Origin of the sequence: Paenibacillus eucommiae (assembly GCF_017874215.1) — a bacterium.
GTDB classification, from domain to species: Bacteria; Bacillota; Bacilli; order Paenibacillales; family NBRC-103111; genus Paenibacillus_AI; species Paenibacillus_AI eucommiae.
On sequence record NZ_JAGGLB010000046.1, the window covers coordinates 1 to 56977 of the forward strand.

Below are 56977 nucleotides of genomic sequence, written 5' to 3' on the forward strand. Positions count from 1 at the left end.
AGTCTTCTCATGATGTATGTTAACATACAAATTAAGGTGATAACGGGTAAAAAATCATTATTACTAAACTGCCCAATAGCTTAACGAGGCTGCCCGCTAGCTTAACACTTGAACAAACTTTTTTGTTACTTTCCTTCAATATGAAACACACCAATTACGGTTTCACCATCAACGTCATACAGCGGAATATCACGACCACCTGGTGGTCTACTGTTCTGTATCGCAATGGCTTCCTCAGGTGATTTTGGTTGCCCACCGTCTAAGTCTTTTTTCAGTACATATCCATTAGTACCATCCACACCTATAGCACTGATTAATTCAGGTTCCGTTTCTGGAGAAGCAGCATCTGCGGCAGAACCGTATGTCTGTCCGTTTTTATTTTTAGGATAGCTCATATTCTTAGCGCGAATATGAAAAGAACCAATTATGGTTTTCCCATCAATGTCATACAGTGGGACATCACCATGTTCACCAAGATAATCTTTTTTCAGCAAATATCCTTTAATGCCATTCACACTTCCTGCATGGATTAAATCAGGTAGCATTTCTACGGAGGTGGCTTCTTCAGCAGAACCATATGTATGTCCATTTTCATTTTCAGGATAGTTGAGAGAATTTGTATGGCTTTGATTTGTCGTACTTTTAGCATATGAGCTTTGGAATGCCGTTACAGCTCCCACTACACAAACGATAAAAACCACACCAATCAATAATATTCTGATGCCTTTAGAATACGTCCTCACATTTGTTCACTCCCTAAAAGTTTTCTCGCTCTTCACTCTATAGCCGTTCGTCCCGTCCGCTTCAATTCTTAAACGAAACCAAATAATGGAAAGTTGCACTAATCTGCCCGTTAGCGGAATGACCTGAAGCTGAAATAAGAGTCTTGTTCACTCATTAGCTCAATCAAAATTATAGAAATTTTATGATGACATAGTTTCCCACTCATACTCTAAAATGCCGAAAATCAAAGAATCACGCCATCCATCCTTGATTAATAGTGCACCCCTCAATTTTCCTTCTTGTGTCATTCCTACTTTTTGAAGCACTTTAGCTGAACCTATGTTTCTGGGATCGCAAGTTGCGTAAATTCGATGAAGATGGAATTCTTTGAAACCGAAGTTTACTAATAATTTAGCAACTTCCGTAGCGATACCTTTACCCCAATAATCAGGATGTACTATATAGGCAATCTCACCACTTTTATTTGTTGTACTTTTTATATTAAATTCTCCTGCACCAATCATATTTCCAGTGCTTTGTTCAATAATTGCAAAAACAAAACGTGTTCTCGGAGCTTTTTTAGAGTCTTCTAGGATTTGATTAACATATGCTTGCGTCTGCTCTTCATTGTTAGGTCCCCAAGGTTGGAAACGGCAAACGATTGCTTGTGAAGCATATTTTTGTACGTCTTTCCAGTCAGTAAAAATAAATTCACGTAAATATACTCTGTTACCTATAAGAATGCTCATTAATCCGTGTCTCCTTCCCTTCACCCTTCATTAGGGAGCTTTAATTAGTGTTTCTTAATGGAACCAACCCAAACATCTCCAACTTTAACACTATAAGTTTTATCTGTATCTCCATCAGAAAGATGAATGGTTTCGACTTTGTAAGCCTTCCCTTTAATAGCTTCAATTTCTTTTTCACTCATCCAACCTCGTTGGATATTGTCAATTAGTTCACTCTCTGTGAAAATATCGCTATCCATATAGAGGTGCCAATCGAACATTTCTAACTTTTCTCTTAGGTATGTGTACTTGTGAAAAGGGAATTGTTTTTCTTGATTTCCAGCTTCAAATGTTTGGTCGTAAAAGTGAAGACAATCTTTATAAGCAGCTACCACCTGCGAGTTGATGAAGTGTGGGTCATATATCCATAACTTTAGATAAAAATCTTCTTCTAGTTTTGATAACTTTTCGTTCCAAATTTGATAAACATCCAACATCGCTTCAAGGAGAAGTCGATTGTACCAAACAGGAGGATTCTTTCGTGGGATAGCATAAAATGGGTGAATCCAAAGCTTTGCATAATCCCTTTGGTATTGATGTAGATGTTCAATGTCTAAATCAATAAATCGACTCTTCCACCTTTCAATATTTTTGACGTGTTTTTTCCAGCCTCTAATTTTCTTCTTTTTGCTTATGAACAACTATAACCCTCCAAATAAAGAAAATTATAATAAAAGTCTATCCAATCCAATTGCACTAATTAACAATCGCTCTTTTTTATTTTCAAGCATTTTTTGTGTCCAGTCTACAAAACCACCATCACCAATATAATACTCCTTGTAACCGCCCCGCTCACTAAAGATAACCTCGATATCAGATTCAAAGAGAGTTTTGAAGATGCTTTGGTACACTTGTATATGTTCCCAGAGTGATTGTTTTTCAAAGCCGTATGATCCTTGGTCAACTCCGGAAGTCACCATACAAAACAAATCAAAGTGGGGCAGCATCATCCCTGGTACATTTCCAAAGAATTGTGCACGCACATGTCTATGGGTTGTGGAAAAACGAACCCAAAGGTGCAACAGGAGACAATTGAATAGGAGAAACTCCATGATGAATTGCAATGTTCAGGACATCCATTTCCAACTGTTTTAGCTGAATGGCATCCACCTCGGCGGGGTGTACAAAACGGTTATCCCTGTATCTTTTTAGCAGGTCACTCGGAGTAGATGTTTTTAGTCTTTCATTAAAAATCTTTAAAAGAAGCGTGTTCAAGTCGCCCCCCGATATTTCTTCAACTAAGAGAGCAATCAAATCGGCATTCCCAAGTTTTTTCAGTATTCTTTCAAGATCGGCTGTATGTACAGTATCCACAGAGTTCACGCTCCTTTTCTTTTCTAATAAACAAAAAAACGCCCCAAAATATGGGACGAATTCGTCGCGGTACCACCCAAATTGTCGTAAAATAACGACCATCTTAGCAGGCAGTAACGGGCCTGAACCGGCGAGGATTTAACTCGCACTCAGAAACCGGCGTTCAGCAATCACTCACGGGGGCCTTGCACCAAATGAAGCCCCTCTCTGATCATGAATGATTGTCTACTTTGTTTCCTCATCGTGTTGGTGATTTATGGATGATTATATAGGGTCGATTGGCTTTCGGTCAAGATTCAAAAATCCAAGCACACTCTCATTCTTCTCGAATGACTAAAAGTACACCAATAAAAATTAATATAGTACCTATCCAAAAAGACAAGCCAATCTGTTCACCAAGTATAACCACCCTAAAAAAGTACCGACTATCGGTTGGAAAAAGAAAAATAATCCGCCACTTGAAGTATTGAGCATTTGTAGTCCACGATTCCACAGTAAAAAGGCGCATGCTGTTGAGATGACTCCCAAGTACAAAAGACCGCCCCAAATAGATTTAACCAACTTATTGTAATCATATAATTCGATATGGAGCTTACCCCTGCATCCGGATGACTTCAAATGCTTCTGCACATTCCTCGTAAATCTGATTACCGCGAAATCTAGCTTTATGGAAGAGACTTTCAGGATGAACGGGGTGACGCACGGATCCTATCTGAGTTTTGTAAGCCTCCAATGCCTTCATTTTGAGATTTATTTCCGCTTCCGTAAGCGAAACATAGAGATTCGGCTGAAATGAAAGTTCTCCATCGGTCTCATAAACCAAGATGGTGCCGTTCCAGAAATACGGTCGTGCCGCCGCTATTGCTGCTTGATGAAAAGCTTCGTGGTCTTGATGTTTAGTAATAGATGGAATATACAATACAGTTGGACGAAACTCCTCTATATGGCGTTCGATATTTGCAACCAGCGCTGCTCGGGGGATGCGGTCGAGTTTGCTATCGTAAAGCTGTTTGCCGGAATGGTCGGGGTAAAGGATATGATAGTCCACCACTCCGAGCAGATGCATCGCTTCTTTTAATTCTGATATTCTTTTCCTTCCACTATAGGTGCCGTAGCCACTTTCCTCCTTACTGTAGCGTTTGGAGTCGCTAAAGGTTAAGGAGGCTATAACGGTTCGAACCGAACTGCCTTGACTTATATATTTCTGTATGACACCAGCACAGCCAAGTGTCTCATCATCTGCGTGAGGGGCTAAAATAAGTGCACGTTGCCCTGAGTAGAGAAAAATGCCCATTATAGTGTCACCTTCTTCGAGTTTTATAGATAGATCTGATATACTCTATGAAATGATAGAAGGAGATTCCTATGCTGCTCCCTATTCCTTATAAATTATGACCAATTTTAAGATTTGACCCGCAGATTAAGGACGCATAAGAATAGGCCTTCGAGCGTACTCGAAGGCCTATTCTTATACAATGAAACACGCTGTTGATGTAATAATATTTTTATGGGCAAAAAACGATCAAAATGGGCGAGTTAAAAGGACTCTTCTGCTTGTTTCTCGCCCGAATTCTCCTAAATAATAGCATTCAATGGACGTTCCACGAATTTTCGGTAGGTCGTGCAATTCTTTCGAACAATGTGAGTGTGCCGGTGATCGATAAATTCCCGGTCGCTCACTTTCCAGGTGTGTGTGTTGTGCTGCTTCCGCCTCAATGCGCAGAAATTATATTTGTTCCCTGCGTAAAGTTTAAAGCCTTTACGCCGGCAGTCCCGGCAAAACCTCACATCTTCTCCAAGTGAGATGTTGGCGAATTTCACTTTTTTCCACACACTTTTCTTATAGGATATCGTTCCACCTGCCAAAATGGAGACAAAACGATTTTCCGGATAAAATCGCTGCAACAGCAGTTTGCTGCCGCTTAAATGGATGAAATAAGCGCGTTTGCCGACGAGAGCCGCCTTTGATTTTCGAAAAGAACGCATGATGCCGGTTAGATAATAAGGCGCATAATACTCATCATCGTCCATCCTGGTGACATAGGGATGCTTGGCTCGTGAGGAAGCAAAGTTTAAGCATTGCCCTAACGACCGACGACCGGGTAGCTGATACACGCGGACATTTTTAAATTTGGCAGCCATAGCTTGATATCGTTTGATATCAACTTTGTCCATATTCAATACAATGATCCATTCCTTATTCGGCCAAACTTGTCTGTGGTAATTCCCAAACATATGCTCCAAAAAATGTGGTTTATTGGTGCTTGTGATTACGGTAATGCCTGCAGCTGTAACAGACTGTTGATTTTTCCTAAGTTTAGACAATGCTAGCACCTCTTTGATTTTTATATGTTCGTTATATGTTACAGTCTATGGCTAGGGATTAAGAGATTCCTATGCTGCTGCCTATTTTTACATTCTTAGGTGCCAGTCCGAAACAACTTTTCCCAGCAGCGACTATATTGAAGGTAAAACGAATAGGTGTGTGAGACAGATGAAACCAATTGTCCGTATTCTCTTAACTGGTACCGGATCCCCCGCAGCTCCAGGTGTAATTCAATCTCTGAAAAATAGTGAGGACTATAAGTACCACATTATCGGCGTAGATTGCAATTCGTTTTCGGCCGGATTCCACATGACTGACCGGCATTATGTAGGACCGAAGGCATCCGAGGAACAATTCATTCCCTTTATTGAACAAATCTGCAGGACAGAAAAAATTAATGTGCTCTTCTCACTTGTCACGGACGAACTGATCAAGCTTTCGGAGCATCGGGATGTATTAAGTCAATGCGGCACGTACATGAACCTGTCTTCTGTTCCTGTATTACAAATGGTGATTAATAAAGGAATACTGTACAACGAACTGCAAAAGATGGGGATCGCCGTTCCCTCGTTTCAAGTTACCTCATCTGCCAAGCAGTTTAAAAAAGCTCTAAAGGCGATGGGGTATCCGGAACAACCGGTCTGTTTTAAGCCAACAATCTCTGATGGAAGCCGAGGTTTCCACATCTTGGATGACCATATTGACCGCTTCGAGCTGATGTTTCGACACAAGCCAACTTCTGTTTATCTCAGTCATTCCGACCTTCTTCGCGTTATTCAAGGTAGAAAGGAATTTCCGGAATTGCTAGTGATGGAATATTTGCCCCATGAGGAGTACAGCGTAGACGTGTTAGCGGAGAATGGGAAGGTCATGATTGCTGTCCCTCGTCTTCGGGAAGCGACCGTAGGCGGGATTTCGACCAAAAGTCTTATTCGTAAAGATCAAGACATCATCGACTATGCAGCCGAGGTGGTGGAACGTCTGGGGTTACATGGCAATATCGGGATTCAAGTAAGAAGAGACCGGTCTCGTCAACCTAAAATTGTGGAGGTCAACCCTAGAATGCAGGGAACTATTGTTCATTGTACGGCTGCGGGGATCAACCTGCCGGATCTGGCCGTTAAGCAGGCTTTAGGAGTGCTGCCGACGCATCTGGAGTCGAAAGTAAAATGGGGAACCCGGATGATTCGGCATTGGAAGGAGGTTTTCTATGATGCTGATGGATCTTCATACACACTCTAACTATTCAGACGGGAAAAATACGCCTGAAGAAATGATTCAGACTGCCTTCGAGCTAGGCTACGAGGCAGTCGCGATCACTGACCATGTATGGAGGACAAGCGCTTGGGTGCCGGACTATGCAGAGCATCTAAAACAGCTGAAGACCCAATTCAGCGGATTAATCCGAGTCTATTCAGGCATCGAAGCCAAAGTGTTAACCTTGGATGGGGATATCGACGCTGATGCGTCCTTCCGCCCACTGGTGGATCTTGTACTCGGCTCATTCCACCGCATACCAAAGCCAAAAGGATTTTACTCGAAGACCAAAGATGCCCACATTTCCCGAACTGAGATTGTGGAACATTGGCTCGTCTCCTTCCGCCGTATGCTGGATAACCCGCTGGTGGACATTATTGCCCATCCATTGTCTGAACTCAAAGGATTTGGCATTCAGCACAGTCAGCTCCCGATTAAAGAACTCGTTGATCTTATCGTAGTGTCGGGTAAAATCCTTGAGATAAACGTTCGGTATAATTCTGTTGACGATCAGATCATTCAAATGGCTGCGGAGCAGGGTGTCCCAATACTTGTCTCTTCAGACAGCCACTCTGTCATCGACATGGTCAACAATAGTGTGCTCGTCAAGGACCTCTCCAACCGTGGCTTTCAGAGGGTAGACATCGAGCGATATATTCGTAATAAAAACATCCCAAAATGAGAGGGAAAATAATGTGAAGGAATGCGAAATGAAATTATAAGCGCCATAACGACCAAAATTTCGCCCTATAGATGATACGCTGAACCGTATCATCTATAGAGATTTTGCGATTGCGTTATTCTGCCGTTAGTTCAATCTCTAACCCGACAACAACTTTTTCTCCACCCATCGTGTTTTTCCTTTTTTTAACTTTTCCCCGTTCGTTAAACAAGCTGCCGACCGGCAAGGCTCGTCGGTAATCGGACAATGTTCTTGTCACCGATCGATTTACGCGGCACTTAATGAGATAAAGTTCTTGTCATCCGACACATGGCTGTGACAAGTCAGATTAAGAGATCCTGAGCTCTTTTCGTGTTATAAAATTAAAACGTATTATATACATTTTCACATTCTTCCGCGGTCGGTTCATAAAAACAGTGCTTCTTCCATCGTCCTGCGAACGGCTGATTATACCAAGTTGGCGGACAGGGTCCGGGATTTTCGAACGTTCCTGGACGGAAATACCATAGGGAGAATTTGCCTGGCCAATTCCGCTCCCCATTCACAGTCCGTTGCGCCAGACGGCGTTCCCTCTCTCTTGCGTTTTGATAGTACATACCATGTTGCAACGCTTCGAACGCATGCGGCTGGTTGATCATTTGGGGAATTGTCCGGAGTCCTTTAAAATCGGAGCAATTCGCTCTTATTCGGTTAATGCCAACATTTCCAACAAGGAGCATGCCCTTTTCGCCTTCGGTCTCAGCTTCAGCTCGAAGCAACCTTGCCAACATATCAATATCCTGTTTCCTGGCTTTTACGACTGCCATTGGCTCACCTCTTTAGATTTCTATAAACATCATATTGTAGGTGAAGCGGATGTGTTACATCCTCGATTAATGCTTTTTTTCCTCAGTTAATCAGGTTTTCTCAGCAAACGCCCACACTTGTTTAATCCTTTCACTCTGACCGGTGCAACGCCCCGACCAGTTCTACAAAGTGACGCCCGCGCTCTTCAAAGTTAAGGTATTGGTCAAACGCAGTGCATGCAGGACTCAGCAGCACAGTGTCGCCCGGTGCGGCCAGCTTGTGCGCCTGCGCCACTGCCTCGGCCAGGCCTTCACAGCGGACAATAGGCGGGCAACTCGGCACTCTACGCGCTGCAGCCTCGATTTGACTGGCCGCTTCGCCGATCAACAGCAGCACCTTGACATGATCAGGCAGAAGCCTAGCCATCTCCTCAAACGGTACATTCTTATCTCGCCCGCCGGCGATCAGCAGCACTCGGCCCACATGCGCGTGCAACGTGGCGACGGTACGGGCGGGGCTGGAGCCGATTGAATTGTTGTAATAATGTACACCGCCCACAGTTGCCACCCACTGGTTTCGGTGCTCCACGCCGACGAAGTTGCGCACCGTCTCCAGAATTGCCTCATCGGACACGGTCCCCCGCACAGCGCTCATGGCAGCCATAACGTTTTCCACGTTGTACCACCCCGGCAAACGAATGTCACTGATGGGTAACAGACCGTCGATCAAACCATCGTGGATAGTGTGCCCACCGAAATACTTGGTTCGGCCCCGCCCGCGCAGTGCGGCAGTCGCCAGATTATCGCCGTTTAAGACGGCAAAGTCGTCAGAAGTTTGAAAATCCAGCAGGCGGCGCTTGGCGGCGGTATATTCATCCATGTCGCGGTGCCAGTCGAGGTGATTTGGCGAGAGGTTGGTGATTACCGCCACATGGGGAGAGCGTGTCATGTCCATCAGCTGGAAGCTGGACAGCTCGACCGCGCATGCATCCAGCGGCGACATCTCACCCGCGCGTGTCAGCAGTGGCGTTCCAATGTTGCCACCCAGATGTACCGTACGCCCTCCGTCAGCCAACATTTCTGCAATCAGCGACGTGGTGGTGGTCTTACCGTCCGAACCGGTCACGCCGAAAATGGGACAAGGACACAGCGCAAAGAACTCCTCCATTTCACTGGTCACACGGCTGCCGCCAGCGCGGGCCGAGTCCAGCGCCGGATGGTCTGGACGCATGCCCGGAGTGCGGAACACCACGTCGCCCCCAACGCGATCCAAATAATTCTCCCCTAGGCGCAACTCGACGCCTAGAGCGTCCCACTCCTCCCTGGGCAGGGCCGGGTTGCGGTCGAGCACGGTGACTCGCGCCCCGGCCGAGCACAGCATGCGGATTAGAGGTGAATTGCTGACGCCGGCGCCGATGACGGTCACGTCCCGACCGGCCAGCGATTGGATATAGGTGTCAAAAGCAGGATTCATAAGTACCTCCGCTTATACTATGTCATTAAATTAAATATACCACAAATTGGAACTATTCTGATTAATCTCTAAAGATGCCCTTGAAAAGTGCCTGGAGGTCATCCGACGGATGGACGACTTCACACGCAGTCAGGTCACGATTCAGATTCAGTACATGGAGAACATGATCATGATTGGAGGCGGTAGTCACGAGTTCACAATTGAATATTTTTCTATATTCGTTACAATGATAAACAAGAAGAATATAAACTTACGTTAACCAGGAGGAGACTATGGGCAGATTAGTTCATTTTGAAATTCATGTAGATGACATGGAGCGTGCCAAAAAATTTTATGGAGAGGTATTTGGTTGGACATTTGAAGACTGGAGTAGTTATGCTGGAGTGCCCTATTTTGGTGCTTTGACTGGCGATGCAAACGAGCAAGGGATTAACGGAGCTTTGATGCAACGTCATGGCGATTCACCGCAACCAGGTCAAGCTTTAAATGGCTATGCATGTACTATGGGAGTGGGAGATTATGATTCAACTGAAGCAAAAATTATTCATAATGGAGGCAAAGTTGCATTGCCGAAATATGCTTTGCCTGGAATGGCGTGGCAGGGATATTATACTGATACCGAAGGAAATATTTTTGGTATTCATCAGCCAGATAAGAACGCAAAGTAAAATTTTTCAATAAATCCAAATTAACCATGCCAATCTGCCGCACTGCAATGGAGCCTAACTTCATATGCCACGCTTTGATTCCAAAAGAGAAGGTGCAAGAACAGGAAACCACGGAACTGATCAACAAGGTGTTTGATGGCTCTGCCAATTTGCTATTCGCTTCTCTTCTGAGCAGGAAAAGCTTTCCCGAAGAAGAAATCGAAAAGCTAAAGCAGCTTGTTGATCTCCTTGATGTGAAATAATAACGGTCTATACTAATCTTTTGCTCATATTTGCAAATCTAGGTCCTGAGTAAAAACCATTCTTTCTATAAAGGTTCTCCGCATAATTGCCTACTGTAACACAAAGCTTAACAACTTGAGCATATTTGTGGGCGTCTACCCTTACTTGCTTAAGCATAATTTCAGCGAGACTCTTATTCCTGTATTTAGGCAGGACACATATTTCACCTATTTCGGCAAATCCCAAAGGCATCTTTTCACTGATACCAGCAATACAAAGTCCTGCGATTTCTTGCTCCTTTTCATCAAACACACAAATGGAAAGATTCCTGTGGGCATAAATCTGCATCAGCCGCTTCGCATCTTTTATTACCTCTGCTTCGTCCGGAGTACCGAATATCTCGTTGTCAATTCCTCTGTTGTATCCTTCCATAATAACTTTGGCAACTGTCTCACTATCAAAAGAATCATTTAAAATATGCAAAGAATAACCTTGTGGCAGAATCGTAGTTATTCCAGGATCAGTTGGACAGCACATGACCTGCCGGATCACATCTAATCGATACGCGAAGGTAAGCAAAATATCAATATCTTTTTGCAAGACACCTTTAATCTGTACAATATCATTGCAGCAACTAAACAACGCTTTCCAAAAAACGGTTCTGTCTACAAAAGGTGTTATCAAAAAGGGATACATAACCGTTCCATTGTTAATAATTGCACCACCAATCCTCTCATCATCCGACATGATCCAAAAACATTGATCAGTAAATTTGGTATCATCGAGCCGGGAATTCCAGTCGTACCACATTTCAATATCGGCGTCCGAATATATAACCTGATACACTGCAAAAAGTTCTTTTTCCGCTTGTTGCAAACTGTATGTTGACATAAAAACGCTCCTATTCTTAAAGAAGTTAGATTATAGAATCACTTTATACGTCCACGAATAAATAGTCGAGGGTAAAGTTTTTATTAAGTTAAATTGCCCGTTAGCTTAATGTTAGTTCGGAAGATTGATAACCTCGTTTTAATAATAATGAGACCCTCAGGGCTACTTCCTCTTTATCAATCGTTACGTTCCCGTTGGCCCACTGAAAGGCACCTTCATGGATGACTTGTGCAAAAATAGGTACATAAATACTCTTCTCGATATCTGTATAGATGTTATCCAGACTTTTTGACAAATATGCTTTCAACTCATTCACGATCTTTTCTTTCAATTGCGGCACGACTAAGCCTACATAGCTGCTGCGACATTGTATGTTCGGTTGTTGATAAAAATCGCATACCGCTAAAACTAGTTGATTTATGCTGTCTTGATCGAATGTCCCTACACCGTTAGTACGTTTTGCGATGGCTGCTGATGCGGAATCTCCCATAATATAGTCCAATAATTCATACTTGTCATTGAAGTGCGCATAGAATGTAGCCCGATTTACATGTGCTCTATTTGTTATATCCGCAACTGTTATTTTATCAAAATCCTTTCTCGCTACTAAATGAAAAAATGCGTTAATCAATGACTGCTTCGTTTGTGTCATTCGGACATTCATTACTTTTGACGCCATTTTTCCTCACCTCTTAACTCGACAGTTTATCAATTTTGACGCTATAGCAACATTCGTACATCGATTGTTGGTTGTGGCATTAAATCATTGGGTGTATATTATGCATTAAAGCAACGCATGTTACTTTAATATATTTTGCGATAAGACAACTATAGAAATAATGGTTGTCTTATCGTTTTTATATGGACAAAATCATAGTTAAATAGGAGGTTTTAATCTATTTCATTGGACTAGTTTAATTGCCCCATTCTATAGATGTCTTAGTTTGTCTGGATTTGCTACTGAATAAATAGTCTGGATTTGATTATTTTTAAAAGCAAACGAATATACATATTGAAAACCTTCACTAAAGTTAATGCGAATCCCCGGCTGCCCATTCACGGATAGGAAAATGTAACTGAATTTCCCCTCGTACATTTTCAGCAGGCTCTGATGTAATTTGATGACTTGATCGATGCCGATAATAGGAATCTGCGCCGCTCTGACTTTGCCTCCGCCATCCGAATAGAACACCACGTTTTCACTTATCAGTTCAAGCAGCTTATTTGTATTTCCTTGCATGAGTGAGTTCACGAAATCTTTGACTTTCTCTTCCGCAACCGAGATCGAAGGGGTCGGACCCGGTTCGAAGTGGATGCTATTCTGGGCGCGATGGAAGATTTGACGGCAATTCGCACTGGTTTTTCCGATCATTTCGGCAATTTCGTCATACGAATAGCGAAAAATCTCGCGGAGAAGAAATACGGCTCTTTCCACCGCGTTAAGCTGTTGCAGGAGCAAAAGATAAGCCGTGGAAATAGATTCTCGTTGCAAATAAGCATCTGAGGGGTCGGCATCCAGGGCCCCTTGTTCAATCAGGGGCTCCGGTAACCATGGTCCAACGTACATTTCCCGTTTTTTGGCTGATGAGCGTAAAAGGTCAAGACACCGATTCGTTACGATTTTGTATAGATACGCTCTTTCATTTTGAATCGCATTAGCATTGGGCAATAGATCATAGCTCAGAAAGGCTTCTTGTACAATGTCTTCCGCATCCATGACACTTCCCAACATTCGATAAGCTAACGAAAAAAGAGGAGTTTTATAGGCTTTATACAATGACTCTAAGCTCATGAAAGTGTCCACTCTCCTTACTCTCTTGCGAGAGTATATGCTGTACGGCTCTTTTGGCGCTTGCTGTCGCGGCATCGACCAATAATTCACCATGTGTTACCCATTCTCCTGCCACATATAACCCCTTAATTTCCGGAACAGCGGGCCCTGGGTTCTCTTGGCGTTTCGTATGCATAAAGTCATAGCTAACCGTAATCTTCGGAAGGTATTGACTGACAATCAATTCATCCTTCCAACGCGGTTGTACCAAATCCAAGGTTTGTTCCAGCACTTGTAATTCCTTATCTGATCCATCCCCCTTTCCTTGATACTTAATAACGGATATGACTTGAGCACCATCTTCACTTAGATAAGCCGCACGCGACTGGTTGGAGAGAAAGACCGTTTGATCAATTCCATAAACAAATTGTTGTTTCGGTTTTGGCAGACGTCGCAAAGCTACATCCAAACAAGCAGCCGTGATTTCAATCGCTTGTTCTTTCCAAATGTGAAGAGCGGTTGCTTCAGCATGGGGCACCAGTTGGCAAGCGATCGCAGGCGGAGATGTGACGATAATATTTTTCGCCTCTATTTTCGTTCCGTCTTCACAAACGATCTGTTGAACTATTCCGTTGTGATGATCAATAGTAACAACCTTGTTCTTCTTTAAAAATTGTACCCCATGATCCGTTGCTTTTTTCTCTAATTCATCGACCGTTGCGCCCCAGCCTCGATCCAGATATAACACACCTTTAAGGGAATTTTGAAGTTGCTTTAATACAGGACCCGCAGCTTGTAAATCAGGCGCCACCACATAACTTGCCGTACGCAGTAGAGAGTAGAATAAATTCCGCACCATGAGATCATGTAAATTTCCTTCGATCCATTCACGGAGACTGATTTGATCATATTGGTGGGTATCCAGTTTTCCTAATTTCGTGAGCCAAGAGGCAAGCTCCATTTTACCCTTCCAAGTTAAGAGAGGGGTGGTGAACAGGGATTTAAATCCCATAGGCATAGTAAGTAATTTCCCTTTCCATATTCCATACCCATCGATCGAAGGTTGATTTCCTTGCAAACTCAGTCCCAATTCACGGAACGTTGCAAGAGCATCTCCATGATACAAGGCATGTCCGCCTAAATTAAAGTAAGCTCCCTTTTTCTTATTGGAAATGGCTCTACCTCCTAAGCTATCCTGTTTTTCAATCACAATCGTTTGTTTTCCCGCTTTTGCTGCATAGATTGCAGCCGTTAACCCCGCTACTCCTCCACCCACAACTGCTACTTCATATTTTAGCATCGGAATCATCCCTTTCCATTTTGTACCCGTATGACGGGGAAGGGCGGCGGAATGTGACACAATTAAAAAAGAAATTCCGGAAGAAACTAAAAAACGGCGAAGAAGCGAAAAACAAAACCACCCAAAGGTAGAATAAAAAAGAAAAGAAATCTTGTTTATTATAAATGACTAAAAGAGAAAATTTTTGCAGCTCAATCGTTTAGGTTTGCTGCGAAGTTGATGTATCCTTCATATGAATACTTTTCCGTCAAAATCTGAGTCTTGACAATCATCGATATGATTTTTTTACTTCTATCATTGATCGGATTCTACTTCCGCAGATGGATCAATGTCCGGGCGACAGCCGCCCTCTCAAGTACTGTCCGGTGTAAGACGACTCGACATGCTGCACCTCTTTTGGCGTCCCTTGCGCTAAAACGGTTCCGCCTGCTTTGCCGCCTTCTGGCCCGAAGTCGATGATCCAATCGGCAGCGCAAATGACATCCAGATGATGCTCGATCACAATAACCGTATGCCCTTGGTCAACCAGCTTGTTCAGAAAAGCGATGAGCCGCTCTACATCCGCCGGATGCAGTCCCGTCGTCGGTTCATCCAGTAAAAACAGCGTGTGGCTCCCCCCGTTTTTCCCGAGCTCTCTGGACAATTTCATTCTCTGCGCTTCTCCGCCGGATAACGTGCTTGTAGGCTGACCGAGTTTGATATAATGGAGTCCCACTTCGATTAGCAGCTCCAGCTTGCTCCTAATTTCCCGTTGTTCCCCGAATAATGGAAGGCATTCCTCCACGGTCAAATCCAACACGTCAGAGATGCTGTACCCTTGATATTTCACCTCGAGAACGTCTTTCTTGAACCTTTTGCCGTTACAGGCAGGACATTTCACTTCGACATCGGGCAGGAAATGCATGTCCATCTGTAGCGCGCCAAGACCTTTGCATTTCTCGCATCGGCCCCCCGCCGTGTTGAATGAAAAATGCTTGGCGGTCAGTCTCCGCCGGTTGGCATCCGGCAGCCCGGCGTAGAGGGCGCGGATCATCGTGAACAAATCCGTGTAGGTCGCTATATTCGAGCGGGAGATTCTGCCGACCGGTTCTTGGTGAACCGTGATCATTTTGCTTATATGCTCCATTCCGCTGACGGGCTCATCCGAGTGTCCCTGCTTGATCGCTTGTTCCACCACATCGAATAAAAAGGTGGATTTCCCCGAACCGGAAACACCGGTAATTGCGACGAACCGATGCAGCGGAATGGACACCGTCACATTTTTCAAATTATGCTCCGAAGCATTCTTAACCACAAGATATTGGTCGCACCCCGTTCGCCTGGGAGCTCCGCGATAAGGTGTTTGTGCAAACAAGTATGGGCCAGTAACGGATGAGGGGGTGCGTTGCAGCTCCCGGGGTGATCCCGCCCCCACGACATATCCGCCGTCCTTGCCGGCTTTTGGCCCGATATCGATGATGTAGTCGGCCTGTTCCATCACATCGACATCGTGCTCGATGAGCAGCACGGTATTACCCAAATCGCGAAGACGCTTCAGCGCTGCCAGCAGCTTGTGCGAATCCCTTGGATGCAGCCCTGTCGTCGGCTCATCCAGAATGTACAGTACCCCGGTTAAGCCCGAGCCGAGCAAGGAGGCGATCCGCAGCCGCTGCGCTTCTCCCCCTGATAGGGAAACCGCGGGCCGGGACAGCGTTAAGTAGTAAAGACCGATATCGAGATACCGCCGGATCCGTTCTGTTAAATCCTGAAGAATAGGTTGAAGGATCACATTTGCTTCCTCGCTGAGCTTCGACTGCAGCCGCTGCAGCCAATCCCACAGCTCATCCAGTGCGTAGTCGCTAACCTCTACGATCGATACGCCGTCTAGCGTAACCGCACGGCTTTCTTTCTTCAGCCGGGTGCCTTGGCATGCTTCGCATGTTTGCGAGGCAAAATAAGCAGTCCATTTCTTGCGGCTCTCTTCATCATTCAGAGCTTCATGGTATCTTTTCTGAAAGGCGGTGATGATCCCTTCGAATTTGCCCCCTCCGACTGTTTTCGGTGGCTTTTTGCCCGGGAACATCGCCTGGAAGGGCTCGCTGAAAACTCCGTAGAATAAAAGCGTGCGCTGCACTTCGTTATAGTCTTTGATCGGGAGATGAACATCAAATTCGAAGCCGTAGTGAGCCGCCGCCGATTGCAGCGCGTCCATATAATACGAGAGCATGAAGTCCGTATCCCATGCTTTGACGCCGCCTTGAGCGATGCTCAGCTTTTCATCGAAAATCGCCTCCTGTATCATACGGCTCGTAAATCCCAGCCCACCGCAAGACGGGCAGGCCCCCTGCGCTTTATTGAAAGAAAAATGAGCCATCGTCAGCTCGGGGAGCTTGTGCCGGCAGGAGGGGCACTCCACGATGTGCTCCTCGTCGCTTTCTTCCTCCAATAATTGATCGCTTTCCTTATCGGGAGACGACAGGCTGATCTGCCGTTCGAAAACCGGCTTCACCTGACGCCCGCAGGAAGGGCAGGGGCGTTCGCCGAGACGTGCGTAGAGCACCCGAAGGTACGTATAAATCTCGGTCACGGTACCGACGGTAGACCGCGGGTTGCGATTGTTATTATGCTGCCCGATGCTGATGGAAGGAGACAATCCAGTTATGGAGTCGACGTTAGGCTTGTTTAAATAATCGGTGACCATCCCCATCGATTCCATGTATTGTCTTTGGCATTCTTTTTGCAGTGTATGCATGGCGATCGATGATTTGCCGGAACCGGAAACCCCCGTTAATACGATGAGCTTATGTTTAGGGATACGCAAGGAAATATTTTTCAAATTGTTCTCGCGGGCCCCCCTTATTTCAATGACATCGTTCATATTTACTCACCTGCCTGTGAGCGAAGCCCGTAATGAAATTGGGCGATTTGCCCGTAGCGCTGAACCACTTTCAGCTCCAATGGATCCTCATGATGATTTCCTCGGAATAATGGGATGTCGCGAACCGGCAAAATCGGGATGCATATGAAGATTCTTCTTTGATTTTCACTCATACAGATCGTCTCCTTTAAAGGTCTTATAACTGCAATAGCAGTGTAGCAAATGTAATATGACAACTACTGACATATTACTGTGGTATAATGAAAAACATCTATATTATCGATTCAGTAAGGACTGGATCAACCTGAGAGCGGATTATGAATATGACACGAGGTGACATAATTAAGTTCTATAATGGATGGTAGAACAACGAAAGGAGTAACAAATCATGAGCCGAAGAATCATTTTAGATTTAGCAGTTACTTTAGATGGTTTTATTGAAGGAAAAAATGGGGAAATCGATTGGTGCATTATGGACTGAGACGGGGTTTATTAATTTCTTAAACCAAATTGATACCATTTTCTATGGAAGAAAAAGCTATGATTTATGGGGACAATTCACCCCAGAAATTGAACATAGTGATACGGAAAAAGAAATTTGGGAATTTGTCCATAGTAAAGACAAATATGTGTTTTCCAGGACACAAAAAGGAACTGATAATAAAGCAATATTCATAAACGATAATATTCTTGAAGAAGTAAATGAAATAAAGAACTGATCTCGTAATTCTGGTTGGAGCTGCTGCCGCGGCAAACTGCTCCTTGTTTCGTTCAACTATAGTTACCCGCTAGTTCAATCATTTGTATACAAAACAACAAGTTAAGATGTTATAATCCAAAGTAAATGGATTTAATTACCATACGGAAGGATCGCGGATAAATGTTAATTCGTGCCTACGAAGAAAAGGATTTTCAGCAGGTCAATGAGTTAAGCAACATTATGACAACTTCACGATCTAGATAATGCAACTTCTCCGAACTTCCCTAGGGACCATTTAGAAACGTTTAATCCGCAATCATTTGAGCAATCTACGTTTGTTCGTGAGGATCCAGATACGATGTATATCGCAAAACATGGAGACCGCTATATCGGTTATAGTCACTTTAGAGAATTGAATAATCAACAATTACAGCAAGGCATTACCGCTGTTATAAAAGAGTATTGGAATCAAGGTGTGGCTACAGCTCTAAAGGCTCGTATCCTGAAATTCGGTAAAGATCATGGATATCAGATAATTGAGGGAAGTCATAGAAATAACAACATTCCAATGAGAACCGTGAATGAACAAAAACTCGGATTCGTTCCTAATTCCAGTGAAATACGATTCGAAAAAATAATATAATGAAGCGTCCAAGGCTGCCAGTGTAACCGGCAGCCTGTTATCGTTGTGCTATTATCTTGATGTGACACTTGTTAGAAGAGTGATCTTAATTTTTCTTTAATACTGTTAATAATCTTTTGTCCTGTGTTGACTTCTGTAAGAGTAATGTCCCACATCATGACTTTTGTAGTCGGATTTGGGTCATCGTTAATTAATTTAATGGTAAGTTCATTTGCTCCGTTTAAAGGGATTTGAAAAGAGGTAAGCTGATTCTCTCCACTTTTAGCTGATAAACCCAGAGAATAAATTTCTGTGCCATCTGCGATAAAAATGATATCACTTCTCCCTTTGCTTGCAGCGTTGATTACATCATCTGGTATAGCGGCATAGCCTGCCATCTTTGTATATTTGCCATTTAAAAGATACGTAAACTCGTTAGTTCTTGTATTTTTTCTGCTGTACATATTGATTTGAGGCTCAACCTTTTCTCGGTCTGCTGTAAAACTTAAGAGGGTTTCATCCCAAAGTACAGACCCATCTTTTAATGTGAGTTCATTCAGGGCCACGACTTCGCCGCCTCCCGTTTCTAAATAATTATTGATGCCACCTACAATGACAGTGACTCCAATTGAAAGTACAAAGGCTGTTAAGAAGATTCGACAGATCCCTTTAAATTTATCCCGATCACGGTGCACTAACCGCTGTGCCCAAAATCCTACCGCCGCCCCTAATGTATTAATTATGATATCGTCAATATCAAAGGATCCTAAACGAGAAAGCATTTGTAAGATTTCAAGAATCGTAATAGACAGAATAAACAAGGTTATAAATCGAATGAATTTACAACGAAACAGAAGTGGGATGACAATCCCAAAAGGTATAAATGCTACAAAGTTGCCCAACTCAAAAAACCAAATTTGAAAGTCCCTTCCCATTGGAAAGTGTAAAGGAATCCCTTCAGGTATTAGACTATATCTCATGCTAGAATCTTGAAAAAAAGAAGTTCTGTTGAAACCTATATACAAAAAATAGAGGGTCAAAACGCTATATAATGCTAACAGGATTATGGTGATTTTTCGTAACTTTCCTTGATACATAATTACATCCTTTCTTTTCTTATCTCCATTTTCATTTCTCCTTATGAGTATTACATTTATTTTAACATGTTTCACACTAAACTGTCGTTTGGTTGAGAATAGACCCCCAATCGATGTCGGTAGCTTGCGCCTTTAGCTAAAAAAAACAAGGAACAGCTTCCACGGCAAACTGCTCCTTGTTTTGTTCAACTAACGATACCAGTTAGCGTTTTGATAAAATCTTTCTGTGTTGCTTATTAGAGGTATTTATACGATAATTTAAATGAATTACAAGAGCCTTTTCTAAGGAGAGGATTTCATGCTAAATCCAAATACATTCTTCCGTTAGTTGTGATGGTGTCGTGGTGCAAACCATAATCCAGCCCCACGCAACAGGGAAGAAAATGTTCGATAAAGAAGAAATCATGGCTTGGGAAAACGAAATTGCAAGTAAAAAAGCTTTTATCAAGAAAAAACGCTATAGGGACCCTCGAATTGAGAAACTAATAGAGGTTCGAAAAGGGATTAAAACAGTTCATTATCGTAAAGAAATAAAATCCTGTCGCAAAGACCATTACAGGCATTACAGAAGCAAGACGTCTCAATTGGTCCGCTCGGAGAAATTCGATATGATTGTCAGCTATAAAAGAACAAGTGGCTGGCTAACATGGTAAATCCTTGGAGTCAGTTGAAATGAAGGAAACTTGGTTGCCACATTCTCCATATTGATCTCCTAACAGGCTTAGTGGTAGAATGGGATCAACAGAATACAAGTCCGAGCATGTCCAGCTATTAATAGGGGACGGTTCGGGAGAGGTTCTAGCTACACCCTCTATAAAAAACTAAGGAAACGATATCCTTGGGTATCGTTTTTTTACATGGAACGGGAGATATGACAGCAATGAAATCAAATAAAGCCATCGTCGTCTTTAGCGGCGGCCAGGATAGCACGACCTGTTTGTTCAAGGCGATAAAAGAGTTCGGCGAGGTGGAGGCTGTTACGTTCGATTACGGCCAGCGCCATAAGCTTGAGCTCGACTGTGCGTCTCGGATTGCAGCGGATTTAAAAATCAAGCATCACGTGCTGGATATGTCGCTGCTTAATCAACTGGCGCCGAACGCGCTGACACGATCCGATATCGAGATCGGGCAGGCGGAGGGCGAGCTGCCTTCTACCTTCGTGGACGGACGCAACTTGCTGTTCCTGTCCTTTGCCGCCGTGCTTGCCAAACAAGCGGGTGCCAGCCACATTGTAACAGGCGTAAGCCAATCGGATTTCAGCGGATATCCGGACTGCAGGGACATCTTTATTAAGTCGCTTAATGTGACTTTGAATTTGGCCATGGATTACCCATTCGTCATCGACACGCCGCTCATGTGGTTGACCAAGGCGCAGACATGGCAGCTGGCGGATGATCTGGGTGCGTACAGCTATGTGCGGGAGAAGACATTAACCTGTTATAACGGTGTTGTGGCCGACGGTTGCGGGGAATGTCCGGCTTGCCTCTTACGCTCACGAGGGCTGCAGGAATATGAATTGGCAAGAAACGGGGGTAAGAGAATATGATTCAACAAATCTATCCTTCCACCCAGCACGCCTTCCAATATGAGCTGAACAAGGACATGCATTTTGCTGCTGCCCATTATGTTCCGAGTGAAAGCGCGGGCGAATGCAGCAAAATGCACGGCCATACGTATTTCGCGAATGTGACGATAGCTGGCAACAAGCTGGATGAGAGCGGCTTTCTCGCTAACTTCTCGCAGATTAAGCAGCTGATCCACACCCGATTCGATCATTCGGTGCTCAATGAGCACTCGGAATTGTTCAACGACCAGGATCCCAATCGGTTTCCAACGACGGAGAATGTGGCCAGGGTGCTGTTCGAGATCATTCAGGAATATCTGGATGGAACAGCGAATAAACCCCGGTGCGTGCAAATTTTCCTAAGGGAAACGCCAACCAGCTATGTCGTCTTCCGTCCTGGAGCGGGAGGAATGCCGGATGCATAATAGCCGGTTTCCCGTTATCGAGATGTTCGGACCGACCATACAGGGCGAAGGTATGGTCATCGGCCAGAAGACTATGTTCGTCCGCACGGCAGGCTGCGACTATCAATGCTCTTGGTGCGATTCCGCCTTCACCTGGAATGGTCTAGGCAAGAAGGAAGTTCGAATGTTAACCGCTGCCGACATCGCCGCAGAGCTCAAACGGCTCGCAGCACATACATGTTCCCACGTCACGATATCCGGTGGTAATCCAGCGCTTCTGCCTCATCTCGAAGAACTGATCAACCTGCTGCATGAGAGCGGCATTCAGGTTGCTCTGGAAACTCAGGGCAGCCTCTGGAAGGACTGGTTTCTGCTCATCGATGATTTGACGCTGTCTCCGAAGCCCCCCAGCTCGGGAATGAAGACGGATTGGGACAAGCTGGATGTGATCATAGCTAACCTTAAGGCGCAACGGCGAAATTTCAGCTTAAAGGTTGTCGTATTCGATCAATCGGACTTGGCCTATGCGGCTTCCGTGCACAAGCGTTATGACGGGATTCCGTTCTATGTGCAATCAGGCAATGAGGATGTCTTGGAGGAGGATACGGGTATCGTGTTAGGTCGGCTTATGGATAAGTATAAGTGGCTAGTCGACACGGTTATCGCCTCAACCGAACTAAACAATGTCAGGGTGCTTCCCCAGCTTCATGCATGGCTGTGGGGCAACAAGCGGGGATATTAGAAGAACAAGGGAGTGACAAGCAGCATGACAGGAAGAAACGAAGACGAATTGGAAGGCATCAGCCTCCTCGGCAACCAAGGTACGAAATATCCGCAAACCTACAGTCCGTCTCTATTAGAGGCGTTCGATAACAAACATCCTTACCGGGATTACAGGGTGAAGTTCAACTGCCCGGAATTCACGAGCCTATGCCCGATGACGGGGCAGCCGGATTTCGCTACGATCTATATTGCCTATATCCCTGATGCGAAGATGGTGGAGAGCAAGTCGTTGAAGCTCTATTTGTTCAGCTTCCGCAATCATGGAGATTTCCATGAAGACTGCATCAATATTATTATGAACGACCTCATAGACCTGATGGCACCGCGATATATCGAGGTGTGGGGTAAATTTACTCCGCGAGGAGGGATCTCGATCGATCCTTACTGCAATTACGGACTTCCTGGTACGAAATATGAGGCGATGGCGGAACACCGCTTGCTGAATCATGATCTGTATCCAGAGAAGATAGATAATCGTTAGATTCAGCGCGCATAAAAATAGGAAAACCCGGCGTCTCTCCTAGAGAATGGAGAAAACCGGTTTTTTTATGTCTGGACAGGCATTTATTCCGTTGAGGTGTTGCGGGATCTTTGTTCCATGCCTGGTTTTAAATTTAAAGTTTCTGCAATCTCTGTATATCTGCCACAAAAGCTTAAACTTTCATACACATTTATAAAAAATCTTCCTCTATAAAAAACATTGCATTAACTTCTCTTGGATCACCTATTGGTCTTAAAGCACTTAAGTCCTCATCCTCCATAAGTTCTTCAAGAAACAAATGCTTACTCTCGGAATGTCCAATAACTATCCAAGGAAAACCATAGTCTGTTTGACAGTAAAATAAAGTTAAACTGAAAAATCCTTTCTCTACATATAAATCATTACCAATTGGGTAGCCTTGTAATTCTCCTATGAACTCAATGTTTGTATCATCTTTTAGATGATAATAATCAAAGATTTTATTTAGTAATGCTTTCTTTTTTACTTCAAGCATTTCGCTTGCAATATCTTCTTGCATCTGATTGACATTTGAATACTCTGGACGTGAAACCCTTAATAAATAGTATTTATCATATATTTTGTATAAACAATAAACTTTTATATTAGCTCCCATAAGACCTCCTGCCAGTTAGTTCAATGGAATGCCACCTTCATAATAATTTGTTGTGATGATCCATTCCAGGCAACTGTGACATATATTCAAACGCTGTTGTTCCATAAACGCTTTTAAAGTGTTTATTTAAATGGGTTAAATCAACAATACCGCATGCAGCTACTGCAGAATAAATATCTTTATTTTTTTCAATGACCTGCTTTGCACGTTCGATTTTGCAGTTAAGAAAATACTGGTAGGGTGAAATTCCAGTTTGAGCCTTGAATAATCGGATAAACTGAAATTTGGATAAATGAAGCTCTTTACAGATCTCATCAAGCTTAAGTACATGTTCTAAGTTGGCATGAAACATATCCTTTGCTCTACTAATTAGTGCGTTATCTTTCTTGTTGTCTGTAGTAAGATTGATTGGAATAAGGCTATCCGTAAGCGATAAGAGTAATTCACTGCACAACGCCTCATCTTTTTCGCTTAATATAGCTTGAGAAAGACTTAATATTCGCTGTTCAAGTTCATGATTATACACAATAGGAGTTGAAAAACGTACGATATCCTTTTTTTCCATAACCTCTAAAAGCAATTTGGGCTCAATATATAGCATAACATAATCAATGCCTGTCTTATCATGTGCCATTCCGTCATGTGCCTGTTCTGGATTAAAAAGCATAATTCCATTTTGATAGGATAATTGTAGACTGCCCTCCAAGTTATAATGCTGAATACCACGCAATGTTACGCCTATTGCATACTCCTTGTGGGAGTGCTTTTTATACTTAAATTCAGTCATACTTGCTGACAAAGCAGTAATCCCTGCCGATTTTTTATAAATAAATTTGTCCATTTCAAACACCTCTGCATAAGATTACCTACATCCAGATCATGATAGCAGCGTATGCTAAAAATAACGCCATCATTACATTAACTGACTTATTATACTTCTGTAAAAACTCCTTGAAGATTGTACCGAAAAGAACCCACGTAGTAAAAGCTGAAAACCCAATCAGAGTTATTGCAATAATGCTTATCGTCACAGCAGGGATCGCGTTATAGTAGGGCATAATAAAACTTGGAATTACAGTCATTGTAAAAAGTATTACCTTCGGATTTAAAAACTGCATAAGGAAGCCTGACATTAAGGTAGCCGTTTGGTTTACTGCCCGGTTTGATGTATCCGTTTGGTAAATTTGATAAGCGAGATATAGCATATACATGCTCCCGGTTATTTGTATCACAATTAATATTTTCGGTATGAACGTTATAAGAATCGTATTCAACATAGTAGAAATAATAAGTAATAAGCCAAAACCAGCCGTTGCTCCACACGTATACTTCATTGCCTTTTTTGCCCCAAAATTTTGAACAGTGGACAATATGACAATATTAGTAGGTCCTGGTGTAAAAGTAGCAATCGTACAGTAAATCAAAAAAGATGTAATATCCATGAGGATGCTCCTTTCAAAGCTCTTCTCATATCCTACATCTTAAAATGAAATGCCATATAGTATATTATTGCATATATAGAGCCTCTTCCGCCATATACACTCAGTAAACCTCATCAGCAGTTCATTGCCCAAAAAGATTTTCACCGTTTTTTAGCGATTACTTTTTACGCAATTTTCCCTCAAGCCTTACGACTTAGCAAACGATAAACAACGGTTAACCAAAGTGTAAATTCATTAAAATTTATTATATACATTGACACGTATATACACTTAAGTGTATATTACTTATATGAACACAACAACGATGCAATTAACATTACTCACACTTGCCGAGCCGAATCGCTTCAACATTGTTGAACTATTAAAAAAAGCACCGAGATCAGTGAGCGAAATCGTTCACGCGCTCAATATCGGTCAGCCGCAAGTGTCCCGCCATCTGCGCATTTTGAGTGAAGCCGGGCTGGTGCGCGCCCGCAGTAAGGCACAGCAGCGAATATATAGCCTCGAAGCCCAACCGTTTCAGGATCTGGATGAATGGTTTGATTCATTTAGTATCCTTTGGGAAGAGCGTCTCGATAATTTCGAGGATTATATGCTCGACTACAAAAGAAAGGAAGACTTATGATTGCCTTCTATCTCAAGCTTTATAACAACAACATTCGGAATTACCAAGCCATATGGAATGAGCGGTTTGACGCTCTGGAAAATTATCTAAAAAGGATGAATGATAATGAGATCAAAAACAAAAATCCATAAAAATCGCGATCTTCGTGAGCTTACTATCGAACGGATCGTAGCCTTACCTCCCAAGCTTGCTTGGGAAGGTTGGACAAAGCCGGAACACATTGCGCGTTGGTGGGGCCCCAAATTATGGACCACCACCGTATATGAGATGGATGTAAGACCCAGCGGTGTTTGGTGTTACAGTCTGAAATCGGATGACAATAGCGGTGAAGAGGCTTTCTGCAAAGCCGTTTATCAAGAGGTTAATGAACCCTCTACACTGGTATACACCGACTCGTTTGCCGATAAAGACTGGAATGTTGTAGAGAACAGCGAGATGCTAACGACCGTTCTATTCGAGGAAGCAACAAGTGGCACGAAGCTTAGCATCGTTACGCGATTCTCCAGTGCCGAAGCATTGGACAATGCCGAAACAATGGGTATGGTCGAAGGCTTCACCGATGCATTTGACCGACTTGAAGTATACTTAGAAGCGTTAATAGGAGGACATATGGACACAGTTACTTCAAAGGATGGAACAAAGATCGCTTATGAAAAGCAAGGAAACGGACCCGCCGTTATTCTCATAGCCTCGGCTGTTGCCGACCATCGCGATGCAGGCCAGCTTGCTCAGCAGCTCACAGCTCATTTCACCGTCTACAACTATGATCGCCGAGGCCGTGGTCAAAGCTCTGATGTCGCACCATATGCCGTCCAACGTGAAGTCGAGGATATTGAGGCTCTAATCCATAAGGCGGGAGGCAATGCTTGCCTGTTCGGAAACTCATCCGGCGCTGTGTTAGCCCTTGAAGCGGCAAGTCTATTAGGAGACCAGGTGACGAAGCTGTATCTGTACGAACCACCTTTCATTATCAATGACAGCCGTAAACCTGTGCCGACAGAATACGTTCAACATTTAAACATGCTAAACCAAGCCGACAAAAGAAGCGAAGCGGTCGAATACTTCATGTCTGAAGCTCTCGGTATTCCGGCGGAATACATCGGCTACATGAAAGCCGATCCTTCCTGGAAAGCGATGGAAACCATGTCCCACACACTCACCTATGATGGTATGATTATGGGCGACACGCAATCCGGCAGACCGCTTCCAACCGACCGATGGAAAGTGAACGTTCCTACTTTGATCATGACAGGCGAGAACAGCGAACCGCTCTTCCACGACGCAGCCAAAGCACTTGCCGAACTCCTGCCTTTAGTTGAATCCCGAACGCTGCCCGGGCAGGACCATTCGGCAGTCGTGATGGCTCCGAATATCCTAGCGAAGACGATTATCGATTATGACATCGTACGAGAGGAGAACGCATGACGAGGTTAATGCCATTCGAAGATCCGAAATTGGCTAAATAGTGTCAGCTTAAGCACCTCGCGAGGGTGCTTTTGTTCTTATCTTACTTGGGGTCAATTAACGTAATCTTCCTTTTTATTTGGCCAACTTTTTCCTGATTTTTCTCCAGAATCCGTTATTCCTCCGATTAATATACTTCTCATTGTAGATCAGCAGACTATAGGAGGACCACAGCGTAGATGTTCGAATAATTACATATGCGCCCATGGCGATTAGAACGAGGCAAACCGGATAATAAGGGACCAATGCGCCCTCGGAGATCCCCTTGTTCTCTAGCAGAAAAGCCATTCCGCCTATCGCCACCATGCCAGCACCGACGATGATCACGGCTGAGTACCTGCTCTTTAATCGATTCAAACGTTCCGTCAATTGCTTCACATAACCCTGATCCAGCATAAGAGCTTCTTTCTCCAGCACATGGTACCGTTCCTCGTCTTTCAGTATGGCTGAAACGAGAGCAACGACACCCCCTGCCGCCAACAAAATAATAAGAAAAGAATAAACGACCGGCTCCTGTGGAAGCATCACATACGGCAAACAAGCCATAATTAGCAGGCTCACCCCTGTCGCAATGCGATTGGACGACTTCTGCTGATGACTCAAATACCCTTCCGCCATCTCTTGGCTGACATAATACCCACGCTCTTCAACGCCACCCTTCACCTCGCTCTCCTTCAGCAAATAATCGATGGACACCTCGAACAGGTTGCCAATCATAAGCAGCTTTTCGGTTTCGGGGTACCCTTGCCCATTTTCCCACTTGCTGACTGCCTGTCTGGTTGTGCACAATTTTTCGGCCAGCACTTCCTGGGAATAACCTTTTTCTTTTCTAAGTTGCAACAATTTTTCACTAAAAGACATTGGCTTGCTCTCCTTTGCTATCTGATAACTTAATTATAGAAAAACAATGGAGTTAATGCTATGTGGTTGAGGTTGCGTTTGCGCCACTTACGGTTGCAAATGCGTAAATACTCTGTAAAATACACGGTTCTTAGCTATTAGCCGGACACTCATCGCATAGCTGCATAAGAAAAGCACCATCAAATGATGATGCTTTTAATTTATTATTTTAAAAACATAAATTTCCATAACAACAGACATATCAAAGTAGCTACCCATGAAATGAAGCCAAATATCATAACAATTTTGTTTTCACTCCAACCATATTTCAGGCTAAAATGAAAGTGGATAGGTGTCATGCGAAAAATACGAAGTTTAGTTTTTTTATAGTACCAAACCTGTAAAATAACTGATAGTTGTTCTGATAAATATATAAAAAATAAGATGGGAATTAATATCTCAACTTTTTCAATTATAGCAATAAATGCTAAAGAACCACCAATAGCCAAAGAACCCGTGTCACCCATAAACGCTCTAGCAGGATATATATTATAGAAAAACAATCCCAATAAACAACCAATCATTACCAATGAAAATGTTTGAACACCCATTTTGTCAGAAATAATAAAAAAGAAAAAATAGGTTGGAATAGCTACAGAGATAAGTAAACCATCTAATCCATCGGTAAAATTAATCGCATTTGCTGAACCGACAATAAAGAGCATCATAATGATTATATAAAATAGAAGGGGAAGTTTTAATGAATAATCACCAAATATTGTTATGTTGGGACTAAGGGAATATGTACTAATCAGATACCACAGGAGTACACCAGTAAAAGTAAACTGAAGGACTAGCTTTGTTTTTCCTGAAACGCCAGAAGGGTCTTGAAAATAAGCTTTTTTAAAATCATCAATAAACCCTATTATGCCGAATAAGATGAAGGTGGTGTTAAGGAATAATGTTAATGGGTCTGGTCGGGTCAGAGTGGTTACTAATATGCCTGTTAAAAGTACAAGACCCGCCATTAACGGAGTTCCACGCTTGGCTTGATGGTCAGGAGGTAATTCAGCTCTAATTGGTTGGGTAAGTTTTAACGTCCGTAACCCCCAAATAAGAATAGGGCATAAAAGTGCGACCATAAAAAAGGAAAGAGTGGAGATAGCTAAGGTTGATTGCAGCATGATTATCCCCTATCGTTTTTTTGTACAGGCATAGGATATTATTCATTAATTCATTGGATAAATATTCCTGTAGAGGAAGTGGTTCTCGCCATAACTTAATGTTACATGAAAAATATGAATAAAAAAAAGAGAAACTTCAAAGGAATATCTTTCCTATTTTATTGCCGACTTTCTCTCGATCCCGAAACTATACCATGCTTCATACACGTTCTCAGAGCAATCGGGTAGGAGGCTACCCATTAGTTGAGTAGCCGACCTCCCACACCACCAGAAGAGGAATCCTAATCCTTTGAGGGTGTGTTGCCGAGGGACTTCGAGAGGATGGGGCTATTAGAAACTCTCCAGTAGCCCTTTCTCGTGTTGGCATATTCCCATGCCTTCTGTTTGTGGATTCCGAGCGACTGCAGCTTCTCGAACTTCGTCCTCACTCGGTTCCATTGTTTCCAATAGACCATACGAATCCGCCTTCTCATCCATTCATCCGTGGTTTGGAGCAGTTTCTTCATATCCGCTATCTTGAAATAGTTAATCCACCCCATGATATAGCGTTTAAGCTTCTCGGTTCGTTCTACATTTCCCATTCCATTGCTTCTCGACGTAAGTTCCCTCACTCTGGACTTCAGAAAATAAAGTCTTAAACTTGCCGCTGTTAATCTGAAACTAACGATTTCACCTTAGGAATGTGCAAAATTATTAGTTACCATCCAAATGATAAATTAGTTGTACAACGCCTGAGGAGAACGTTCTTGTATGAACCATTTTTAGATTCAATCTCTGCTTTATATCCACAAACAGCGGTTTTCCTTCTCCCAAAATAACAGGGTGAACAGATAATCTAAATTCATCAACAAGCCCTAAATTGATGAAAGTTGTAATAAGACTTGCTCCACCATATAACCAGATGTCTTTACCAGGCTTATTCTTTAATTTATTTACTTTTTCAAGAATACTATCATTTATGAATATTGCTTTATTATCAGTCCCCTTTTGTGTCCTGGAAAACACATACTTCTCTTTACTATGAATCAATTCCCAAAATTCTTTTTCAGAATCCGTATGTTCAATTTCCGGAGTAAATTGTCCCCATAAATCATAGCTTTTTCTTCCATATAAAATGGTATCAATTTGATTTAAAAAATTTATAAATCCCAGCTCAGAGTCCATAATGCACCAATCAACTTCACCATGTTTCCCTTCAATAAAACCATCTAAAGTAACCGCTAAATCCAAAATTATTCTTCGTTTCATGATTTGTTACTCCCTTCGTTAATCTACCACCCATTATAGACCTCAAATAAGTCACCTTATGTCATATTAATAAAAGAGAGAATATCTTTTAAACAATGCTGTCCGTCAGAGCGATTTCCTGAAAGCAATACAAGCAATTCTTCTACGCGGGTTCTCATCAATCATGCCCAACCTTACTTTATTCTGCCGCCAAGCATTGTGGTTATTCATTAACTTAAACTGCCTGTTAGCTTAATAAAAACAAGGAGCAACTGCCGCGGCAACTGCTCCTTGTATTGTTCAACTAACGTGTCCCGTTAGTTTAATAACATGAGGCTACTTTTAGTTTGTCTTCTCGGGTAAACTCCATACTTCGATGTAGTTTCCATCAGGATCGTAAAACGAAAAGGATTTCCCTTGATAGTCGAATAATTCACCTACATTAATGCCTTTATCTATAAACTCTTTATAGAGTAATTCGGCATCAGATACGATAAAACCATATGCGGATTGGAGAGTTCCACCAGAGTAAGTCATATGAGAATTAATGTTGTGATCGTTATGCTGAAAAAGAATCCTAACCCCAGACTCCGTCATCAGTTCAAGAAAAATTGAATCCTCGGTAACAATTTTAAAACCAAAATGTTCACCGTACCAGTTTGCTGAACTTTGAAGATTACTTACAGGAATGGTGAGATATGCGCTTTTAATTATTGTCATTTCGCTTGCCTCTCTCTCATCTTTCTCTATACATGATTCTAATTAACAATATATTTATTATGCAGGTCAGAATCTATTTCTGTAGCATTTTTGCGACAAGAATTTTTGGTGCAGATAGACAATATGCTTCGAAAAGCAGCGACTCAAGCTTTTCCCAGCTATCTGGGTCATTCGCCCATGTTGATACCCAGCCATATTGTCCAAAGTAAGCCGTTTTCCAATAAGGCTCCTGCAGTACAAGAAATTCCTGTGTTTCACGGCTTGCCTTGAAGCATAAAAAGTAACTCCATCCTCCAAACAACCTCATATTCGTTGCCGTCTTCTTCCTTCAAGAACAAATGTTCTAAATTTATTATACACTTAAATTCAAACTAGTACATCCAAAAAATTACAATGCAAAAGTCCCTTATTCTCGACTCTTTTTTGTATTATCCTGCCCGTTAGTTTAATAAAAAGAAGGAGCAGCTCCCACGGCATACTGCTCCTTGTATCGTTAAACTAAAGTACCCGTTAGTTGAGTCCCTTTAATTTGGTTTTGCATTGATACCGTTAAAGTTCATGCATCACGAAGTCCCACCGAGTTAAGGCAGCTTGTTGCCGGCCGCGATGCGGTTAGTCGGTGCGGATGTGTCCCGGCAATTACTTCCTCGTTCCTTGTTTCCGGGACCGAGGGTCGCCCAGACCCCGAGCGTGAATCGGTGTTTATATGATTGATGCACCCGACTTCTTTGAGATACTTTCACACTGCTTTTCTGTTTCTATTTTTTCTCTAGTAATGTATATTTCAGTTAAGTCTTCTTTTAAACGTCACTTATTTATTACCGAGTTGTTCCGCCAAACCGATTAGAAGCCCTTCAATTCCACGAATGTAGCAGAGCCGATACGAGTCCTCGTACTGAACCACTTCGCCAACGAGCTGAGCACCATACTTAGTGAGTCTGGATACCATTTCGTCAATGTCTTCAACGGTGAACATGACGCGTAGATAACCGAGGGCATTTACAGGAGCAGTTCGGTGATCTGATATAGTAGGTGGGGTGAGAAATCGCGAAAGTTCAATTCGGCTGTGGCCATCTGGGGTAACCATCATAGCAATCTCTACACACTGTGAACCCAGCCCGGTTACGCGACCAGCCCATTCACCTTCGACAGTAGCTCGCCCTTCGAGCTTCAAGCCAATCTCCTCGAAGAAAGAAATTGCGTCATCAAGGGATTCTACAACGATGCCAACATTATCCATTCTTAGTAATTTGTTTTTTGCCATAGTTTTATCTCCTTATGTATACAAATTTATTACCTGATCATCTTCATATTTATTCTATCAAGAATTACCAATTACTTCCAAACGATTAACATCTTGTCACAGAACATGATAACAAAGATAAGTCACAGTATAGTAAAATGTGAAATTTGGTTTTCGGATATGTCATATTAACTGTTATTCTACGAAATTCAATTCGTAATTACTGTAATAAGATCGTTTTACGTAATAAAATTACGTAGATCCCCCTTTTCTAAACTCCTAATATTTTTATACTTTAACAATTCGGAGTTACTTAATCCAATCAGGAAACCTGCTCGCCAAACTCTGATTTTTATTGGGGATTCTTTCACGTAACGAAGCATGGATATAACCATCCATACAATCTAAATGCTCTTTATTATAAGCCCAAAGCAAATTCCCGCAGCAATTAGTCCTCATCCAAAGATTCAGACCCATAAAAGTCCCGTTTCCCCACGTACCAATCATCGGATCACTCAAAACACCACAACGTTTACATTGTAGAATATCCGAATTTACCTTCAATTTTTCTTATCCCTTTAGCGCTTTTCATACAATCGGGACACTCAATGAGAATGTTATGTTTGAATAAAAAATCGTAAATTCTTTCGCCAGTATCTTTAAATCTTGAATCCGTTATAAAAATTAATTTCCTTTTTAATTTGTTTTCTTTACTTGCATCCTTTATGCCAATCCCATTCCAAGTGATGGTGATTATTAGGCCCCGTTAGAGCCTCGCGAACGTGATGTAATCGACTTGGGCGGGCTCTGCCGATTCGATCCGAAGTACCCGGTTGATCTGTCCCCGGTGATATTGCCCATGTAAGAGGACCTGCGACAGGATGTCCCGGACGGACGTTCGGAACGGAACCCCGCTCTGGTTCGCATAGTCGACCATCTCGTCCAACTCGGATTCCTCGAGCTCTTCGATATATACGCGATATTGCTCGGCGTTCTCTTCGAACATCGTCCGGATCGCCGTCAGGTCTTCCGCTTCCTCCCACAACGAATATTGCGCGCTGCCCTTGCCCTGCAATCGGGACAGCCAGACTCGTTCCGCCACCGCGACGTGCCGAACCAGCTTCAGAAGGTCCTTGTTCTTCGTCTCACTCTCCTCGAGCGCGTCCAAGATCCGTCCGTCCGCCCAGTACAAGTGGTCCATCATGCGCTTGATCGTCTTCATTTCGGTTTCCCCCTCTTTGTCTCATCGATTACTTGAACCTACTGTTATCCGTCCTTAATCAATGTAGTAATTATATTATTAAGCTGGATTACAAAGTATTTTACATCGCCGAGAGTTGAATCTTCTACCTTCCCATTTAAAACTTCGTTTATTGAGTCGATTAGCCAGACACCATTTTCATCTTTATCTTGAAGACTTGTCCCAATAAAAGCTTCTAACAAATCGTAACCTGCGGGCAAAGATATAACGGGTACACCGTTTAATTCAATAAGTTCAAACCTTATATTCACACCTCTTTATTTATGCACTTCATTCTTCAATAGTTCAACATTGATTTCTAACTATCCTGCCCTTTAGCTTAAACAAGGAGCAACTGCCGCGGTAACTGCTCCTTGTATCGTTCAACTAACGTACCCGTTAGCTCAATGACTTGTCTGAGATAATCGGAACAAAATGCTGCCACTACACAAATTTCAAAATAGGTGGATTCCGCCTCTACCGGAAATTTTCTACATACTCATGCAGAAAGGCGTCTAGCGTGCGTGGCTCTCTGCCGAGCAAGCGCTTCACAGTGTCATTAGGACTTTCTGGCACCACCGTAGACATGGTCTGAATTTCCACAACGTGGTTCGCAAGCCAAGGAGGCATATGCCCGTGCTCGATTAGATTGCGGAGTAGTACTTGGGGGTCCATGTTGATGTAGCTTATCGGCCGATTAAGCAGAGTGGATAGTTGACTCGCGATCTGGGGATAGCTGAAAATCTCCGAACCGGTAAGTGTATATATTTGGCCTGATACCTCGCGGTTGGTCAGAACTTCTACGGCAACATCTGCGATATCGCGACAGTCAATGAAGTTACAGGGTGAATCGCCCATGGAGCCGAAGAAAACATTTTGGGTTGTGATCGTTGGTGCAAGGCGCAGTAAGTTTTGCATGAACGCATAAGGGCGCAACACGGTGTGGGTGAGACCCGATTCCCTCAGCGTTTTCTCGATTTCTTGATGCCAGCCCGCCACTGCCACTGGAGATCTCTTCTCAAAGGCAGGACTGGATATTTTGACAATGTGTTCAATTCCAGCTTCGGCGGCAATCTGAATGATTGAAGTTTCCAATTCAATTTGTCTTGGACTGTTGGACATGGCAAGGAATAGCTGGTTAGCTCCTGTAAACGCGCGGCGCAGCGATTCCGGGTCAGAAGCATCCGCCGATGCTACCTCGATAATCGATCGGCCTTTTTCTCCGATCTGATCACGCAACTTCTCTGGCTCTCTGCTCAGCGCCCTGACGGGTACGCCAAGATCAACCAAACGTTCCAAAAGCGCACTGCCTATCGTACCTGTTGCTCCCATAATAACTATCATTTTTATCTTCCCCTTTTGGATGAAAAATTAGTTGTGACGGCAAGACGCCACCGCCATGTCACTATCGTGCTAGCAATAAATCCAGATAATGGGAAATCGATCCAGACACGATCGACCCAGGCCCAGTGATTGCTCGGAATCATAAATTCTATTAAACCAGATGTCAACCATGCGGCGTATAGGCCTAACGAGGACCCTGCCAATGCGAACACCCCTACTACAATCAAGTGAGGTGCACCTATAATCCATCGTATGCGGCCCCCTCGACTGCGCAACAAAAGGCCAATCATCAAGGCCATCAAGGCCGATGCACCGCCGATTGTGGTCAATGCCCCTATTTGAAGACCCCTATCGGCAGTAACCAATCCCCCGATACCTGCCATGATGGCAGGAGCAGCATAGGCCATTGCAACTTCACGCCATAGTACAAAAGTCTTTTTCTTGGAACCAGCAGCCTTGATGCCGTAAACATCATCTGTCTGATTCGGGTATTTCATTTTATTCATTTAGTTGCTCCTTTCTTCTTTTAAATCGTTCAGCAGTTGCTTTCAGTAAGATATAATTAGGAACCTAACTATATAAGGGTGAAAATGGGCTAGCTTCACTAGCCCATTCTACTCATTACTGATGTGTTGCTTTGGTTCGATTGGTTCGTCCGTAAGTGCTGAGATGCCTTGTGTAACTCGGCCTAGTAGGTCGAGAAAAACGCTGCGCTCATCGATATTGAGTAAGCCCACCATGGCTTCCAGCCGAGCGAAATGCTCAGGAGCCATTTCACGGAGCTTCTTCGCGCCTTCTTCCGTCAAAATGACCGATCTCTGACGGCCATCCTCTGAGCTTGATCGCCGAGATACTAGCCCATCTCGTTCAAGAATGTCGATAAGACCTGTCACTGTAGCACGTGTAACGCCTAGATGCTCCGCTAATTGCGAAGGCAACTCTTCTCCTTCGTTATCTTCAAGATCTGCCAGTAAACGATATCGACCTGTTGATAAACCGAATCTGGAGAAATGAATCTCCGAGGCATGTCCAAGCTTGGCTCCCGCTGCCATTAGTCTAGACGCGACGAGTATAGCCTGTGCGTCTATGTCTAGGTTATAGCGATCAATCTGACGCTTGGATTGTACAAGCGAGGGAATAGCGTCAATGTCATTTATTATTTTGTTATTGTTGTTCATATATATAGTATGGCACCTAATCACTTTTGTGTCAACACATTTTTATAACACATCAACACCCCGCCTTTCTTCTTATCTGGAACTGTATTCCTCCTCGGCCACTGCAAAAGGCTCGATCTCTCTTTTATTCCAAATCGAGTTAGAGCTGTTTGATCCTCATCAACCGAAGATTACACCAAATATAATGGAGTTATATAGTTGTATTTGGTTATGTTATCCTGCCCGCTAGAGTAAAGGGCAGGTTTCCCAGCCCCTCCTCATCTAACGGAGTATGGTCGCTCGCTTACGCATATTCTGGATGCGCTTTGCGCTTGGGGAGAGCGACACATTGAGAATAATTACCCGGATAAAACAGCTGTATTATTGAGCTCAGATGAATTAGATTATGAGATCAGCCAAAAGTACCCGGTTAGGATTTAGCCAATTTAATGATATCCTTGCCCTCCAGAATAGATTTATCATATCCTTTTGTAACAGTATGAATCATTGCAATACCAAGCTCCTTTAAAGACACGGCAAAGTTTGGAAATAGTCTTCTTAGAATAGGATATAGCCACATCAATGCATAATAAGATTTATGCGTATTTTTTAATCCCTTTATTGGATGGATGTAGGCAGGGCGAAACATGTACGCTTTTTTGAAAGGCAGCTGCATGAGGTGATTTTCTGTCTTGCCCTCCACTCTTGCCCACATCCTTTTTCCTAGTTCTGTACTATCCGTCCCCATTCCGGAAACATAGCAGAATACCATATCTGGATTCAAGCTTGAAAGTATGCCTGCCATATACATTGTAAGATCATACGATAAGCGCGCGAACTCTGCCTCCTTCAAACCAACAGAGCTTACACCCAAACAAAAGTAGCATGCATTATAGTTATTTAATTGAGACTTTATTGCAGATAAATCAAAAAAATCTTTGTGGATGATTTCAGTTAATTTGGGATGTGAAACGCCGCATGGTTTGCGGTTAATCACTAAAACGTGTTCCACATCAGGATGCTGCAGGCATTCATGTAATACACCCTCGCCAACCATCCCCGTAACACCTGTAATTATCGCTCTTATTTTCACGATGGATCCCTCCTTTTGCTCAATTAAATTGTTATTAACTATTCGTCTGTCCATAGTGAAGCTTGGCTCCCGCTGCCATTAGCCTAGACGCGACGAGTATAGCCTGTGCGTCTATGTTTAGGTTATAGCGATCAATCTGACGCTTGGATTGTACAAGCGAGGGAATAGCGTTAATGTCATTTATTATTTTATTATTGTTGTTCATATATATAGTATGGTCCCTAATTACTTTTGTGTCAACACATTTTTATAACACATCAATACCCCGCCTTTCTTCATATCTGGAACTGTATTCCTCCTCGGCCACTGCAAAAGGCTCGATCTCTCTTTTATTCCAAATCTAGTTAGAGCTGTTTGATCCTCATCAACCGGAGATTATACCAAATATAATGGAGTTATATAGTTGTATTTGATTATGTTATCCTGCCCGTTAGCGTAATAACCTGTTGCACACAATCGATAACAATTTCGGAGCTGACTCGCCGGCATAAATCGTCAGATTACGAATAATGAAAATAAAGCAGCTCCGGACATATATGCCGGGACTGCTTTGAACGATGCTTTACTAGCTCATGTTGGGTTTTCCTGTGAAAATGGTGTTGTGGTGACTTCCATTTTACACGATTCCATTCATAGGTTTCTTTGTGTTTAGTTGTCGCACTTCATATTACAATTCGCACAATTTGTAAATTTTTTCTGCAACAACTAACCAATACTTCAAAAAAATAGGCATTGCTGCCACCCTTTTAGCTTAATCCTAAATGCCGCATTACATCTGGTCTTTGCCTAAACAAAATAATATCTTGTCTAGCTTCTTCTTCTAACGCCAGTATATTTTCGTCATTTAATTTATATTCATTTCTTAATATTTCTTTATATTCACTAATTTTCGGATTATTATTTAATTTATAATACATTTTAAATAACGCTTCATCATCATCTTTGTATTGGTTAAAAAATGATGGAAGTTTAGTTTGAATGTCTAATTCTTTTATCCTCTTAATTTCTTCAATAGCTTCTTCGTAACGATTCAAATAAACTAATGCCCATCCTTTATATAAAACACAACCAAAATATATAGAAGTTAAAGCTTTTGCTTTTGCGCTAGAAGTATCGACAGGAATATAACTCATCATACGACTACAAACTTCTAATACTCCTTCGTAATTACTCATTTTCAGATATAACTGTATCAGTTTTTCTCCTACAGTTAAATACTCAGAGTCTAACTCATACGCTTTTTCATAGTATTCCTTAGCTTTTTCTAGTTTTTCCTCTTTCCTATAAATATCACCTAACAGCTCGTAGTTTTCTTTAAAATTGGCATCTAATGCAACCGCTTCTTCTACATAACGTTTGGCAGCATCAGTATTCATGCTTTCATAACTTTCATAATAGGTGAATGCCAATTGATACCTGTAAGTTACATTCTCCGGATATTCATTGTTTATTTGGTGTAGAATCGCCAAGGCTTGAGCAAAATCACCGTTATTTCTATACTTTTTGGCTGCGGAAAGTTGTTTTTTAACTTCTTTTTCGTTCATCTTCTTTTAATATCCTGTATTTCCTGGCGGCATTTTACCACGAAACCAACGCGTTCTTGTGCCATGAATGGATTCCTCCTGCAATTGAGAAAGTATGGGAATTGCCCCTTTCATTATAGCGAACGGGCATACTGGTTGTCCAATCGAAAAACGCCCCGCTAGGGGGCACTTTGAGGAAATCAATCACGTTTCCGGAAAACAACGTCAATATGACCGGAGACCGTTGGTGGAAACCTTTGCTCCACTAAAAGCTGAGCGCTGCGGGTGATCGTTTCCACGTCAGCTTTTTTGATACATTCACCCTCAAACGTTGTCACAAGGACGGGCCATCGATTCTCACGATGGACGCCCCATGCAATCGGCTTTGGCACCGCCATACCCTGACGAAACAGCCATTTTAGCAGTTGATATTGCACACGGATGTCCGGACGAGAGACTTTGCTCCAGGTTTTCATAACATAGCGGTGTACACCTCTATCGATTCTCTTTACTTCTGCTTCAAAGCCGTCAGTCATCGCACGTTCTACTAGCTCGTCCGGCCTCTGGAGCAACTCGTTCCACTCCGGCAGCATGTCCCTGCAAATTATGGTTTCAAGTATTTTTATCATACAGCTCCTCCGTCTTCTATCTTTCGAATAGGTACCAACAGTTCTCTCCGTGATCGCTTCAACCCTGCGATATAAGTAAACTCGCCTGATTTCTGAGTACCGCCGATGCCATATAATTCATTCGGATTCACACGCCTCGTTACCTCATGACCCGCAGCAAAAATCGTTCCCAGACTTGAGGGATTCCGTTACCTTCACTTAGCTGCTGGTCGCTCCATCTTAGACCGATGATAGTAAATGACCCTTTCGTAACGATCCTTGGCTCGATCTGAATTTTCTTGGTTTGCAATAGGTGGCCTCTCATGCGCTCCAAATTATTCAGCATTTGCTGCTTATCTTCAATGTGTTTGCGGAGCGATTGCTCATGTTCGCCCAGCAGCCGCTCAACCGCCTCGTCGTCTTGTAGAACCCCGCTAATCTTCAATTCACGGAGTGTTTCGACACCGATACCCAACGTTCTAAGCCAAATGATCTTAAACTATCCTGCCGGTTAGCGGAATGGCGAGGAATCAACCGACAAATTCGGTGATCTGCTGTTTTTCCCAGTAATCCATGAATCGGCCGCCATCGCGGATCAACGTTCCTGGACTTCCCGTTTCCCTGATTTGTCCTTTTTCCAGAAATACCACTACATCAACATTACGAATGGTGGATAACCGATGCGCAATTATGATCTTCGTGCTTTCCCCTGACCAGTCGGCAAGCCGCTGTTGGAATAGTGATTCAGTTTCTACATCCAAAGCAGAAGTAGGCTCATCAAGGATAAGAATAGATGCATTGCGCAGAATCGCCCGCGCGATGCCAATCCGCTGCCTCTGTCCCTGGGAAAGCTTGATCCCTCGTTCGCCTACCCGGGTATCGAACCGCTCCGGCAAATCCTCGATAAAATCTAATGACTGCGATAACTCCGCCGCCAACCGTATCTCCGGATCGTCTGTTTGCTGTTGTCCCACCGCGATATTTTCCCGTATCGTGCCATCGAATAAGTAGATATCCTGTGTCACGACTGCCAGACAACCGCGCAAAGATTCAAGTGAATAGTCCTGAATGGGTACACCATTAATACGTATGGTACCTTTTTGGGGTGTATATACTCGATAGAGAAGTTTTATTATTGTGCTTTTACCTCCCCCACTTGGCCCAACGAGTGCCATGGACTGACCGCCCGATACACGGAAGCTAACATTCTTCAGAACAGGTTGACCTTCAGGATACGCGAACGTAACATTTTCAAACTCGATTGCTGGCGATATAGGCTGCAGGATGCGATCCCCGCCTTTGTCCTCGGAGTCCATTTCCATCGTATCTAGTAAGCTTTCCGTTCCTGCAGAAACCCTTTGCAGTGAATTAATGATACCCGTAATGTCGGCAAACGGCTCACTTGCCCGGTCAAGCAGGGTGATAAACGCAACAAGCGCTCCAGGACCGATCTGCCCGTTCACCATCAGAATCGCACCAATCCCGATACCTAGCAAGTAACCGAGCTTTTCCGGAAGAAGCCGCGCGAGATCGCGGACCGCCTGCATTTTCTCGATGGCCACCCAAAGCCTGATTCCACGATCACAAATTTCCCGAAAACGATGAATGACGGAAGTCTCCAGTTGATTCATCTTAATCTCACGCATACCCGCAAGCGTCTCTCCCAAATGGAAAAACACTTCCCCTCCGTTCTCCTGCTGTCTGGCAACAAGGTCCTTGTACGATTTTTTCACGACAAAATTGCTGAGTAGCTGCAGAGGGCCAACCAGTATCGCGACAACTCCCAAAAGCGGGTGAACTTCCAGCAAATAAATGCCAACCGCAACAAATGAGATTGGTAACGCTATCAATTTGAGGATATCGAAAACTATAAAATGCTTGAATACCTCAAGTTCATTAAACAGCAAATTTTGGGAGCGTGAGCTATGGCGAGTTTCGTGCTCGCTTAGCGACAAGTCAATCAGCTTCGACAGTACCATTTGCCGCATTGAGAATACGACATTAGTATTAACAATTTGATTGCATATACGGGCAAAAACAGTACAGATAAGCCCGAGTGCTACGAAACCAATTATTCCGGCAAGAATTGTGTGCAGCTCGTGTCGCGATAGGCTTCTCCCACCGTCAAAAAGACGTCTGCTCGTTTCAGCCAGCATTAACGAAGCACCAGTACCACCAAGTTGCAGCACAATAACGGACAAATACCAATACTTATACTTAAGACATAGATTTAAAAACCCTCGAAATCCTCTTCGCCTAACGAGTGCCATTACACTTCGATTCTTTACTGCCTTCAACGCCTCTACTCCTAAAATATGTTTCATTCCCACAATACTGTAACAGGGAATATGAAGCACTAACAGTGGGAATTTGTATATAGCCAAAGTTCCCCAAATCAAAAGGTTAATCCCCAATGTTCTCGCAGTAAGAAGAAATATATCAACTGATCTCGTAATTCTGGTTCTCTTTCAAAATTAAGTTTTTGAAGTAAGTTAATTGATCTGTCGTTTTCTTGCTCAACAGTAGCTTCAATTATGTCTAAGCTCATATGTTTGAAGCCAAAATCTATTACAGGCTTCAATGTTTCTTGCATAATTCCTTTGCCCCAATATTCCTTTGCTAAATCAAACCCGATTTCAGCTCTATGTTGTTCTCCCTGAATCCAACAATGGAAGCCACAAGTTCCTATAAAATCAGTATTGCTTTTGCTAAAAATCCCCCAGCGACAACCTGTGTCTTCTATGTGAAATCTTATGATTTCTTCAGCTTCGCTTTTATCTTTACATGGGCTTATATCCATAAATCTTGTAACATCCTCATCTGAAAAATGCTTAAATACGGCATCAGTATGGTCTAAAGTCAGAATGATGAGTTTCAACCTCTCGGTCGCTATTTCAGGAAATATAAAATTTGAATTGGGCAATTCTTTGGCCTCCATTTACTTGGATTTCGTCACCTCTAAATAATACCATTTAATGGAACTACCGTAACCGTTAGCCTAACAAATTGTTCGTTTTAACTTTGATGATAAATGCAACTATATTCAAGCTCTTCTGGAAACGGAGGCTCAAAAATGGTTGCCCACTCTTTAAGCTTACTTTCTGGAATGTAAACGGCCCCCTTTGGAAGTTGAGCATTTCTTTCCGCAAGCCGTGCAAGAAGAACCTCGTCGGAAGCGTCTAAAAAGTGGATTTTAAAGTCTGCACCCAATTGTGACGCCCGGAACCTCATACTGTCTCGTTGGCTATGTACCCAGCATCCGAAGTCTAAAATAACATCTACTCCAAGCACTAGTACCCTAGCTGCCACTTCCCAAAGCATAGATTCTACTAAATCGTGTCTTTTTTCGTGATTCACATCATTAATATCCTGACCATACAATCTGGTGTGCCATTCATCAGGAGTAAGACGAAGTGCCGAGTATCTCTCTTCAAGTTGTCGAGCAAGTGTTGTCTTTCCGCTACACGGAAGGCCAACCGTTAGGTGAAGTGTTGTCATAGATATGACCTCCATTTTTTAGTTTGTAGAAAGGATTCGAATTCGTCAATAAAAACAAGGAGCAACTGCCGCGGCAAACTGCTCCTTGTATCGTTCAATTAACGTTTCCCGTTAGTTGAGTCAGTAAATACCATAAAATCTCTAGTGTTAATGTGTTTAATATCGGAGACTAAGTCTTGTTCAACATCATTTACCAGTATATTATACAGACCGTCAGGCACAAGTTTGTATCGAGGATTGTCAACAAAATCACTTAGGCTTTTCCATACAGCAAAAAACACCTTGTTACCTTCAACGCCTTCAAATACTTCTCTATTATAATCATCGATACTATCAAACCTTGCTTCATAAATAAAATCGTACTCATGCCCGATTTGACCGTAACTGGGGTAGATATTTTCAACTACTCCAATTAATTTAGGGTCTATGATGTCAACATTTATCTCTTCCTTTACCTCGCGTATTACTGCCGACTTACTATCTTCCCCATATTCAATTGTTCCTCCAATTGGTCGAAAGGTAATGATTCCGTCTTCCTCGGGGAATTGTTCTAGTAGTATTGATGATCTTCTTCTAATGATACATAAAGAAACTGCCCTATCCCGTTAGCTTAGTTCTAGAGCCATCCAGTGCTGCTCCACTAAATTCTTCATTGGTGCAATGCTACCTCTTCATATTGGTATTCATAAACGAATAACAGCTAAAGAAGAATTTTTAGCATTTTGTAGCAGTAGCCCATTATCGGACGTAAGTACACGCGAAATCGGCTCTGCTACTTTTAGCAGCAAGCGTCCGGAATTATCCAGTAGTACGACGCCATTGTTACCGCCAAGCTGCAATACGAGCTGATTATTTAATACTTGAACGCTGGCAACCGGCGATGTCCATACAAGAGTGTCGTTCCCGTTCAAATTAACCTTGTACAGCTCAAACTGGGTTGAATTTATTTTATTTGTGTAATATATATTGCCCTCAATACTATCAAACCATGAAACAGCATGTTCGGACAGCTTCGTCTTATTCGTCCCGTCTAGCATAGAGGAATACAATGCGTTGTTGTCATCCTTATTTATATAGTACAGCTTGTTATCGAAAATCTGGAAAAAGCTGACTGCCGAGTCCACGATCTTTTCTGTGTTATTCGTTCTCAGGTTAACTCTATAGATGAAATACGGGTTTCTTTCGAAACGACTTAACAAGTAGATATCATCACCAACGACAGTGGTAGCGGTAGGATTAGGATAGCCCCAATTCACTTCTGGTTCTCCCAAAGGCTTACGATTTGTACCATCCTGAAGAAACAGGTTGCCATAATCATTATCAGAGCCAAGGTTGATGATTAGTGTTCCATATGGGGTATCGCGGAAATCGAGATATCCGCTATGTAGTAGCTCCGCTTTCCCATTATCGTTGATTTTGAAGAATTCGTCAGTACCGGCAACCCCTTCACCACGGTGATAAGTAAACCATAGATGGTTGTCACGGATTTGAAAGGATACCTCATCGGGTTGCCATTCATTTTCTTTATCGAAGGTATAAGAGAATATCTCTTCCTTTGCAGACGACTGCTTTTCAGAAGCCCGATAGATATGGTTTGTCGAGCCCTTCGTCTCAACGAAATAATAATATCCCTTAAAAAGGACGACATCATTATTAGCAGCATATGCCGGAAGGCCTGCCGTTTGCAACTGCGGGTTATGGGAAGTAATGCTAAGTCCGCTGGCAGTACTCCACTTATAATTCCACCCAAATTCGTCATGCGCGAAACCCCAGGTTAGCGGGAAATAGGTAATGTCCCGGAAGTTTAACAACGGATATGGTTCTTTTGAATTATTGATCACCTTGCCATTGACCGTGATGGCCGATGTGGAAATCTTAGTGGAGTATGTAGACTTATTGCGACTCCCGGATTTGTAAGGCGCATACGAAGAGGTCACTGGGCTTTGCTTAATGTTTAAGCCGGCTGCTTGTGACCAAGTTGTCTCCAAACCAAACATTCTGGTATCGTTCCAAGTCATCGGGAAATAGGTAATACCACGATAAACAAGGAGCGGGTATTCCCTGTACTGATTTTCTACTGTGTGACCATTCAGCTTTACTTCAAAATTTGGCAGCGTAACCTTTACACTTGCAGCTGCGGCTTTAATTTGTCCTGCTGGCGCCAACATACTTACGCATAATGAAAATACGAGCATAAATCCAGTCCATTTTCTCATTGTTGCATCCCTCATCTCTTTTATTTATTAAACGTTGGATTTTAGGAAAAGTTGTATTTATGTTAGCTTAATAAAAACAAGGAGCAACTGCCGCGGCAAACTGCTCCTTGTATCGTTCAACTAACGTTACCGGTTAGTTGAATCATTATCTGCAAGTGATCACACCACAAATCTCTCAATTGCAACAGCAACACCATCATTATCATTTGAATCGGTTACGTGGGCTGCACAATTCTTTAGTTCAATTATCGCGTTTTCCATTGCGACCGGAAATCCGGACATACGGAATAGGCCTAAATCGTTAAAATCATCCCCGAATACCATTACATTTTCTGATTTCACTCCGATATCGCTTAATACCCTTCATCAAAAATTGATTAGCCGCTCTAGGCGGCCGCGCCGTGGCAATAATAATATGAATTCCGGAATCAAAACATTTTTTAACAGCCTGATAATTCCTAGGAGATATCGATTTATCACTACCGAGCAAGGTTCCGTCCAAGTCCAGTACAATTGCCTGAATTTTAGACATCTGTATCCTCCCCACAAAATAAGCTAAATTGGTAAAATAATACTACTTAATATAGGTGTCGTCAACAGAAAAGTTGTATGATCCTGCCCGCTAGTTGAACAAGCCCCCCTGAGAAATAGATCAGAATTCACATATCTCTACATTACATAAGCGCGTGGTGGATCCGTGATTACTGGAAGATATTTACTGGCAGAAGGTACTTGTTCCAAAAGCTCGATGATACGCTCCAGCTTCTCTACAGCTGCTTCCTCCGAAGCTTTCGCCCCTTGTACGATCGTGATGCCTTTCTTCGCAATTTCCGGATTATTTGGTTCTCCGCCAGTTGGTGCCGGAAACAGCTCGGTAAGCATCGAAAACTGCTGGTTGACAACGTCGTATTGCTCAGATGCTTCCAGCAGCAACCTTCCGACTTCCAATTCCCAAGGTTCACCTGACAGCCATGGCTTGGCAATTTCCCGCAAAAATTTGGCGGCTTGCCCCCGTGCTTCCCTAATAACCGTAATTGTATACGCTTGTCCGAGAGGATCCACCGATTTTCGATTGAATACATCGATCCATGCATCATATCCTTGCAGACCGTTTGCATAACCAGTAAATGTCGCTTCGCCACCACGTGCATGGCGAATCACCATTTTACACATCCGAAGCACCTGCTGCTCCCTCTTCACGTCCAGCTTATCGGCAAAGCCGAGCACAAACAGCGATTTCGTTTGTAATGTCCCCAGACGATCATAGGGAATCGTCGTATCTGACTTGGAATCAATACCGTAAAATTGCCTAGTTTCATCATCGTAACCGTAGATTAGCCCAAACTCCTGATTAATAAGTTCCCAAACGAATGCCGGCATGCCGAGATCGATCGACTGCTGAACGATCTTGATCGCTTGAACGGTAAGATCCGGATGAGGCGGGTCGAAGTCAAACGCTTCTGCATATTCGGTTTTATATCCGAGTGATAACAAGCCGTTATAAAGCAAGTAGTTCCGATCCACCATATTCGTACTGGACATATCGACGCTGTCTTGTTCAATGTTGATGTTAAAGGCGAACATCAAATACCCTTCCGTACAGGCTAACGAAATGTCCGGTTTGTCGAGCATCAACGCATGGTGGAGAAGGTTGTTAAACGTAAGTACCGACGGTTGGTACGGTTCCATAAGGGTCCTTTTATCCAGTATGATTGTCATTGCGTTCTTATCTTCCTTTCGCCGTAAAATATGATTGCTGATTGCCACGACCATACGCTCCTGCGCGATTTTATGGCGTGATCGGGATATAAGCTTGTACACGTTGCTGGTCGTCAAGCCATATAGTTGCGCGATTTCTTGCGGAGAGCACTCTTCAAAAAAACGTGCTTCAAAAACACGCCTCTCGCGTTCGGTGAGACAGGGCAACAAGCTTCGGATCATATCGATAAACTCTCGTCTTTCCAAGTTAAGCTGCGGATTCGTTCCCTCCTTGTCACAGCCGTTCTGGCGAAGACGTTCGGATAAATAATGCATAATAGCGTCCATATCGTGAACGTCAAAGTCTCGTTGGCGCAGCGATGGCAAAGAATAGCCGGATAACGGCAGCTCTTTCTTAAACGGGCCGCCGCGTCTCATCCGCATCAGCGCTTGGTTCGTTACGATTCTCCGCAGCCAAGGTAGAAACCTAGCCACATCGGTAAGCGATCCTAGATGCAGAAATGCTCGCAGCAACGCATCCTGAACGATATCTTCCGTTAAATGATGATTCCGCGTGATCTTACGAGCCCAAGTAAAGGCTTTCATCCTGTGCCGAACGACAAGCTCGTCAAATGCTTCCCTATCTCCGTTCCTCGCTAGCACTGTAAGAGTCTCGTCACTCTCTTTGTAAAACCGGGTTTCAAACAACTTGGATTGATCCTGTTTCGGTGTCAGCTTTAATCACTCCTTTCTGCAATCTATTTCATGTTGATGCCATGTGATGAAAAAGTCTGACGGTTTTCTTTTTTGACAACAAAATTCTGCCTCGTTATTCCTTTCTCTTGCCGTATCTGTCTAATCATTAGCAACTTTATCAAAGATTTTATGGATCTTATTAGTTATCTCGTTAATGTTAGCGTAACAACAGGACGCCCTTATTCCAACTTCAAATCATATTCTGTTGGTGATTCTACCTGAATCGTAACCAATCTGTATCCATGGGTTTTAGCTAAATCATAAGCTTCTGGCCCGATCGCATAATTTCTCACCTTTTTGAACCCTCGTGTCAATTCACGCGCAACTGGACCAATTAAGTGGTATGCAGGCGGCAAGGCTTGCACACTACCTTGTACAATACAAATGTCTTGATATACTCCGCTTAAAAACAGAGAAAGGCTGCGCGACTCGTCAAGGGAAACATCATATTTCGTATCCCCATTACGCTGAGGAATTGCTCTCACACTCGGACGACCATGACTCCGTTCATAAACGTGGAAATAGTTATCCAGATGACTTCCCCATTTACTCGTGCCTAACCCTTCGTAATCCAACAAATCCTCATAAATCCCAATATTAGGCGATTCATGGAGAATTCCTTCTACATAAAACAAACCAAATTTCTTAGATATATTCACTAATCCTGGGAGAAGATCATTCTTCGTCGCAAAAAAACTCTTTCGTTTTCCCGTTGACATTTGACACCTCATTCGATTTTGCTCTTGAATTAATCTGCCTGTTAACGTAATAAATTCATGACTTTATGCCCATGTAAAACATCGGCCGAATGGCTATCTTCAAAAGCTCTCGTTCGAGGTGCGGCTGCGAGGAGACAATAAACTTGTCGGGAATGAGATATTGTTCTTGTCACCCAGAGATGCTTGCTCCACTAGATGTAATACTATTTTCGTACTTCTTATGTAAGGCTATTCCAGGCTATTTAACTTATTGATGACATTCTGAAGTCCCAATTCTGTTGACTTTTTAAGTCGGTCTCCTTAACCATCAAGGGGGCATGTTATACACCCATTTTACCATATATTTACTCCACAATCGTGTCCCGTTAGCTTAATTAGAAAATCACCAACTACCCGTCAGCGGAATAGCCAAGAAAAGCCGACTGTTCACACAGTCAGCTTTTTGTCTTATTCAAGGGACATTTATAAAGTCTATTATGCTGACGAACAACCGCAGTCATATTACTTCACTCGAAACGTTCTCTGCCCGTACTTCTGCACAAGAACAAGAGCAGCAGCCAAGTAAATTAGTGTCATCGCAAATATAGTAACAGTGAAAGGTACTACCGGTATTCTCAAAATAATACTAATTCCGCCCAAGGATGACACCACCATGTTCACGATAAGATACAGCGGGTTTTTCATATTTAGCTCTGTAGAATACGGTTGGAAAATATAATACATAAACAAATGATGCACAGTAAAAAAAGCGGACAGTGATATAACGCAGACCCAAAGCATAAGCAGCTCTCTGCTCAGCCACTCCCCTCCTAATGCTACGTTAATAGCTGTCAGTGACACCCCAAGAGCGGCGGCAATCACCATGTTTAAGCTCATCACTTTTCCAAGGCGAATCAGGAAATGGCTATAGGCCGCGCTGCGATAGAAGCCGTACCGCATCAAACTTAGATCACAGTTGTAAAACATTGCTCTGCATATTTTCTCTCCTACAGACATGAAGTACATGATCAGAACCAAGAAGGGGAAGATCATTTCCAAACTCCATTGCTGGTCTTGCAACTGCCCGCGGAATAGGACCATGAGGATCACTCCCGCCACTCCGAAAGCGCCGATGATAGCTAATCGCTTGTTAACAGGGCTGCTAAACAGGCTGCGATGTCTGAGAAAGAAAATTGCGTTCAGATAAGCATAGCCTTCCTTTGTCTCAAGCTTGTCCTGCTGGTTCAGCTTCACGGTATAGTCGCTATCCTTTGACTTCACGCTCTTCATCTGCGCATCCGTCATCATACGACCTATATCCAGCAGAGGATCATCCCTTTTGCTTGCGGCATCAACAATTCCTCGGTAACCAGAATAACGAGCCAGCTTAATGGCTGCGAACAGCCCTCCAGCTGTAATAACGATGCAGACAGGCAAACTCATAAGAAACGATTCCGTAGACAGAACCTTGCCCAGCAGAAGCGGCAAATATGCAGCAGCATATCCAACAAAAAGGACGCTCCAGACGAGAGCAGTTTGCTTAATCAATACAATGCCGGTTTTCTCAAAAATCTTAAGATGCGCATACTCCGCTAGAATTCGCCATAATGTGATCAATATAGATAACAGAACTGCTTCTATGACGGTTGCTCCCAAGCGTGTGCCGAACAGAATCATCGCAGGTAGCAGATACACCAAAAAAGTCACATAGCGATATCCAAGCGAAGCCAACATATATCTCGTTGGAGACAATCTCATCAGCTTCACAGCTACGTATTTCTCCCGCTTTGGTTCAAGTATAGTCGCGCTGCTGACGGCTGCCGCCACAAAGCTGATGATGGTGAAAATATGTATAAATTGCCGCAGCTGATCTGCCTCTGACAATCCCTCTCCTAATCCGATCACAGGTAAGTATATCAGTACCCCCAGATAAACAAATCGAAGCATGACTCCCCATAACTGGTTGAACAGCAGCACAATAACAGAAACAGCTTTTTTGAAATCGAATTTAGCGTAGAAGCTGTTCTTTACTAGCTTACCGATTAACGGCAGCTTCTGAATGTAATAAATGAGCAGGTTTACCCTAATGGATGTGCGAATAGCCAGCAGCGTATTAAGCGTTCTCAGCATGGGATTCATCCTTCAGCAAATTAATGACCGCTTGCTCGAATTCTGCGCTGTGCAGCAGCTCGGACGGCATGGCAGACAATTTCCCTTTGTTCAACACAACTAGCTCATCACACAAATCAGAAGCCAATTGCAAAATATGCGTGGAGAAAATTAGAATATGATCACTTTTCATTTCCCTTAACATATTCTTCATCTCCAGAGCAACAATGACATCGAAGGAGGTGAGCGGCTCATCGAGTAGAATGATCGGCGGCTTCGTTATGAGAAATAGCAACATCTGCAGCTTATTCTTCATTCCGTGCGAGTAGCCTTTAATCAGCCGGTGGCGATCCTCCGTTGTCATGCTCATCATGTCAAAATAATCGTCAATCGTCTGCTCCATCTGCAGCTTGCCCCGATTAATATCCATAAAAAACTTCACAAACTCATAGCCCGTCAGGAACTCGGGCAGAATCGGCAGCGAATACACATACCCAACATCCTGCTCGCTTAGCTTCCGCGTGTGGCCATTCTCCTCCAGCATCACCTGTCCGCCATTCATGTCCTTCTCTCCGCTCAGGCAGTCGAACAACGTCGTCTTGCCTGCTCCGTTGCGCCCTAGCAGCCCATATATTTTCCCTTTCTCAAAGGTGAATCCGGCTCCCTGGAGTACCTGTTTATCCTCGAATCGCTTGACGATATTTTCTAAGATCAGACGCAATTGCTGCTCCTCCATTCGTTTCAATATAAGCATCACCTATTTATACGAAAAAGGAAAAGAAAGGTCTCAGGTTCCAATGAAATAAGCGATTCCAACTCCTTCATTTCCTCTTTGACAAATACACCGTACGAGTCAAGCAACAAGCAGCCACTCTCACTCGAGTGGCTGCTTGACTTTACATCCCGTTCCCTTTTCGTCTGTCAACTGCAAGGTCAGCTTCAGGCTATAACCTCGGGATTGTATGCCGCCGTATCGGCGTCGGCTTATTCTTTGACCGCCCCCATAGTCAATCCTTTTACAAAGTACTTCTGCAAGGCGATAAATATAATTATCAACGGAATCGCGCCAATCGTCCCCCCGGCCATCGCTAAACCGTAATTTATGGTTGGCGAATTACCGACCGGGTTTCTAGATATTACCGAAATTCCAATATTAATTGTCCATGAATGAATATCTTTAAGGACGATCAGTTGCCACATAAAGTCGTTCCATGACGTTAAAAACATAATAACTGCAAGCGCAGTGATCGACGGTTTAACCAACGGAATTATTATCCCCGTAAAAATTACCGGTTCCGATGCACCGTCAATCTTTGCCGATTCCAGAAGCTCATTCGGTATGGATTGGATGAATTGCCGCATCATAAAAATACCGTAAGGCCACACAACAAGCGGAATAATCGCTCCTAATATATTATCCATCAATCCAAACTTAAGCACGGTAAGAAATAGCGGAATTAACGCAGCTTGCTTAGGCAGCATCATCGTAATCAGAATGGAGACGAACAAAACGGATTTGAGTGGAAAGCTCTTTTTACTGAACGCATAACCCATCATGGTACAAATAAGGATGCAAAATACGGTTGTAAGCGCGCTAATTGAAAAGCTATTCAGAAGCCATGACCAAATGGGGAAGCTTCCATTAAACAACGTCCGATAGTTTTCCAGCGTTGGCACAAGCGGAATCAGCTCCGGGGGCACCTGCATGGTTGACTTCATTTCTTTAAACGATCCTGTAAACATCCAATATAACGGTCCTACACATACCATAGCGAATAAAGCGACCAGTGCAATCAAACTCTTTCGGCCTGTCCATAACATACGATTCATGCACGCTCTCTCCTCTCTGAAAACAAATACCAGGAAAGAAGAGCAAACATGGATATGATCAGAACAAGAATCATCCCTTCTGCAGAAGCGCCGCCATAGTCCCCGCGAACAAAGGCTCTTTTGTACATATCAAAAACAAGCGTCGTCGTACTGTTAAAGGGGCCTCCGTCAGTCAGAAGGTACACCACTTCCCAGATCTGAAAGCTGAAAATGAGCTGCGTGATGACCACAAAGGCGGTAATCGACTTTAGCATTGGCAATGTAATCCGGAAAAAAATCCGTACCGGCGACGCGCCGTCAATTTTCGCAGCTTCATATAAAGTAGGCGAAATGGCTCCGAGTGCCGCAACAAATATAATGATTAACGTTCCGCATGTCCATGTTAGTACAACGAAACTGGCGGAAAAGAGCGCAGTAGATACATCGGCCAGCCAATAAACCGGCTCTGCCCCGAAAAGGGAAAGCAAATAATTGAGAATCCCGTATACCGGGTGGTAAATCCAGAGCCAAACAGCGGAAACGATGACTCCGCCTACAACATTGGGGAGGAAGAAGGCGCCTCTGAATATGGATTGCATCCAGTTGCGCATGGGAAAGATGGTTACTGCAATCAATAAGGATACCACCGTACTAATCGGGGTAATAATTAATGCAAATTTAATGGAGTTAATAACGCTGGCGCGAAAGACCGAATCCGCAAACAAATCTGTATAATTACGAAATCCTACATAAGTCTGCTTCACCAAATTATACTCATAGAAGCTGATGACAAATGTTCGGATCATCGGTATGAAATTGAAGATTAAGAAGATCAAATATCCCGGCAAAATGAAATAATATGCCCATCGCTCCTTTATTATGATCCGAACGAATCTGACCAGATACCCCATTGCATTCCCTCCTGGTAAACAATTCCTTGCTAAGCGCGATTGTCCCTGTTGCTCGAATGGAACGCCAGGGACAATCGCTGAACTGAGTTTTTTACTTGGCTAATATTTTGTTAACCTCGGCTTCAAACCATTTCAATGCCTCTTCTGGCGTTTGATGCTTGGTAAATAACGCTTGATTCATATTTTTATAGAACTCTCTAATATCGGCATACTGACTTAATCCCTGGCCGATGTTCATGATCCCTTCTTGGCTCATCAGTTTGTAAACAGCTTGCTGCTCGGCCGAAAGCTCCATCTTATCCATCTGGCTCTTTCTTAAAGGGAATGAATTGCGAGCGGTTGCAAGAATAGGTCCCCACTGCTCAGAAACGTATTTAGCAAACTTAGCGGATTCCTCGACAACTTTCGGATCCTTGTTCTCGAATACGATCAGATTATCGGTAAACACGCCCATCGGGGAGCTATTCTTGTCCGCAGGAGCAGGATAGGCAACGTAATAAACCTCGAACCCTTTCTCCTTGCCCATCGATTCAAAAACAGGCACTTCCGGCGCAATCGCCAACTGCTGCTTCTCGAACAACGCCCACATATCATCATCGGTTAACGCGGCGGGGGCAGGTACCGTTAATCCTTGATCGAGAAGACTTAAAATAAATTGAGCCCCTTTCACGCCTTCAGGACTGTTCAAGGCTACTTTACTGAAATCCGGGCTATTAAACATTTGCGCGCCGAACGGCCACAAGTAGCCCATGATCGATTCGGCAGCGCTTTGCGTTTTGGCAAACAGAATCGTGGAATACACATTGGGAGGCGAGTTTATCGCCTTCAATGCTTTTACATACTCATCCGTTGTCCATTTGCGAACGCTCGGATCGGGAAGCAGATTGGCCAAGCCTGCTTTCTCGAATAAGGTCTTATTGATAGCCATCACTTTAGGCGTCGTGTAGACGGGAATTCGCCACAAATCCCGCTCAGGGAGCGAACCGGCAATGAAATCGGCGCGTTCGTCCGCAGATAAATAATTGTCAAGCGCCGCCGTTAATCCCATCCCGCGAAACTTGGCCGATCTGCCCTCCGAATCGAATAAAACGCTAGGCAGCTTACCGCTTGCTATTTCCACATCCAACTGCTGCGTCGTTCCATCCGCTGCATTAAGCGATAGCACATCAAAGGTGACATGCGGGTTAAGTTTCGTATACTCATCTGCGATCAATTGGAGATAATCTCCTACATTTGCTGTACGATCCTCGAAGCCTGGAATTTTCGTCAAATTGGAATACCCTTGTCCTACAAGCTTCAACTTAATCTTCGACTTCGTGTCGGAGCCGTTTGGGCTTCCGTTTATGTTCGCGGGAGAATTGGAAGAGTCCTTCGAACAGCCTGCCAAAACGAATACGATCAATCCGACAACCGCTATGATTGCATACATCCTTGCACTAAACGTTCTCATTTATATGCCCCCCTTTAGCTTGTTGTTTACAAATGCGCCTTAAGTTTGTCAATGATCGATTGATATTGTTCATCCGTTAAAAATTTTTTCTTCCCTTCTTCTCCGGTCAATTCGAAAGGCCACCCCCACATTTTCCCCGCACGTGTCTTAGGTACAAGATGAAAGTGAATATGAGAGTCAATGTCCCCGTATACCGCATAATTAATTTTATCGGGAGAGAATACATGATGTATCGCTTCGGCTACTTTGGCAACATCCTTCATATACCCGGCCAGCTTATCATCATCCAGTTGAAACATCTCTGTCTTGTGGATGTCCAGAACGACATAGCAACGCCCCGGATATTCCTGCTCATTATTGAGATAGACTCGGGAATTCGCTAGAATCGCCACCTCTTTCATGTAGTCCTTATACTCTTCCGTGCAATAAAAGCAATTGTCATGATTCATCAGTTGGCGGCTCCCTTGCTTGAATATTGTTCGTCGTTCAGTGCTGCATTATACAGCCTGACATTCCGGACTTGCCCCGAAAATACGCTTTGCGGTCCGGATCCTATTAACATTGGCACGGTATTCTGAATGGAGTCGCACTCATTGGATACGTCGACGGAAGAAACCAGCCCGCCATCGAGATATATCGATAATTTCTTACAATCGTACGAAATCGTTGCGTCATGCCAGCCGTCGGACAAAGAGGTATCATATGTGGCAAGAGGATCATTGTACAAACTCCATACTTTTCCGCTCGGCAACGTGCCTGCGTATAACCCTCCATTGAAAATCGCCATCGACCACACCCTGCGGTATTTAATATCGGGATGCGGAGGCTCCAACTCGGCAAGCAGCTCCCATTGACGATCTCCTTTGAAGCCATACACTTGCCCGCTTGGCAAAGTGCCGCCATAAAGCTTTCCGTTCAGCACGGAAATCCCCATAACCTCCATTTCCGAGCCCATCAGGCCGTAATCGCTCCACTCCGTTCCGCCTTCATAACGCAGCATGCGCCCTTCATGCCAAACTCCCATCAGCAGCTCGTTATGAAACGTCGAGAAGCAATAAACCTGGTCAACCTTAGGCGCTGTCCCGCAATATTCCCACGGCGTATTCAAGGTTCTGCGATATACGCCTCCGCTTTGATTGCAGCCGATATATAGATAACCCTGGTGAACGCTCACGGTCATCGTTCTAAGATCGGCTCCCGGAGCGCCAAGCACTTGGCACGCTCCCTCCTCATCATAGGCAAATACCCCGTGAGGATAATAAGACATGGCAATCAATCGTTCCTGATAGACGGTAAGAGAACCTACGCTGTCCGAATCCGGAACCGGCAGTTCAGCGAAAAACGACCACTCCTGTCCGCCTTCATACCGGTATATCTTGCCGCCTGGCACCTGATTGGGGGATTCCGGAAGTAGGGAGCCCGCCGCCTTGTAACGCATCGTACCCGCATACAACCTGCCTTTCCATTCTATCAACGACCAGACGGAGTTGCTCTGATCCGGATGCCCGCAGTCCATCCATTCTCCCGCTTCTTGATCAAGCCGGTATACATGACCGAGATGATCCTTCTCGTCATCGAAGATGCCTGCATACAGTGATCCATTGTATACGCATAGCGTACAAACCAGTCTGCCATTGCCCGGGCTTCCCCAATCTTTCCATGTATGCTTCGGCGTTTGGTTACTCCATCCAAATTGAAGATTCCGCCAATTGGACTGCGTTGAAGTCACACCCGTTTGCGTAAGCACGGAAAGATGCCATCCGCTCATTGTATCCCTCGAGTAACGGCTAACAAGACCGCCCGGAAGGATCCCGTCCGCATCATTAATTTTGAATTCCAACGACAGGCTGAACGGGCGGGAGCCATCCGTTTCCTGGAGTGCCGGAAGCTCAATAAACGATTGCCGGCCGTCAAAGACAGCGCTCTCATCAAACTTAATATTTACCGCCTTTCCATGCCGGCCGTATTTACCAGCATCTTCGCTATTTTCGTTCAAAGGCCAATAACCAATTAATTCTCTTCCAGTATGGGTACTCAACTTTCATCTTCCTCTCCAAATCATAATAATACTGCGAAAATTCTAGCGGCTGCAATGTCGAGGGGGAATGGCGTCGGCAGTCGAAAATAGAGCGTAGTCCTGCTTTCGGGTTGAAGCCGCTTCCGCCCCCCCCTCAAATTAGTGTACAATGAAGACATCATGGAATGGAGTGATCCTCATATGGGTTATGAACATCTGAACATTAAAGTCGGCATCGGATATTTACTGTTCGATCTGCTGCTTGACTCGGTGCTCGAGCCGGTATCCGTAGACAAGCGATTGGACAAGCACAATCATTTCGCTTATGAATTGCATTACTTCATTTCAGGATCGGGTACGATGATCGTGGAGCATCAGTCTTTCCAGATTGAGCCTTGTTCGGTTCATCTGATAGGTCCCGGTGTGTATCATCAAATTCAGAACAACCCAAGCAGCCCTACCACACGGTTCAACACCCAGTTCATGTTCAGCCATGCGAAGGTCGAAGACCGCAACTCCTCCCGGATCGAAAGCGACGAAATTTTTCAAGTTCTGTCCGACATCCGTTACGTCCAGTTCAATGACGACGGAGGCATATCGCGCTTTTTCGAATCGATTCGCAGCGAGCTGGAAATCCCTTCTCCCGGAAGATATACGTATATTCAAAGCCTGTTTACTCAGATGCTTGTTCGTCTTGTCCGCTCTATTCGCCCAAATACCGAAACCCAGAATGAATTGCCCAATAAACCGGTTGATGACTTG

63 protein-coding genes, 6 pseudogenes, 1 riboswitch and 1 other annotated feature (1 of these 71 cut by a window edge) are annotated in these 56977 nt (G+C 43.6%); of the genes and pseudogenes, 15 read left to right on the forward strand and 54 right to left on the reverse strand.

Going from position 1 to position 56977, the window contains the following annotated elements; genetic code table 11:
* Window positions 1-125: 125 nt before the first annotated feature.
* The 8 genes and pseudogenes from J2Z66_RS37775 to J2Z66_RS37810 form a co-directional block, all read right to left on the reverse strand.
* On the reverse strand, window positions 126-743 hold the full coding sequence (locus J2Z66_RS37775) for a hypothetical protein (RefSeq protein WP_209978415.1): 618 nt from the start codon (window positions 741-743) through the stop codon (window positions 126-128).
* A 180-nt stretch (window positions 744-923) separates the two neighbouring features.
* On the reverse strand, window positions 924-1472 hold the full coding sequence (locus tag J2Z66_RS37780) for a GNAT family N-acetyltransferase (protein ID WP_209978417.1): 549 nt from the start codon (window positions 1470-1472) through the stop codon (window positions 924-926).
* A 44-nt stretch (window positions 1473-1516) separates the two neighbouring features.
* Window positions 1517-2152 (reverse strand): hypothetical protein, encoded by a 636-nt coding sequence (locus J2Z66_RS37785; RefSeq protein ID WP_209978419.1) that lies wholly within the window; start codon window positions 2150-2152, stop codon window positions 1517-1519.
* 24 nt (window positions 2153-2176) lie between these two features.
* Window positions 2177-2461 (reverse strand): hypothetical protein, encoded by a 285-nt coding sequence (locus J2Z66_RS37790; RefSeq protein WP_209978421.1) that lies wholly within the window; start codon window positions 2459-2461, stop codon window positions 2177-2179.
* Between the two features lie 37 nt (window positions 2462-2498).
* Window positions 2499-2825 carry a hypothetical protein gene (locus tag J2Z66_RS37795; RefSeq protein ID WP_209978423.1) on the reverse strand — a complete coding sequence of 109 codons (327 nt, stop codon included), beginning with the start codon at window positions 2823-2825 and terminating at the stop codon, window positions 2499-2501.
* Window positions 2826-2873: 48 nt separating this feature from the next.
* Window positions 2874-3076 (reverse strand) — a binding site (T-box leader).
* Between the two features lie 65 nt (window positions 3077-3141).
* Window positions 3142-3374: pseudogene (locus J2Z66_RS37800) on the reverse strand (EamA family transporter); the annotation flags it as partial.
* A gap of 43 nt (window positions 3375-3417) precedes the next feature.
* Window positions 3418-4119, reverse strand: coding sequence for a PIG-L deacetylase family protein (locus J2Z66_RS37805; protein ID WP_209978425.1), 702 nt, complete (start codon window positions 4117-4119; stop codon window positions 3418-3420).
* Between the two features lie 281 nt (window positions 4120-4400).
* Entirely contained in the window at window positions 4401-5150 is a 750-nt protein-coding gene (locus J2Z66_RS37810; protein WP_209978429.1) for a glycosyltransferase family 2 protein, read from the reverse strand.
* Window positions 5151-5319: 169 nt separating this feature from the next.
* On the opposite strand from J2Z66_RS37810, the gene J2Z66_RS37815 reads away from it, so the two are divergent.
* Complete coding sequence (locus tag J2Z66_RS37815) at window positions 5320-6393, forward strand: ATP-grasp domain-containing protein (protein ID WP_209978431.1); 1074 nt, start codon at window positions 5320-5322, stop codon at window positions 6391-6393.
* Window positions 6362-7090: a PHP domain-containing protein gene (locus J2Z66_RS37820; RefSeq protein ID WP_209978433.1), complete on the forward strand. Its 729-nt coding sequence runs from the start codon at window positions 6362-6364 to the stop codon at window positions 7088-7090. The genes J2Z66_RS37815 and J2Z66_RS37820 overlap by 32 nt, the downstream gene beginning before the upstream one ends.
* A 115-nt stretch (window positions 7091-7205) precedes the next feature.
* On the opposite strand, the gene J2Z66_RS43645 is transcribed toward J2Z66_RS37820, so the two are convergent.
* From J2Z66_RS43645 to murD, 3 genes are all read right to left on the reverse strand, one after another.
* Window positions 7206-7337, reverse strand: coding sequence for a hypothetical protein (locus tag J2Z66_RS43645; RefSeq protein ID WP_281068937.1), 132 nt, complete (start codon window positions 7335-7337; stop codon window positions 7206-7208).
* Between the two features lie 115 nt (window positions 7338-7452).
* Window positions 7453-7896 carry a cell wall hydrolase gene (locus tag J2Z66_RS37825; protein WP_209978436.1) on the reverse strand — a complete coding sequence of 148 codons (444 nt, stop codon included), beginning with the start codon at window positions 7894-7896 and terminating at the stop codon, window positions 7453-7455.
* 130 nt (window positions 7897-8026) lie between these two features.
* The gene (gene murD, locus J2Z66_RS37830; protein WP_209978437.1) at window positions 8027-9349 is read right to left on the reverse strand and encodes a UDP-N-acetylmuramoyl-L-alanine--D-glutamate ligase; all 1323 of its coding nucleotides are present in this window, start codon (window positions 9347-9349) and stop codon (window positions 8027-8029) included.
* 272 nt (window positions 9350-9621) lie between these two features.
* Here murD and J2Z66_RS37835 point away from each other — a divergent pair, with 272 nt between their 5' ends.
* Window positions 9622-10017, forward strand: coding sequence for a VOC family protein (locus J2Z66_RS37835; RefSeq protein ID WP_209978439.1), 396 nt, complete (start codon window positions 9622-9624; stop codon window positions 10015-10017).
* Window positions 10018-10064: 47 nt separating this feature from the next.
* The gene (locus tag J2Z66_RS37840) at window positions 10065-10259 is read left to right on the forward strand and encodes a BlaI/MecI/CopY family transcriptional regulator (RefSeq protein ID WP_245376147.1); all 195 of its coding nucleotides are present in this window, start codon (window positions 10065-10067) and stop codon (window positions 10257-10259) included.
* A gap of 7 nt (window positions 10260-10266) precedes the next feature.
* On the opposite strand, the gene J2Z66_RS37845 is transcribed toward J2Z66_RS37840, so the two are convergent.
* The 6 genes from J2Z66_RS37845 to J2Z66_RS37870 form a co-directional block, all read right to left on the reverse strand.
* Window positions 10267-11130, reverse strand: coding sequence for a GNAT family N-acetyltransferase (locus J2Z66_RS37845; protein WP_209978443.1), 864 nt, complete (start codon window positions 11128-11130; stop codon window positions 10267-10269).
* A 100-nt stretch (window positions 11131-11230) separates the two neighbouring features.
* Complete coding sequence (locus J2Z66_RS37850; protein WP_209978445.1) at window positions 11231-11809, reverse strand: TetR/AcrR family transcriptional regulator; 579 nt, start codon at window positions 11807-11809, stop codon at window positions 11231-11233.
* A gap of 249 nt (window positions 11810-12058) precedes the next feature.
* The gene (gene sigJ / locus J2Z66_RS37855) at window positions 12059-12922 is read right to left on the reverse strand and encodes an RNA polymerase sigma factor SigJ (RefSeq protein WP_209978447.1); all 864 of its coding nucleotides are present in this window, start codon (window positions 12920-12922) and stop codon (window positions 12059-12061) included.
* Entirely contained in the window at window positions 12900-14201 is a 1302-nt protein-coding gene (locus J2Z66_RS37860) for a phytoene desaturase family protein (RefSeq protein WP_209978449.1), read from the reverse strand. The genes sigJ and J2Z66_RS37860 overlap by 23 nt, the downstream gene beginning before the upstream one ends.
* A 325-nt stretch (window positions 14202-14526) precedes the next feature.
* Entirely contained in the window at window positions 14527-17058 is a 2532-nt protein-coding gene (gene uvrA / locus J2Z66_RS37865; RefSeq protein ID WP_209978450.1) for an excinuclease ABC subunit UvrA, read from the reverse strand.
* A gap of 2 nt (window positions 17059-17060) precedes the next feature.
* A complete protein-coding gene (locus tag J2Z66_RS37870) occupies window positions 17061-17231 on the reverse strand; it encodes a hypothetical protein (protein WP_209978452.1) in 171 nt (56 codons plus the stop codon).
* 215 nt (window positions 17232-17446) lie between these two features.
* Here J2Z66_RS37870 and J2Z66_RS37875 point away from each other — a divergent pair.
* Window positions 17447-17774 (forward strand): annotated as a pseudogene (locus J2Z66_RS37875) (dihydrofolate reductase family protein); the annotation flags it as partial.
* Window positions 17775-18023: 249 nt separating this feature from the next.
* A pseudogene (locus J2Z66_RS37880) lies at window positions 18024-18401 on the forward strand (GNAT family N-acetyltransferase); the annotation flags it as partial.
* Window positions 18402-18472: 71 nt separating this feature from the next.
* On the opposite strand, the gene J2Z66_RS37885 reads toward J2Z66_RS37880, so the two are convergent.
* Window positions 18473-19477 (reverse strand): VanZ family protein, encoded by a 1005-nt coding sequence (locus J2Z66_RS37885; protein WP_209978454.1) that lies wholly within the window; start codon window positions 19475-19477, stop codon window positions 18473-18475.
* A gap of 383 nt (window positions 19478-19860) precedes the next feature.
* Here J2Z66_RS37885 and J2Z66_RS37890 point away from each other — a divergent pair, with 383 nt between their 5' ends.
* The 5 genes from J2Z66_RS37890 (at window position 19861) to queF (ending at window position 22709) form a co-directional block, all read left to right on the forward strand.
* Window positions 19861-20130, forward strand: a complete 270-nt coding sequence (locus tag J2Z66_RS37890; RefSeq protein ID WP_209978456.1) for a hypothetical protein — start codon at window positions 19861-19863, stop codon at window positions 20128-20130.
* A gap of 133 nt (window positions 20131-20263) precedes the next feature.
* Window positions 20264-20308, forward strand: a riboswitch (PreQ1 riboswitch).
* 49 nt (window positions 20309-20357) lie between these two features.
* A complete protein-coding gene (queC, locus tag J2Z66_RS37895) occupies window positions 20358-21023 on the forward strand; it encodes a 7-cyano-7-deazaguanine synthase QueC (protein WP_209978533.1) in 666 nt (221 codons plus the stop codon).
* Window positions 21020-21466: a 6-carboxytetrahydropterin synthase gene (locus J2Z66_RS37900; protein ID WP_209978457.1), complete on the forward strand. Its 447-nt coding sequence runs from the start codon at window positions 21020-21022 to the stop codon at window positions 21464-21466. Before queC ends, J2Z66_RS37900 begins: the two co-directional genes overlap by 4 nt.
* The gene (gene queE, locus J2Z66_RS37905; RefSeq protein WP_209978459.1) at window positions 21459-22187 is read left to right on the forward strand and encodes a 7-carboxy-7-deazaguanine synthase QueE; all 729 of its coding nucleotides are present in this window, start codon (window positions 21459-21461) and stop codon (window positions 22185-22187) included. Before J2Z66_RS37900 ends, queE begins: the two co-directional genes overlap by 8 nt.
* A gap of 24 nt (window positions 22188-22211) precedes the next feature.
* Window positions 22212-22709 (forward strand): preQ(1) synthase, encoded by a 498-nt coding sequence (queF, locus tag J2Z66_RS37910; RefSeq protein WP_209978461.1) that lies wholly within the window; start codon window positions 22212-22214, stop codon window positions 22707-22709.
* A 190-nt stretch (window positions 22710-22899) separates the two neighbouring features.
* Here queF and J2Z66_RS37915 read toward each other — a convergent pair whose 3' ends face one another.
* The 3 genes from J2Z66_RS37915 to J2Z66_RS37925 are packed head-to-tail and all read right to left on the reverse strand — an operon-like array spanning window position 22900 to window position 24785.
* The gene (locus J2Z66_RS37915) at window positions 22900-23343 is read right to left on the reverse strand and encodes a hypothetical protein (protein ID WP_209978463.1); all 444 of its coding nucleotides are present in this window, start codon (window positions 23341-23343) and stop codon (window positions 22900-22902) included.
* Between the two features lie 37 nt (window positions 23344-23380).
* Complete coding sequence (locus J2Z66_RS37920) at window positions 23381-24184, reverse strand: AraC family transcriptional regulator (protein ID WP_209978466.1); 804 nt, start codon at window positions 24182-24184, stop codon at window positions 23381-23383.
* Between the two features lie 25 nt (window positions 24185-24209).
* The gene (locus J2Z66_RS37925; RefSeq protein ID WP_209978468.1) at window positions 24210-24785 is read right to left on the reverse strand and encodes a LysE family translocator; all 576 of its coding nucleotides are present in this window, start codon (window positions 24783-24785) and stop codon (window positions 24210-24212) included.
* Between the two features lie 289 nt (window positions 24786-25074).
* Between J2Z66_RS37925 and J2Z66_RS37930 the strand changes: the two genes are divergently transcribed.
* Together J2Z66_RS37930 and J2Z66_RS43195 are read left to right on the forward strand one after the other, a co-directional pair.
* Window positions 25075-25410, forward strand: a complete 336-nt coding sequence (locus J2Z66_RS37930) for an ArsR/SmtB family transcription factor (RefSeq protein ID WP_076340159.1) — start codon at window positions 25075-25077, stop codon at window positions 25408-25410.
* Between the two features lie 105 nt (window positions 25411-25515).
* Entirely contained in the window at window positions 25516-26835 is a 1320-nt protein-coding gene (locus J2Z66_RS43195) for an alpha/beta fold hydrolase (RefSeq protein ID WP_245376148.1), read from the forward strand.
* A 114-nt stretch (window positions 26836-26949) separates the two neighbouring features.
* On the opposite strand, the gene J2Z66_RS37945 is transcribed toward J2Z66_RS43195, so the two are convergent.
* The 11 genes from J2Z66_RS37945 to J2Z66_RS37995 all read right to left on the reverse strand — a co-directional run bounded on the left by J2Z66_RS37945 (window position 26950) and on the right by J2Z66_RS37995 (window position 35850).
* A complete protein-coding gene (locus tag J2Z66_RS37945; protein ID WP_209978470.1) occupies window positions 26950-27735 on the reverse strand; it encodes a helix-turn-helix domain-containing protein in 786 nt (261 codons plus the stop codon).
* A gap of 203 nt (window positions 27736-27938) precedes the next feature.
* A complete protein-coding gene (gene mraY / locus J2Z66_RS37950) occupies window positions 27939-28898 on the reverse strand; it encodes a phospho-N-acetylmuramoyl-pentapeptide-transferase (protein ID WP_209978472.1) in 960 nt (319 codons plus the stop codon).
* A 281-nt stretch (window positions 28899-29179) separates the two neighbouring features.
* Complete coding sequence (locus J2Z66_RS37955; RefSeq protein WP_245376149.1) at window positions 29180-29479, reverse strand: group II intron maturase-specific domain-containing protein; 300 nt, start codon at window positions 29477-29479, stop codon at window positions 29180-29182.
* A gap of 112 nt (window positions 29480-29591) precedes the next feature.
* Window positions 29592-30146, reverse strand: a complete 555-nt coding sequence (locus J2Z66_RS37960; protein WP_209978476.1) for a dihydrofolate reductase family protein — start codon at window positions 30144-30146, stop codon at window positions 29592-29594.
* A gap of 321 nt (window positions 30147-30467) precedes the next feature.
* Window positions 30468-30845 carry a VOC family protein gene (locus J2Z66_RS37965; RefSeq protein ID WP_209978479.1) on the reverse strand — a complete coding sequence of 126 codons (378 nt, stop codon included), beginning with the start codon at window positions 30843-30845 and terminating at the stop codon, window positions 30468-30470.
* An 811-nt stretch (window positions 30846-31656) separates the two neighbouring features.
* Window positions 31657-32109 (reverse strand): VOC family protein, encoded by a 453-nt coding sequence (locus tag J2Z66_RS37970; protein WP_209978481.1) that lies wholly within the window; start codon window positions 32107-32109, stop codon window positions 31657-31659.
* Between the two features lie 745 nt (window positions 32110-32854).
* Complete coding sequence (locus J2Z66_RS37975) at window positions 32855-33310, reverse strand: DinB family protein (RefSeq protein ID WP_209978483.1); 456 nt, start codon at window positions 33308-33310, stop codon at window positions 32855-32857.
* A gap of 44 nt (window positions 33311-33354) precedes the next feature.
* Window positions 33355-33600, reverse strand: coding sequence for a hypothetical protein (locus J2Z66_RS37980; protein ID WP_209978485.1), 246 nt, complete (start codon window positions 33598-33600; stop codon window positions 33355-33357).
* A gap of 205 nt (window positions 33601-33805) precedes the next feature.
* Window positions 33806-34672: an SDR family oxidoreductase gene (locus J2Z66_RS37985; protein ID WP_209978487.1), complete on the reverse strand. Its 867-nt coding sequence runs from the start codon at window positions 34670-34672 to the stop codon at window positions 33806-33808.
* Window positions 34673-34674: 2 nt separating this feature from the next.
* Window positions 34675-35178, reverse strand: a complete 504-nt coding sequence (locus J2Z66_RS37990; protein WP_209978489.1) for a hypothetical protein — start codon at window positions 35176-35178, stop codon at window positions 34675-34677.
* Between the two features lie 108 nt (window positions 35179-35286).
* A complete protein-coding gene (locus J2Z66_RS37995; protein WP_209978490.1) occupies window positions 35287-35850 on the reverse strand; it encodes a MarR family winged helix-turn-helix transcriptional regulator in 564 nt (187 codons plus the stop codon).
* Window positions 35851-36111: 261 nt separating this feature from the next.
* Here J2Z66_RS37995 and J2Z66_RS38000 point away from each other — a divergent pair.
* A pseudogene (locus J2Z66_RS38000) lies at window positions 36112-36270 on the forward strand (winged helix-turn-helix transcriptional regulator); the annotation flags it as partial.
* Here the strand turns inward: J2Z66_RS38000 and J2Z66_RS38005 are convergent.
* The 22 genes and pseudogenes from J2Z66_RS38005 to J2Z66_RS38095 form a co-directional block, all read right to left on the reverse strand.
* Window positions 36260-36922 (reverse strand): NAD-dependent epimerase/dehydratase family protein, encoded by a 663-nt coding sequence (locus J2Z66_RS38005; protein WP_312894985.1) that lies wholly within the window; start codon window positions 36920-36922, stop codon window positions 36260-36262. The pseudogene J2Z66_RS38000 and the gene J2Z66_RS38005 overlap by 11 nt on opposite strands.
* 58 nt (window positions 36923-36980) lie before the next feature.
* Window positions 36981-37127: pseudogene (locus J2Z66_RS43200) on the reverse strand (MarR family transcriptional regulator); the annotation flags it as partial.
* Between the two features lie 541 nt (window positions 37128-37668).
* Window positions 37669-38466: a tetratricopeptide repeat protein gene (locus J2Z66_RS38010; RefSeq protein WP_209978494.1), complete on the reverse strand. Its 798-nt coding sequence runs from the start codon at window positions 38464-38466 to the stop codon at window positions 37669-37671.
* Between the two features lie 179 nt (window positions 38467-38645).
* Window positions 38646-39074, reverse strand: coding sequence for a protein kinase family protein (locus J2Z66_RS38015; RefSeq protein WP_209978496.1), 429 nt, complete (start codon window positions 39072-39074; stop codon window positions 38646-38648).
* A complete protein-coding gene (locus tag J2Z66_RS43650; protein ID WP_281068938.1) occupies window positions 39071-39205 on the reverse strand; it encodes a hypothetical protein in 135 nt (44 codons plus the stop codon). The genes J2Z66_RS38015 and J2Z66_RS43650 overlap by 4 nt, the downstream gene beginning before the upstream one ends.
* An 8-nt stretch (window positions 39206-39213) precedes the next feature.
* Window positions 39214-39528, reverse strand: coding sequence for a hypothetical protein (locus J2Z66_RS38020; protein ID WP_209978498.1), 315 nt, complete (start codon window positions 39526-39528; stop codon window positions 39214-39216).
* Window positions 39529-39583: 55 nt separating this feature from the next.
* Entirely contained in the window at window positions 39584-41350 is a 1767-nt protein-coding gene (locus tag J2Z66_RS38025; protein ID WP_209978500.1) for an ABC transporter ATP-binding protein, read from the reverse strand.
* Between the two features lie 98 nt (window positions 41351-41448).
* Entirely contained in the window at window positions 41449-41976 is a 528-nt protein-coding gene (locus J2Z66_RS38030) for a GNAT family N-acetyltransferase (protein WP_245376150.1), read from the reverse strand.
* Between the two features lie 92 nt (window positions 41977-42068).
* The gene (locus J2Z66_RS38035; RefSeq protein ID WP_209978504.1) at window positions 42069-42551 is read right to left on the reverse strand and encodes a P-loop nucleotide/nucleoside kinase family protein; all 483 of its coding nucleotides are present in this window, start codon (window positions 42549-42551) and stop codon (window positions 42069-42071) included.
* 98 nt (window positions 42552-42649) lie between these two features.
* Window positions 42650-43138, reverse strand: a pseudogene (locus J2Z66_RS44240) (NUDIX hydrolase); the annotation flags it as partial.
* A gap of 96 nt (window positions 43139-43234) precedes the next feature.
* Window positions 43235-44767: a DUF5050 domain-containing protein gene (locus J2Z66_RS38045; protein ID WP_209978505.1), complete on the reverse strand. Its 1533-nt coding sequence runs from the start codon at window positions 44765-44767 to the stop codon at window positions 43235-43237.
* A gap of 159 nt (window positions 44768-44926) precedes the next feature.
* Window positions 44927-45091: an HAD hydrolase family protein gene (locus J2Z66_RS43940; RefSeq protein ID WP_312894988.1), complete on the reverse strand. Its 165-nt coding sequence runs from the start codon at window positions 45089-45091 to the stop codon at window positions 44927-44929.
* Window positions 45075-45299: an HAD family hydrolase gene (locus J2Z66_RS43945; protein WP_312894986.1), complete on the reverse strand. Its 225-nt coding sequence runs from the start codon at window positions 45297-45299 to the stop codon at window positions 45075-45077. The genes J2Z66_RS43940 and J2Z66_RS43945 overlap by 17 nt, the downstream gene beginning before the upstream one ends.
* Before the next feature lie 137 nt (window positions 45300-45436).
* Window positions 45437-47173, reverse strand: a complete 1737-nt coding sequence (locus tag J2Z66_RS38055) for an RNA polymerase sigma factor (RefSeq protein WP_209978507.1) — start codon at window positions 47171-47173, stop codon at window positions 45437-45439.
* Between the two features lie 227 nt (window positions 47174-47400).
* Entirely contained in the window at window positions 47401-47940 is a 540-nt protein-coding gene (locus J2Z66_RS38060) for a hypothetical protein (protein WP_209978509.1), read from the reverse strand.
* Between the two features lie 501 nt (window positions 47941-48441).
* Window positions 48442-50049, reverse strand: a complete 1608-nt coding sequence (locus tag J2Z66_RS38065; protein WP_209978511.1) for a hypothetical protein — start codon at window positions 50047-50049, stop codon at window positions 48442-48444.
* Window positions 50033-50764: an ABC transporter ATP-binding protein gene (locus J2Z66_RS38070; protein ID WP_245376153.1), complete on the reverse strand. Its 732-nt coding sequence runs from the start codon at window positions 50762-50764 to the stop codon at window positions 50033-50035. Before J2Z66_RS38070 ends, J2Z66_RS38065 begins: the two co-directional genes overlap by 17 nt.
* Before the next feature lie 248 nt (window positions 50765-51012).
* Window positions 51013-51858 (reverse strand): carbohydrate ABC transporter permease, encoded by an 846-nt coding sequence (locus J2Z66_RS38075; RefSeq protein ID WP_209978513.1) that lies wholly within the window; start codon window positions 51856-51858, stop codon window positions 51013-51015.
* Window positions 51855-52748, reverse strand: coding sequence for a carbohydrate ABC transporter permease (locus J2Z66_RS38080; protein WP_209978515.1), 894 nt, complete (start codon window positions 52746-52748; stop codon window positions 51855-51857). The genes J2Z66_RS38075 and J2Z66_RS38080 overlap by 4 nt, the downstream gene beginning before the upstream one ends.
* 91 nt (window positions 52749-52839) lie before the next feature.
* A complete protein-coding gene (locus J2Z66_RS38085) occupies window positions 52840-54198 on the reverse strand; it encodes an ABC transporter substrate-binding protein (RefSeq protein ID WP_209978517.1) in 1359 nt (452 codons plus the stop codon).
* Between the two features lie 26 nt (window positions 54199-54224).
* Window positions 54225-54647, reverse strand: a complete 423-nt coding sequence (locus J2Z66_RS38090) for an HIT family protein (protein ID WP_209978518.1) — start codon at window positions 54645-54647, stop codon at window positions 54225-54227.
* Complete coding sequence (locus J2Z66_RS38095) at window positions 54647-56236, reverse strand: LamG-like jellyroll fold domain-containing protein (RefSeq protein ID WP_209978521.1); 1590 nt, start codon at window positions 56234-56236, stop codon at window positions 54647-54649. The genes J2Z66_RS38090 and J2Z66_RS38095 overlap by 1 nt, the downstream gene beginning before the upstream one ends.
* A 180-nt stretch (window positions 56237-56416) precedes the next feature.
* Between J2Z66_RS38095 and J2Z66_RS38100 the strand changes: the two genes are divergently transcribed.
* Window positions 56417-56977: the 5' portion of a helix-turn-helix transcriptional regulator gene (locus J2Z66_RS38100; protein WP_209978523.1), read on the forward strand. Its footprint extends 303 nt past the window's final position; the window shows 561 of its 864 coding nt (coding positions 1-561); it begins with the start codon at window positions 56417-56419; the stop codon falls past the right edge of the window.

Excerpts from the sequence above, each read along its gene's own strand:
- J2Z66_RS37780 (WP_209978417.1), bottom strand. The coding sequence starts at position 1,472 with ATGAGCATTCTTATAGGTAACAGAGTATATTTACGTGAATTTATTTTT.
- J2Z66_RS37790 (WP_209978421.1), bottom strand. The coding sequence starts at position 2,461 with ATGATGCTGCCCCACTTTGATTTGTTTTGTATGGTGACTTCCGGAGTT.
- J2Z66_RS37805 (WP_209978425.1), bottom strand. The coding sequence starts at position 4,119 with ATGGGCATTTTTCTCTACTCAGGGCAACGTGCACTTATTTTAGCCCCT.
- J2Z66_RS37815 (WP_209978431.1), top strand. The coding sequence starts at position 5,320 with ATGAAACCAATTGTCCGTATTCTCTTAACTGGTACCGGATCCCCCGCA.
- J2Z66_RS37820 (WP_209978433.1), top strand. The coding sequence starts at position 6,362 with ATGATGCTGATGGATCTTCATACACACTCTAACTATTCAGACGGGAAA.
- J2Z66_RS37825 (WP_209978436.1), bottom strand. The coding sequence starts at position 7,896 with ATGGCAGTCGTAAAAGCCAGGAAACAGGATATTGATATGTTGGCAAGG.
- murD (WP_209978437.1), bottom strand. The coding sequence starts at position 9,349 with ATGAATCCTGCTTTTGACACCTATATCCAATCGCTGGCCGGTCGGGAC.
- J2Z66_RS37835 (WP_209978439.1), top strand. The coding sequence starts at position 9,622 with ATGGGCAGATTAGTTCATTTTGAAATTCATGTAGATGACATGGAGCGT.
- J2Z66_RS37840 (WP_245376147.1), top strand. The coding sequence starts at position 10,065 with ATGGAGCCTAACTTCATATGCCACGCTTTGATTCCAAAAGAGAAGGTG.
- J2Z66_RS37845 (WP_209978443.1), bottom strand. The coding sequence starts at position 11,130 with ATGTCAACATACAGTTTGCAACAAGCGGAAAAAGAACTTTTTGCAGTG.
- J2Z66_RS37850 (WP_209978445.1), bottom strand. The coding sequence starts at position 11,809 with ATGGCGTCAAAAGTAATGAATGTCCGAATGACACAAACGAAGCAGTCA.
- sigJ (WP_209978447.1), bottom strand. The coding sequence starts at position 12,922 with ATGAGCTTAGAGTCATTGTATAAAGCCTATAAAACTCCTCTTTTTTCG.
- J2Z66_RS37860 (WP_209978449.1), bottom strand. The coding sequence starts at position 14,201 with ATGCTAAAATATGAAGTAGCAGTTGTGGGTGGAGGAGTAGCGGGGTTA.
- uvrA (WP_209978450.1), bottom strand. The coding sequence starts at position 17,058 with ATGAACGATGTCATTGAAATAAGGGGGGCCCGCGAGAACAATTTGAAA.
- J2Z66_RS37870 (WP_209978452.1), bottom strand. The coding sequence starts at position 17,231 with ATGAGTGAAAATCAAAGAAGAATCTTCATATGCATCCCGATTTTGCCG.
- J2Z66_RS37885 (WP_209978454.1), bottom strand. The coding sequence starts at position 19,477 with ATGTATCAAGGAAAGTTACGAAAAATCACCATAATCCTGTTAGCATTA.
- J2Z66_RS37890 (WP_209978456.1), top strand. The coding sequence starts at position 19,861 with ATGTTCGATAAAGAAGAAATCATGGCTTGGGAAAACGAAATTGCAAGT.
- queC (WP_209978533.1), top strand. The coding sequence starts at position 20,358 with ATGAAATCAAATAAAGCCATCGTCGTCTTTAGCGGCGGCCAGGATAGC.
- J2Z66_RS37900 (WP_209978457.1), top strand. The coding sequence starts at position 21,020 with ATGATTCAACAAATCTATCCTTCCACCCAGCACGCCTTCCAATATGAG.
- queE (WP_209978459.1), top strand. The coding sequence starts at position 21,459 with ATGCATAATAGCCGGTTTCCCGTTATCGAGATGTTCGGACCGACCATA.
- queF (WP_209978461.1), top strand. The coding sequence starts at position 22,212 with ATGACAGGAAGAAACGAAGACGAATTGGAAGGCATCAGCCTCCTCGGC.
- J2Z66_RS37915 (WP_209978463.1), bottom strand. The coding sequence starts at position 23,343 with ATGGGAGCTAATATAAAAGTTTATTGTTTATACAAAATATATGATAAA.
- J2Z66_RS37920 (WP_209978466.1), bottom strand. The coding sequence starts at position 24,184 with ATGGACAAATTTATTTATAAAAAATCGGCAGGGATTACTGCTTTGTCA.
- J2Z66_RS37925 (WP_209978468.1), bottom strand. The coding sequence starts at position 24,785 with ATGGATATTACATCTTTTTTGATTTACTGTACGATTGCTACTTTTACA.
- J2Z66_RS37930 (WP_076340159.1), top strand. The coding sequence starts at position 25,075 with ATGAACACAACAACGATGCAATTAACATTACTCACACTTGCCGAGCCG.
- J2Z66_RS43195 (WP_245376148.1), top strand. The coding sequence starts at position 25,516 with ATGAGATCAAAAACAAAAATCCATAAAAATCGCGATCTTCGTGAGCTT.
- J2Z66_RS37945 (WP_209978470.1), bottom strand. The coding sequence starts at position 27,735 with ATGTCTTTTAGTGAAAAATTGTTGCAACTTAGAAAAGAAAAAGGTTAT.
- mraY (WP_209978472.1), bottom strand. The coding sequence starts at position 28,898 with ATGCTGCAATCAACCTTAGCTATCTCCACTCTTTCCTTTTTTATGGTC.
- J2Z66_RS37955 (WP_245376149.1), bottom strand. The coding sequence starts at position 29,479 with ATGGGAAATGTAGAACGAACCGAGAAGCTTAAACGCTATATCATGGGG.
- J2Z66_RS37960 (WP_209978476.1), bottom strand. The coding sequence starts at position 30,146 with ATGAAACGAAGAATAATTTTGGATTTAGCGGTTACTTTAGATGGTTTT.
- J2Z66_RS37965 (WP_209978479.1), bottom strand. The coding sequence starts at position 30,845 with ATGACAATAATTAAAAGCGCATATCTCACCATTCCTGTAAGTAATCTT.
- J2Z66_RS37970 (WP_209978481.1), bottom strand. The coding sequence starts at position 32,109 with ATGGCAAAAAACAAATTACTAAGAATGGATAATGTTGGCATCGTTGTA.
- J2Z66_RS37975 (WP_209978483.1), bottom strand. The coding sequence starts at position 33,310 with ATGAAGACGATCAAGCGCATGATGGACCACTTGTACTGGGCGGACGGA.
- J2Z66_RS37985 (WP_209978487.1), bottom strand. The coding sequence starts at position 34,672 with ATGATAGTTATTATGGGAGCAACAGGTACGATAGGCAGTGCGCTTTTG.
- J2Z66_RS37990 (WP_209978489.1), bottom strand. The coding sequence starts at position 35,178 with ATGAATAAAATGAAATACCCGAATCAGACAGATGATGTTTACGGCATC.
- J2Z66_RS37995 (WP_209978490.1), bottom strand. The coding sequence starts at position 35,850 with ATGAACAACAATAACAAAATAATAAATGACATTGACGCTATTCCCTCG.
- J2Z66_RS38010 (WP_209978494.1), bottom strand. The coding sequence starts at position 38,466 with ATGAACGAAAAAGAAGTTAAAAAACAACTTTCCGCAGCCAAAAAGTAT.
- J2Z66_RS38015 (WP_209978496.1), bottom strand. The coding sequence starts at position 39,074 with ATGATAAAAATACTTGAAACCATAATTTGCAGGGACATGCTGCCGGAG.
- J2Z66_RS38035 (WP_209978504.1), bottom strand. The coding sequence starts at position 42,551 with ATGACAACACTTCACCTAACGGTTGGCCTTCCGTGTAGCGGAAAGACA.
- J2Z66_RS38045 (WP_209978505.1), bottom strand. The coding sequence starts at position 44,767 with ATGAGAAAATGGACTGGATTTATGCTCGTATTTTCATTATGCGTAAGT.
- J2Z66_RS43940 (WP_312894988.1), bottom strand. The coding sequence starts at position 45,091 with ATGGTATTCGGGGATGATTTTAACGATTTAGGCCTATTCCGTATGTCC.
- J2Z66_RS43945 (WP_312894986.1), bottom strand. The coding sequence starts at position 45,299 with ATGTCTAAAATTCAGGCAATTGTACTGGACTTGGACGGAACCTTGCTC.
- J2Z66_RS38060 (WP_209978509.1), bottom strand. The coding sequence starts at position 47,940 with ATGTCAACGGGAAAACGAAAGAGTTTTTTTGCGACGAAGAATGATCTT.
- J2Z66_RS38065 (WP_209978511.1), bottom strand. The coding sequence starts at position 50,049 with ATGCTGAGAACGCTTAATACGCTGCTGGCTATTCGCACATCCATTAGG.
- J2Z66_RS38070 (WP_245376153.1), bottom strand. The coding sequence starts at position 50,764 with ATGGAGGAGCAGCAATTGCGTCTGATCTTAGAAAATATCGTCAAGCGA.
- J2Z66_RS38075 (WP_209978513.1), bottom strand. The coding sequence starts at position 51,858 with ATGAATCGTATGTTATGGACAGGCCGAAAGAGTTTGATTGCACTGGTC.
- J2Z66_RS38080 (WP_209978515.1), bottom strand. The coding sequence starts at position 52,748 with ATGGGGTATCTGGTCAGATTCGTTCGGATCATAATAAAGGAGCGATGG.
- J2Z66_RS38085 (WP_209978517.1), bottom strand. The coding sequence starts at position 54,198 with ATGAGAACGTTTAGTGCAAGGATGTATGCAATCATAGCGGTTGTCGGA.
- J2Z66_RS38090 (WP_209978518.1), bottom strand. The coding sequence starts at position 54,647 with ATGAATCATGACAATTGCTTTTATTGCACGGAAGAGTATAAGGACTAC.